53 protein-coding genes (2 of these 53 cut by a window edge) are annotated in these 57,671 nt (G+C 74.6%); 20 read left to right on the top strand and 33 right to left on the bottom strand.

The window, feature by feature from the left end; genetic code table 11:
- Nucleotides 1–1,272: the 5' portion of a SpoIIE family protein phosphatase gene (locus AB1207_RS07645; protein ID WP_367637371.1), read on the bottom strand. Its footprint begins 390 nt before the window's first position; 1,272 of the gene's 1,662 nt are visible here — the first part of the coding sequence; its start codon is at nt 1,270–1,272; its stop codon lies off the left edge, out of view.
- 94 nt (nt 1,273–1,366) lie between these two features.
- On the bottom strand, nt 1,367–2,119 hold the full coding sequence (locus AB1207_RS07640) for a YceI family protein (protein WP_367637370.1): 753 nt from the start codon (nt 2,117–2,119) through the stop codon (nt 1,367–1,369).
- 285 nt (nt 2,120–2,404) lie between these two features.
- Between AB1207_RS07640 and AB1207_RS07635 the strand changes: the two genes are divergently transcribed.
- Nucleotides 2,405–2,749, top strand: a complete 345-nt coding sequence (locus AB1207_RS07635; RefSeq protein ID WP_367637369.1) for an immunity protein CdiI family protein — start codon at nt 2,405–2,407, stop codon at nt 2,747–2,749.
- 10 nt (nt 2,750–2,759) lie between these two features.
- Here AB1207_RS07635 and AB1207_RS07630 read toward each other — a convergent pair whose 3' ends face one another.
- Both AB1207_RS07630 and AB1207_RS07625 read right to left on the bottom strand, forming a co-directional pair.
- The gene (locus AB1207_RS07630; protein ID WP_367637367.1) at nt 2,760–3,344 is read right to left on the bottom strand and encodes an HhH-GPD-type base excision DNA repair protein; all 585 of its coding nucleotides are present in this window, start codon (nt 3,342–3,344) and stop codon (nt 2,760–2,762) included.
- 14 nt (nt 3,345–3,358) lie between these two features.
- Complete coding sequence (locus AB1207_RS07625) at nt 3,359–5,191, bottom strand: VanW family protein (RefSeq protein WP_367637365.1); 1,833 nt, start codon at nt 5,189–5,191, stop codon at nt 3,359–3,361.
- Between the two features lie 191 nt (nt 5,192–5,382).
- On the opposite strand from AB1207_RS07625, the gene AB1207_RS07620 reads away from it, so the two are divergent.
- Genes AB1207_RS07620 through AB1207_RS07610 form a run of 3 tightly spaced genes read left to right on the top strand, consistent with a single transcriptional unit; the run spans nt 5,383 to nt 8,887 of the window.
- A complete protein-coding gene (locus AB1207_RS07620) occupies nt 5,383–5,994 on the top strand; it encodes a TetR/AcrR family transcriptional regulator (protein WP_367637364.1) in 612 nt (203 codons plus the stop codon).
- A complete protein-coding gene (locus AB1207_RS07615; RefSeq protein WP_367637362.1) occupies nt 5,991–6,704 on the top strand; it encodes an ABC transporter ATP-binding protein in 714 nt (237 codons plus the stop codon). Before AB1207_RS07620 ends, AB1207_RS07615 begins: the two co-directional genes overlap by 4 nt.
- Entirely contained in the window at nt 6,701–8,887 is a 2,187-nt protein-coding gene (locus tag AB1207_RS07610; protein ID WP_367637361.1) for a YhgE/Pip family protein, read from the top strand. The genes AB1207_RS07615 and AB1207_RS07610 overlap by 4 nt, the downstream gene beginning before the upstream one ends.
- 103 nt (nt 8,888–8,990) lie before the next feature.
- Here AB1207_RS07610 and AB1207_RS07605 read toward each other — a convergent pair whose 3' ends face one another.
- Both AB1207_RS07605 and AB1207_RS07600 read right to left on the bottom strand, forming a co-directional pair.
- The gene (locus AB1207_RS07605; protein ID WP_367637360.1) at nt 8,991–9,560 is read right to left on the bottom strand and encodes a histidine phosphatase family protein; all 570 of its coding nucleotides are present in this window, start codon (nt 9,558–9,560) and stop codon (nt 8,991–8,993) included.
- 121 nt (nt 9,561–9,681) lie between these two features.
- Entirely contained in the window at nt 9,682–10,398 is a 717-nt protein-coding gene (locus tag AB1207_RS07600; protein ID WP_367637359.1) for a 2-phosphosulfolactate phosphatase, read from the bottom strand.
- A gap of 57 nt (nt 10,399–10,455) precedes the next feature.
- Here AB1207_RS07600 and AB1207_RS07595 point away from each other — a divergent pair, with 57 nt between their 5' ends.
- Nucleotides 10,456–11,832: a DUF2254 domain-containing protein gene (locus tag AB1207_RS07595; RefSeq protein WP_367637358.1), complete on the top strand. Its 1,377-nt coding sequence runs from the start codon at nt 10,456–10,458 to the stop codon at nt 11,830–11,832.
- Between the two features lie 78 nt (nt 11,833–11,910).
- Here AB1207_RS07595 and AB1207_RS07590 read toward each other — a convergent pair whose 3' ends face one another.
- Nucleotides 11,911–13,116 carry an FAD-binding domain-containing protein gene (locus AB1207_RS07590; RefSeq protein WP_367637356.1) on the bottom strand — a complete coding sequence of 402 codons (1,206 nt, stop codon included), beginning with the start codon at nt 13,114–13,116 and terminating at the stop codon, nt 11,911–11,913.
- Nucleotides 13,117–13,172: 56 nt separating this feature from the next.
- Between AB1207_RS07590 and AB1207_RS07585 the strand changes: the two genes are divergently transcribed.
- Nucleotides 13,173–13,385, top strand: a complete 213-nt coding sequence (locus AB1207_RS07585) for a hypothetical protein (RefSeq protein WP_367637355.1) — start codon at nt 13,173–13,175, stop codon at nt 13,383–13,385.
- 74 nt (nt 13,386–13,459) lie between these two features.
- The gene (gene dxs, locus AB1207_RS07580; RefSeq protein WP_367637354.1) at nt 13,460–15,400 is read left to right on the top strand and encodes a 1-deoxy-D-xylulose-5-phosphate synthase; all 1,941 of its coding nucleotides are present in this window, start codon (nt 13,460–13,462) and stop codon (nt 15,398–15,400) included.
- A gap of 1 nt (nt 15,401) precedes the next feature.
- Here the strand turns inward: dxs and AB1207_RS07575 are convergent, their stop codons facing one another.
- A complete protein-coding gene (locus AB1207_RS07575) occupies nt 15,402–15,812 on the bottom strand; it encodes a MerR family transcriptional regulator (RefSeq protein WP_367637353.1) in 411 nt (136 codons plus the stop codon).
- Nucleotides 15,813–15,822: 10 nt separating this feature from the next.
- On the bottom strand, nt 15,823–16,977 hold the full coding sequence (locus tag AB1207_RS07570; protein WP_367637351.1) for an acyltransferase family protein: 1,155 nt from the start codon (nt 16,975–16,977) through the stop codon (nt 15,823–15,825).
- 642 nt (nt 16,978–17,619) lie between these two features.
- Between AB1207_RS07570 and AB1207_RS07565 the strand changes: the two genes are divergently transcribed.
- Together AB1207_RS07565 and AB1207_RS07560 are read left to right on the top strand one after the other, a co-directional pair.
- Nucleotides 17,620–19,116, top strand: coding sequence for a SulP family inorganic anion transporter (locus AB1207_RS07565; protein ID WP_437178884.1), 1,497 nt, complete (start codon nt 17,620–17,622; stop codon nt 19,114–19,116).
- A gap of 74 nt (nt 19,117–19,190) precedes the next feature.
- Nucleotides 19,191–19,397 carry an MYXO-CTERM sorting domain-containing protein gene (locus AB1207_RS07560; RefSeq protein WP_367637350.1) on the top strand — a complete coding sequence of 69 codons (207 nt, stop codon included), beginning with the start codon at nt 19,191–19,193 and terminating at the stop codon, nt 19,395–19,397.
- Nucleotides 19,398–19,672: 275 nt separating this feature from the next.
- On the opposite strand, the gene AB1207_RS07555 is transcribed toward AB1207_RS07560, so the two are convergent.
- The 6 genes from AB1207_RS07555 to AB1207_RS07530 all read right to left on the bottom strand — a co-directional run bounded on the left by AB1207_RS07555 (nt 19,673) and on the right by AB1207_RS07530 (nt 27,240).
- On the bottom strand, nt 19,673–20,431 hold the full coding sequence (locus tag AB1207_RS07555; protein WP_367637348.1) for a hypothetical protein: 759 nt from the start codon (nt 20,429–20,431) through the stop codon (nt 19,673–19,675).
- 143 nt (nt 20,432–20,574) lie between these two features.
- Nucleotides 20,575–21,096: a CAP domain-containing protein gene (locus AB1207_RS07550; protein ID WP_367637347.1), complete on the bottom strand. Its 522-nt coding sequence runs from the start codon at nt 21,094–21,096 to the stop codon at nt 20,575–20,577.
- Between the two features lie 79 nt (nt 21,097–21,175).
- On the bottom strand, nt 21,176–23,830 hold the full coding sequence (locus AB1207_RS07545; RefSeq protein WP_367637346.1) for a sensor domain-containing protein: 2,655 nt from the start codon (nt 23,828–23,830) through the stop codon (nt 21,176–21,178).
- An 89-nt stretch (nt 23,831–23,919) separates the two neighbouring features.
- Nucleotides 23,920–24,945 carry a sugar phosphate isomerase/epimerase family protein gene (locus AB1207_RS07540; protein ID WP_367637345.1) on the bottom strand — a complete coding sequence of 342 codons (1,026 nt, stop codon included), beginning with the start codon at nt 24,943–24,945 and terminating at the stop codon, nt 23,920–23,922.
- Between the two features lie 9 nt (nt 24,946–24,954).
- Complete coding sequence (locus AB1207_RS07535; RefSeq protein ID WP_367637344.1) at nt 24,955–26,148, bottom strand: Gfo/Idh/MocA family protein; 1,194 nt, start codon at nt 26,146–26,148, stop codon at nt 24,955–24,957.
- 90 nt (nt 26,149–26,238) lie between these two features.
- Nucleotides 26,239–27,240 (bottom strand): LacI family DNA-binding transcriptional regulator, encoded by a 1,002-nt coding sequence (locus AB1207_RS07530; protein ID WP_367637343.1) that lies wholly within the window; start codon nt 27,238–27,240, stop codon nt 26,239–26,241.
- A gap of 204 nt (nt 27,241–27,444) precedes the next feature.
- On the opposite strand from AB1207_RS07530, the gene AB1207_RS07525 reads away from it, so the two are divergent.
- The 3 genes from AB1207_RS07525 to AB1207_RS07515 all read left to right on the top strand — a co-directional run bounded on the left by AB1207_RS07525 (nt 27,445) and on the right by AB1207_RS07515 (nt 30,207).
- The gene (locus tag AB1207_RS07525) at nt 27,445–28,182 is read left to right on the top strand and encodes a response regulator transcription factor (protein ID WP_367637342.1); all 738 of its coding nucleotides are present in this window, start codon (nt 27,445–27,447) and stop codon (nt 28,180–28,182) included.
- Nucleotides 28,179–29,573, top strand: a complete 1,395-nt coding sequence (locus tag AB1207_RS07520) for a HAMP domain-containing sensor histidine kinase (RefSeq protein ID WP_367637341.1) — start codon at nt 28,179–28,181, stop codon at nt 29,571–29,573. The genes AB1207_RS07525 and AB1207_RS07520 overlap by 4 nt, the downstream gene beginning before the upstream one ends.
- A gap of 112 nt (nt 29,574–29,685) precedes the next feature.
- A complete protein-coding gene (locus tag AB1207_RS07515; RefSeq protein ID WP_367637339.1) occupies nt 29,686–30,207 on the top strand; it encodes an SgcJ/EcaC family oxidoreductase in 522 nt (173 codons plus the stop codon).
- Nucleotides 30,208–30,244: 37 nt separating this feature from the next.
- On the opposite strand, the gene AB1207_RS07510 is transcribed toward AB1207_RS07515, so the two are convergent.
- The 6 genes from AB1207_RS07510 to AB1207_RS07485 form a co-directional block, all read right to left on the bottom strand.
- The gene (locus AB1207_RS07510; RefSeq protein WP_367637338.1) at nt 30,245–30,526 is read right to left on the bottom strand and encodes a hypothetical protein; all 282 of its coding nucleotides are present in this window, start codon (nt 30,524–30,526) and stop codon (nt 30,245–30,247) included.
- A 153-nt stretch (nt 30,527–30,679) separates the two neighbouring features.
- Nucleotides 30,680–31,780 carry a Gfo/Idh/MocA family protein gene (locus AB1207_RS07505; RefSeq protein WP_367637337.1) on the bottom strand — a complete coding sequence of 367 codons (1,101 nt, stop codon included), beginning with the start codon at nt 31,778–31,780 and terminating at the stop codon, nt 30,680–30,682.
- Nucleotides 31,777–32,559: a ThuA domain-containing protein gene (locus AB1207_RS07500; protein WP_367637336.1), complete on the bottom strand. Its 783-nt coding sequence runs from the start codon at nt 32,557–32,559 to the stop codon at nt 31,777–31,779. The genes AB1207_RS07505 and AB1207_RS07500 overlap by 4 nt, the downstream gene beginning before the upstream one ends.
- 22 nt (nt 32,560–32,581) lie before the next feature.
- Complete coding sequence (locus tag AB1207_RS07495; RefSeq protein WP_367637335.1) at nt 32,582–33,451, bottom strand: carbohydrate ABC transporter permease; 870 nt, start codon at nt 33,449–33,451, stop codon at nt 32,582–32,584.
- On the bottom strand, nt 33,448–34,416 hold the full coding sequence (locus AB1207_RS07490) for a carbohydrate ABC transporter permease (RefSeq protein WP_367637334.1): 969 nt from the start codon (nt 34,414–34,416) through the stop codon (nt 33,448–33,450). Before AB1207_RS07490 ends, AB1207_RS07495 begins: the two co-directional genes overlap by 4 nt.
- Entirely contained in the window at nt 34,409–35,656 is a 1,248-nt protein-coding gene (locus AB1207_RS07485; RefSeq protein WP_367637333.1) for a sugar ABC transporter substrate-binding protein, read from the bottom strand. Before AB1207_RS07485 ends, AB1207_RS07490 begins: the two co-directional genes overlap by 8 nt.
- A 426-nt stretch (nt 35,657–36,082) precedes the next feature.
- Between AB1207_RS07485 and AB1207_RS07480 the strand changes: the two genes are divergently transcribed.
- Nucleotides 36,083–37,369: a S8 family serine peptidase gene (locus tag AB1207_RS07480; protein ID WP_367637332.1), complete on the top strand. Its 1,287-nt coding sequence runs from the start codon at nt 36,083–36,085 to the stop codon at nt 37,367–37,369.
- Nucleotides 37,370–37,372: 3 nt separating this feature from the next.
- Here the strand turns inward: AB1207_RS07480 and AB1207_RS07475 are convergent, their stop codons facing one another.
- The 4 genes from AB1207_RS07475 to AB1207_RS07460 form a co-directional block, all read right to left on the bottom strand.
- A complete protein-coding gene (locus tag AB1207_RS07475; RefSeq protein WP_367637331.1) occupies nt 37,373–38,032 on the bottom strand; it encodes an HAD family hydrolase in 660 nt (219 codons plus the stop codon).
- Between the two features lie 29 nt (nt 38,033–38,061).
- Nucleotides 38,062–38,961, bottom strand: a complete 900-nt coding sequence (locus AB1207_RS07470; protein ID WP_367637330.1) for an MSMEG_6728 family protein — start codon at nt 38,959–38,961, stop codon at nt 38,062–38,064.
- Nucleotides 38,962–39,149: 188 nt separating this feature from the next.
- The gene (locus AB1207_RS07465; protein ID WP_367637328.1) at nt 39,150–40,064 is read right to left on the bottom strand and encodes a D-isomer specific 2-hydroxyacid dehydrogenase family protein; all 915 of its coding nucleotides are present in this window, start codon (nt 40,062–40,064) and stop codon (nt 39,150–39,152) included.
- A 9-nt stretch (nt 40,065–40,073) separates the two neighbouring features.
- Nucleotides 40,074–41,207 (bottom strand): GGDEF domain-containing protein, encoded by a 1,134-nt coding sequence (locus tag AB1207_RS07460; protein WP_367637327.1) that lies wholly within the window; start codon nt 41,205–41,207, stop codon nt 40,074–40,076.
- A gap of 120 nt (nt 41,208–41,327) precedes the next feature.
- Here AB1207_RS07460 and AB1207_RS07455 point away from each other — a divergent pair, with 120 nt between their 5' ends.
- Entirely contained in the window at nt 41,328–43,337 is a 2,010-nt protein-coding gene (locus AB1207_RS07455) for a putative bifunctional diguanylate cyclase/phosphodiesterase (protein WP_367637326.1), read from the top strand.
- A 41-nt stretch (nt 43,338–43,378) separates the two neighbouring features.
- Nucleotides 43,379–44,083 carry a haloacid dehalogenase type II gene (locus AB1207_RS07450; RefSeq protein ID WP_367637324.1) on the top strand — a complete coding sequence of 235 codons (705 nt, stop codon included), beginning with the start codon at nt 43,379–43,381 and terminating at the stop codon, nt 44,081–44,083.
- Nucleotides 44,084–44,086: 3 nt separating this feature from the next.
- Here AB1207_RS07450 and AB1207_RS07445 read toward each other — a convergent pair whose 3' ends face one another.
- Complete coding sequence (locus AB1207_RS07445; protein ID WP_367637322.1) at nt 44,087–45,148, bottom strand: cation diffusion facilitator family transporter; 1,062 nt, start codon at nt 45,146–45,148, stop codon at nt 44,087–44,089.
- Nucleotides 45,149–45,272: 124 nt separating this feature from the next.
- On the opposite strand from AB1207_RS07445, the gene AB1207_RS07440 reads away from it, so the two are divergent.
- The gene (locus AB1207_RS07440; protein ID WP_367637321.1) at nt 45,273–46,085 is read left to right on the top strand and encodes a phytanoyl-CoA dioxygenase family protein; all 813 of its coding nucleotides are present in this window, start codon (nt 45,273–45,275) and stop codon (nt 46,083–46,085) included.
- Nucleotides 46,086–46,087: 2 nt separating this feature from the next.
- Here the strand turns inward: AB1207_RS07440 and AB1207_RS07435 are convergent, their stop codons facing one another.
- Entirely contained in the window at nt 46,088–46,450 is a 363-nt protein-coding gene (locus AB1207_RS07435) for a hypothetical protein (protein ID WP_367637320.1), read from the bottom strand.
- Nucleotides 46,451–46,590: 140 nt separating this feature from the next.
- On the bottom strand, nt 46,591–47,466 hold the full coding sequence (locus AB1207_RS07430; RefSeq protein ID WP_367637319.1) for a hypothetical protein: 876 nt from the start codon (nt 47,464–47,466) through the stop codon (nt 46,591–46,593).
- Nucleotides 47,467–47,573: 107 nt separating this feature from the next.
- Here AB1207_RS07430 and AB1207_RS07425 point away from each other — a divergent pair, with 107 nt between their 5' ends.
- On the top strand, nt 47,574–48,467 hold the full coding sequence (locus AB1207_RS07425; RefSeq protein ID WP_367637318.1) for a hypothetical protein: 894 nt from the start codon (nt 47,574–47,576) through the stop codon (nt 48,465–48,467).
- On the opposite strand, the gene AB1207_RS07420 is transcribed toward AB1207_RS07425, so the two are convergent.
- From AB1207_RS07420 to AB1207_RS07410, 3 genes are all read right to left on the bottom strand, one after another.
- Entirely contained in the window at nt 48,434–49,654 is a 1,221-nt protein-coding gene (locus AB1207_RS07420; protein ID WP_367637317.1) for a glycosyltransferase family 4 protein, read from the bottom strand. The two genes, AB1207_RS07425 and AB1207_RS07420, sit on opposite strands and share 34 nt — an antisense overlap.
- A gap of 131 nt (nt 49,655–49,785) precedes the next feature.
- Nucleotides 49,786–51,852 (bottom strand): M12 family metallo-peptidase, encoded by a 2,067-nt coding sequence (locus AB1207_RS07415; protein WP_367637316.1) that lies wholly within the window; start codon nt 51,850–51,852, stop codon nt 49,786–49,788.
- 133 nt (nt 51,853–51,985) lie between these two features.
- Nucleotides 51,986–52,894 (bottom strand): ROK family protein, encoded by a 909-nt coding sequence (locus AB1207_RS07410; RefSeq protein WP_367637314.1) that lies wholly within the window; start codon nt 52,892–52,894, stop codon nt 51,986–51,988.
- Nucleotides 52,895–52,984: 90 nt separating this feature from the next.
- Here AB1207_RS07410 and AB1207_RS07405 point away from each other — a divergent pair, with 90 nt between their 5' ends.
- Nucleotides 52,985–55,216 carry an EAL domain-containing protein gene (locus AB1207_RS07405; RefSeq protein WP_367637313.1) on the top strand — a complete coding sequence of 744 codons (2,232 nt, stop codon included), beginning with the start codon at nt 52,985–52,987 and terminating at the stop codon, nt 55,214–55,216.
- 7 nt (nt 55,217–55,223) lie between these two features.
- Here the strand turns inward: AB1207_RS07405 and AB1207_RS07400 are convergent, their stop codons facing one another.
- Nucleotides 55,224–55,814: a TetR/AcrR family transcriptional regulator gene (locus AB1207_RS07400; protein ID WP_367637311.1), complete on the bottom strand. Its 591-nt coding sequence runs from the start codon at nt 55,812–55,814 to the stop codon at nt 55,224–55,226.
- 71 nt (nt 55,815–55,885) lie between these two features.
- Between AB1207_RS07400 and AB1207_RS07395 the strand changes: the two genes are divergently transcribed.
- A complete protein-coding gene (locus tag AB1207_RS07395; protein WP_367637310.1) occupies nt 55,886–56,278 on the top strand; it encodes a DUF1304 domain-containing protein in 393 nt (130 codons plus the stop codon).
- Between the two features lie 40 nt (nt 56,279–56,318).
- A complete protein-coding gene (locus tag AB1207_RS07390) occupies nt 56,319–57,323 on the top strand; it encodes an NADP-dependent oxidoreductase (RefSeq protein ID WP_367637308.1) in 1,005 nt (334 codons plus the stop codon).
- 60 nt (nt 57,324–57,383) lie between these two features.
- On the opposite strand, the gene AB1207_RS07385 is transcribed toward AB1207_RS07390, so the two are convergent.
- On the bottom strand, nt 57,384–57,671 hold the 3' portion of the coding sequence (locus AB1207_RS07385) for a PPOX class F420-dependent oxidoreductase (protein ID WP_367637306.1). Its footprint extends 108 nt past the window's final position; only the last 288 of its 396 coding nucleotides appear in the window; the start codon falls outside the window, past its right edge; its stop codon occupies nt 57,384–57,386.

Raw genomic sequence — 57,671 nt, 5'->3', positions numbered from 1 at the left:
GTCCTGCTCGACGCGCACGACGAGGCAGCTGGCCAGGATCGCGTCGGCGCGGAAGGAGTCGACGACCGACTCCAGGCGGTCCAGCAGCAGCGCGGGCGGGTCGTCGCGGTCGACGGCCAGGGCGCGCAGGGCGATGCGCAGCTGCCCCATCTCGGCGGCCGCGGTGATGTCGTGCCCGGCGACGTCGCCGATGACGAGCAGCGTCGTCCCGTCCGGGAGCAGCACGCCGTCGTACCAGTCGCCCCCGACCTGGTCGTCGGTGTGGGCGGCGACGTACCGGGCGACGAGCTCGAGCCCGCCGGCCTGGGGCAGGTCCGTCGTGAGCATGGAGTTCTGCAGCGTGCGGGCCGTCGCCGTCCGCTCGGCCAGCAGCAGGGCCCGCTGCAGCGCCTGCGTCGTGTAGGAGGCGAGGGCCACCAGCATGGCCCGCTGCCCCTCGGGCAGGTCGACGTCCTCGCGCCAGACGACGGTGAGCAGCCCGACGCTGCGGCGGGCGGCCAGCAGCGGGACGGTCGCGACGAGCCGGGCCCGCGAGACGTCCCAGCGGTGGGCGAGCTCGGGGAACCCCGAGCGCAGGCTGTCCTCGTCGTCGAACCGCGGCTGCCCGTCGCGCAGGGCGACGAGTCCCGGGCCGGGACCGTCGAGGGGCACGTCCTGCCAGTGCTCCTGCGCCCCGGGCGCGTAGTCGCCCGTGAAGGGGGTGCGCAGGACCTGGCGGTCGTGGTCGACGACGGACACCGCCGCGTACGTCGCCCCGAAGCCCTCGCGCGCCGCGGCGGCGGCCACCTCGGCGACGTCGGCCACCGTGCGCGTGGCGGTCAGCGCCTCGGACAGCCGCAGCAGCCGCGTCGTGTTCTCCAGGGACCGCTGCAGCGATCCCATGAGGGCGTCGCGCTCGACCTCGAGCGCCCGCTCGGCGGTGACGTCGCGGAAGGAGCACAGGACGGTCTGCCGCCCGTCCGGGCCGTCGACGCGCTGGGCCCGGACCGCGATCCACCGGTCGGTGCCGGGGACGGGGCCGGTCCAGGTGACGAGCCCGCCCTCGGCGCGCGTGCGGCGCAGCTCGTCGTGGAAGTCGCTGCCGACCGCGGCGGGGAACACGTCGGACAGCAGCCGGCCCACCATCTGCGACGGCAAGAGGCCGTACAGGGCGGCGCCGGCGGCGTTGACGTGCTCGACGCGCCACTGCTGCGCGTCGAGCACGATGGTTCCCTCGGAGACCTCTTGCCACGCACGCAGGAGCAGCGGGTCCACCGCTCCCGCGGACGACATGCCAGCAGGTTAGGGACCAGGGGGCCTGTCCCGCAGGCGATCCGGCGCATCCACCGGTTCGCCCGGGACACCTCCCGAGGGGACCCCGCGGACGTCAGGCCGGGACGGCGGGGACCGAGAACTCGATCGTCCCGGCGTCCTGGACGGACACGAAGCCGAGGTTCGGCGCCTGCACGCCGTAGTCGGACCACGTGACCGGCAGCGAGCCCGTGACGGTCACGGCCTTGTCCGCCGTGCGCTGCACGGTCGCGGGGACGGTGACGTCCTTCGTCGTGCCCTTGAGCGTCATCGCCCCGGTGAGCTGGACGGCGATCGTCGAGCCGACCTCGAGCCCACCGAGCGGGACGGGGGAGGTCACGGCGAAGTCGGCGGTCGGGAAGCGGTCGACGTCCATGATGTCGGCGCCGCGGAACTGCCCGTCGCGGGCGCTGGAGTCGGTCTCGACGCTGGCGAGGTCGACGGACACCTTCCCCGCGGTGAGCTGCCCGCCGTCGACGGTGAGCGAGCCCGTGACCTCGTCCGTCCGCCCCGTGACGGTGACGTTCTGGCCGTTGAGGACCTCGTCGACGCGGTATCCCGCGGTGCCACCGCTCGTGATCGCCCACGACCCGTTGAGCGCGGCGTCGGTGGAGGCCGCGGTGGCGGTCGCGCTCGGCGTGGAGCCGGCGGTGACGAGCGGGGCCGCGGCCTTGGCGCCCTCGACCTTCGCGTAGATCCGCGGGCCCACGACGGCGGCCAGGACGAGGAGGACGACGACCACGGCCAGCCCGATCCAGAGCCTGCGGCGGCGCGGCCGGCCCGGCCCCGTGGAGCGGGAGGGACTGTCGGTGGTGCTGGTGCTGCTCATGGGGACCCCCGTGAGTCGTGACGCCGTCCGGTCGGGGCGTCGTGTCACCGGCTACACGGATCCGGCGGGCCCCGGGGTTCAGCTGCGAGCCTGCCGGGAGGCCGGGAACCACCTGGACGGACGCCGGGAGCTCCCCCGACCAGCGGGTGAACGGCGGGCGAACCCCGGATGGCGTCGTCCCCCTCTCAACTACGACGGTGCGTCGTTGCAAACGTTGCGGCGCAGGCGGTGCGACGCCGTCCGCGGTGGTCCGGAGCACCCCCGTGGAGGGCCTACCCTCGACGCGTGCCGTTTGAGCGACTTGAGCGATTGCGCCTCATGAGCGACTACCTGGCCCCGACGCCCGTGTGGGCGCCGGCCGACCTCGGGGGCTTCGTCCTCAGCCCCACGCACCTGGACCACCTGGGCCTGGACGAGCACCTGCGCACGGGCCTGCTGGCCTGGCAGGCCTACTTCGACGAGCACCACCCCGTCGACCTGTGCGGGTGGGACTCCCCGTCGTCCTGCACCACGTACGCCAGCGAGGGGTTCCGGCTGCAGTCGGAGCTGAACCACGCGCTGCCCGGGGTCCACTTCGACCTCGACCTGTGGCCCGTGCGGGCCGTGGACCTGGACGTCCTGCCCCTCTGACGGTCCCCCGTCAGGACCCCTTGGCCGCCTTCGCGGCCCGCTTGGCCTCCTGCTTGGTCGCGCGCACCTTCTGCAGCGACTCGGCGTCGACGATGTCGGCGACCGACCGGTAGGACCCCTCCTCGCCGTAGTCGCCCGCGGCGCCGCGCCAGCCCTCCGGCTGCACCTCGTAGCGCTTGCCGAGCAGGGCGACGAAGATCTTGGCCTTCTGCGCACCGAACCCGGGCAGCGCGGACAACCGCTTGAACAGCTCCCGGCCGTCCGCCACCCCCGTCCACAGGTCCTCGGTGCGCCCGTCGTAGGTGTCGACCAGTGCCTGCGCGAGGGCCTGGGCGCGCTTGGCCATCGACCCCGGGTACCGGTGCAGCGCCGGGGGTCCCTTGAACCACGCCTCGACCGTCCCCGGGTCGGCCGCGGCGAGGTCGTGCGCCGACAGGACCTGCGCGCCCATCCGCTCGGCGAGCAGCTTCGGGGCGGAGAACGCCCACTCCATCGGCACCTGCTGGTCGAGCAGCATGCCGAGCAGCAGGGCCAGCGGGTCCCGCGACAGCAGGTCGTCGGCGGCCTCGTCCTGGGTCAGGTGAACCGTGGGCACGGGACGATCGTGCCCTACTGGGCCGGGGTCCCGACAGGAGCCGTGGGGCTGGAGGGTGCGGGGCTGCTCGGCCGCACCGTCGCCGGGTCGGGTCCGCAGACGATGCGGTTCTCGGGGTTGTAGACCGTCGTCCACGTCTCCCGCTGCGGCGCACCGCCACCGACGGGCGTCATGACGCGCGTGACGTCGACCGTGAACCCCGTCGCCGTGGCCGAACTGGCCTTGCAGCCGCCGGAGGTGTCGTAGATCGTCCGCGGCGGCTTGACGTTGCGCCGCACGGACTTCTCGGCCGTGACGTCCATGAACTTCGTCCCGTACATCGAGACGACGACCTGGTTCCCGACGATCCCGGCCTGGATGTAGACGCCGTGGCCGGAGTCGTTGCGGAAGCGGTTGTCGATGCTGCGCCAGTCGATCGTGGCCTCCCGGCCCTCGGGGTAGCGGGAGATGTAGAACGAGTGCGGTTTGTGCTCGATCTCGTCGAGGCCGCCGAAGAACACCGCGTTGAACAGCGTGGTGGACAGCTGCGAGACGCCGCCGCCGTAGTCGTCGACGAGCCGGCCGCCGGAGATGACGGGCGCGCGGTTGAACCCGCGTTCGGGCGTGCGCTCCCCGACGGTGTCGTTGAGGGAGAACTCCTCCCCCGGGCGCAGGATCGTGCCGTCGACGTGCGAGGCGGCGATGCGGATGTTCTCGGTGCGGCCCTTGTTCGCCGTCAGGGTGGTGGCGAACGTGGAGATGCGCTCGGTGATCCCCAGCTGCTGCAGCGCTTCCGTCGTCAGCGCGGGCTGGGACTCGGTGAGCTGCACCTCCGCACGGCGCGTCGGTTGCTCACCGGTGAGGGCGCCCGTGACGGCCTTCGCGAGGTCCTCCGGCGGCGCGGCGCGGCCGGCGACGGCCGGCACGACCTGGGGAGTCTCGCCGACGATCTCGATGCGCGCGTCCTGCGCGGCGCTCTCGAACTGCGGGTCGGCGGCCACGAGGGCGGCCTGCAACCCGGCGCCGTCGGCGACGAGGGCCGCCTTCCCGTCGACGGGCCGGACGGCGAGGGACCGGGCGAAGGCGGCGGGGGCGAGGGTCGCCTCCCGGCCGCCGCCGGCGACGACGAGGTTGCCGGCCACGGCGGGCCGCGCGACGGCTTCGACGGCGGACTGGATCCCCGCGGCGTCGACGGACGGCTCGGCGACGGCGGCCTGCAGCGTCACCGGGCGACCGCTCAGCCACCCGCCGCTGACGGCGCGGGCGGCGGCGTCGACGTCGAGGGCGCGCCCGTCCTCCGGGGCGGTGACGGCGGGTTCGACGGTGCCGTCCTCGCGCACGTCGAACGTGACGGCCCCCTCGACGGGGGCGACGGCCACGGAGTCGGCGAGCGGTTGCAGCGCGGTCCGCAGGGCCGCGGTGTCGACGTCGACCTCCGGCGCCTGCGTCGTCCCGCCGGGGAGGTGGCGCCAGAGGTCGGCGGGGGCCCACGCCGGGCCGGTGAGGCGTTCGGCGGTGGCGGCGGCGTCGACGGCCAGCCCGGCCTCGCCGGGCACGACCTCGTCGGTCGCGGACGCGCCGGCGCCGGTGACCTGCAGGGCGACGGGCGTGGTGGACAGCTGCTGCGCACGCCCGCTCAGCGTGCTTTCGACGGCCGCGCGGTCCTGCCCACCCACGTCGGCGCCGAGGACGGTCGTCCCCCGCGGCGCCTGGCCGCCCAGGGCGAGGGCCGCGGCGCAGTACCCGCCCGCGATGACGACGACGCCGAGGCCCACCCAGGTGGTGGGTCGCCGGAACCACGGCCGTCGTGGCCGGTCGCTGCTCGGCCGTCCGGTCTCCTGCTGCGCCGGCTGGTCGGTGTTGGGCACTGCGTCGTTCCCCCGCTCGCTCCCCCGCGCGCGGATCACGGGACGTGTCCGCGCGGGCACAGCCTAGGAGTTCGATGAGCCTGCTCGGGTCCGTCCCGGGAGTCTCCGGGGCACGGTCCCATCACGATGCAATCCGCATTCGATGCACTACGCACTTGATGCAGTGTGTATCCGAGGTCTACCGTGGTCAGGTGACCACCACGACCGACGCGCGCACCACCAAGCGCCGCGCCGAGACCCGAGCCCGCCTGCTGGCCGCCGCCCTCGAGGTGCTCGGCGAGCAGGGCCTGGCCCGCAGCAGCGTCGAGAACGTCTGCGAGCGGGCGGGCTACACCCGCGGCGCCTTCTACTCGAACTTCGCGACGATGGACGACGTCGTCGCCGCCCTCTACACCGACCAGGCGGGCGCCCTCGTCGCGCGCGTCGAGGAACGGCTCGCGGGCGGCCTGCCCGGCACCGACCTCGACCAGCTCGTCGGGCACGTCCTGGAGGTCCTGCCGGTGGACCGCCAGTGGCACGCGGTCCGCACCGAGTTCACCGCGCAGGCCCTGCGCAACACCGAGGCCGCCGCGACGCTGACGCAGCAGCGCTCCGAACTGCGCGCCCGCCTCGCCCCCGTCCTCGTCGAGGCCCTGCAGCGCATCGGCCGCCGCCCGACCGTCCCCGCCGACGACCTCGTGCGCGCCCTCGTCACCGCCCACGAGGGCCTCGTCGCGGCGCACCTGCTCGGCGAACCCGCCGGGATCGGCCCGCGCCTGCTGACCGTGGCGCTCCAGACGTTCACCGAGGAGGTGCCCGCGTGAGCGACCCCGCGGGACCCCCCGTCGTGCGCGCGCAGGGCCTGACCCTCGAGGCCGGTGGCCGCACGGTGTTCTCCGGCGTGGACCTCGACGTCCCCGCCGGCACCACCCTCGTCGTCCGCGGCCAGGCCTCGGCCGGCAAGACGTCCCTCCTGCTGACCCTCGCCGGGCGCATGAAGCCCACGGGCGGGTCGCTCACCGTCCTCGGCGAGAGGCTGCCGGAGAAGGCGGCGCGGGTCCGGCGCCGGGTCGCCCTCGCGGAGGTCCGCGGCGTGAACGAGCTCGAGGACGCCCTCACCGTCGAGCAGCACATCGCCGAACGCCTCGTCCTGCACCGGCCCTGGCACCGCCCGTGGGTCTCCGGCGACCAGGTCGCCCAGCAGCTCGAGCGCGTCCAGTCCGTCCTGGACCGCACGGCCCGCCACGGGGTCCAGGCCCCGCCGCTGCGGCCGCGGGAGTTCGTCAGCGACCTGCAACCGCTGGAGCGCATGACGCTCGGCGTGGTGCTCGCCCTCATCGGCCGTCCCGACGTGCTCGTCGTCGACGACGTGGACTCGTTGCGCCGCAGCGAGGACCGTCGACGCGCCTGGTCGTCCCTGACGGCCCTGCAGGAGACGGGCCTGACGGTCCTCGCCAGCTGCTCCGACTCCTCCGACATCCCGTGGCACTCCGCCGACGGCCGCATCCTCCTCGACCTCCAGGACGAACAGTGAAACTGCCCCGTTTCTCCCTCCCCGGTCTGGAGCTCGCGCGCTTCCGGCGGGCCACGATCACCAAGCTCGCGATCCTGGCGGTCGTGATCGTCCCGCTGATCTACGGCGGGTTGTACCTGTGGTCGAACACCGACCCGGTGGGACGGTTGGAGAACCTGCAGGCCGTCGTCGTGAACTCCGACGTGCCCGCCACCGTCACCGGCGTCGACGGGTCCCCGCGCACCGTCGACGCGGGGAAGGAACTGGTCGAGCAGCTCACCGGTCCCGACGCCGCCGCCGGGTTCCACTGGCGCACCGCCACCGAGGAACAGGCCGCGCAGGGCCTGCGCGACGGCGACTACGCCGCCGTCCTGCGCATCCCGTCCGGGTTCTCCGCCGCGCTCGCCTCCACCGGCGGCGCGGACCCGCAGCAGGCCAAGCTGTCCGTGACGACCGACGACGCCGAGAACTACATCCTCGGTCAGGTCACGAACACCATCGCGACGACGATCCGCACCAAGGTCGCCACCGGCGCCACGACGAACTACCTCGAGAACGTCTACGTCGCGTTCTCCTCCATCCACGACTCCCTCGGCAAGGCTGCCGACGGGGCCGGGCAGCTCGCCGACGGCGCCCGCAAGGCCGACGAGGGCGCCGGGTCGCTCGTGGTCGGCCTCGGCGACCTCGACAAGGGCGCCGCCCAGCTCGTCGACGGCACGGGCCAGCTGCGCAGCGGTTCCGCGCAGCTCGCCACCGGCACCGCGAAGGTCGCGACCGGCGCCGACGGGGCCGCCACCGGCGCCGGCCAGCTCGCCACGGGCCTGGACCAGCTCCGCACCGCGACGAAGGACCTCCCCGCCCAGACCGCGCAGCGGTCCGCCGGCGCCTCCCAGGTCGCGACCGGCGCCGGCCGGGTGGCCGACGGGGCCGACGCCGTCGCGGGAGCCGCGAACCGCGTCCTGCCCGCGCTCCAGCAGGCGCAGCAGCTGTCCCCCCTCGTCGACCAGCTCCTCGCCCAGGCCCGCCAGCTGTCCGCGGCCAGCCCCGACGACGCGAACCTCGCCGCGACCGTCCGCAGCCTCGAACAGGCCCAGCAGGCGCTCGCGGACGGGTCCGTGGCCGGGATCGGGCAGCAGGTCCAGCAGCAGGTCGGCGCGCTCGCGACCGGCGCCCGCCAGCTGTCCGACGGCGCGTCCGCCGTCTCGACCGGCGCCGGGAAGCTCGCCGCGGCCGCCCCCGCGCTGCAGCAGGGCGTGGCGAAGGCCGCCGACGGGGCCGACGCCCTCGCCACGGGCACCCGCCAGCTCGCCACCGGCGCCCACAGCACCGCCGACGGCGCGTCCGCCCTGTCCACCGGCGCCGCCCGCGTCGACGACGGGGCGACCGCCCTGCTGAACGGGACGTCGAAGGCCAAGGACGGCGCCGGTCAGCTCGCCGACGGCACCCAGCAGCTCGCCGACGGCGCGGGGTCCCTCCAGAGCCAGCTCGCGCAGGGCCAGGGCAAGGTGCCCGTCTACACCGGCGACGCGGCCACCGACCGCGCCGGCGTCGTCGCCGCCCCCGTGGCCGCCGACCGCGTCAAGGAGCACGCCGTCCCCCGCTACAGCGACGGCCTCGCCCCGCTGTTCGTGCCGGTCGCCCTGTGGGTCGGCGGGATGGTGACGTACATGGTGCTGCGCGCCGTCTCGCCCCGGGCGCTCGCCTCCACGGCGTCGTCCTACCGCGCCGCCGTCGCCGGCTGGGTGCCCGGCGCCCTGCTCGGCGTCGCCCAGGCCGTCGTCCTGTGGCTGGTGCTGCTGCTCGCGGTCGGGATCGCCTCGCCGAACCCCGTCGCGACGGTGGCCTTCGCCGCACTCGTCGCGGTGGTGTTCACCGCGATCCACCAGTGCCTCAACGCCCTGCTGGGCGGGGTGGGCCGCCTCGTCGCCCTCGTGCTGCTCGTCCTGCAGCTGACGTCGGCCGGCGGCACCTACCCCGTGGGGACGTCGCCGACGTTCTTCGAGGCGCTGCACCCGTTCCTGCCGATGTCGTACGCGGCCGACGGCCTGCGCCACCTCGTCACCGGCGCCGCCGCGGGCCCCGTCCTCCTCGACGCGGGGGTGCTCGCCGCCTTCGGGGTGCTGGCGCTGAGCGTCACCGTCCTCGCCTGCCACCGCCGCCGCACCTGGACCGTCGCCAAGCTCCACCCCTCCCTCACCCTCTGAGGGACGCCCCCCTCCGCGCCCCGGTCCCGCGTGGAAAACACTCTTTCCGCCCTCGAAGAGCGCTTCCGAGGGCGGAAAGCGTGTTCTCCGCCCCGCTCTGGGGTCAGGCGGTGAGGTGGTCGGTGGCGGCGAGCCGGACCAGGTGCCAGCGGTCGTCCGCGAGCGCCAGCTCGGTCAGGGCCCCGGGCGGGACGCCGTCCGCGACCAGGGTCGCCGGGACCGCGGAGTCGCCGAACGCGGTGCGCAGGAAGTCGACCGTGACGCCCCCGTGGGTCACGGCCACCACGGGTGCCGTCGTCGCAAGCCGCCGCAGAGCCGCGTCGAGCCGGTCCCCTGCCGCGCGCGAGGAATCGCCGGACCGTGGCCGGTGGTCCCGGTCGGCGGTGGCGCGCCGCCAGTCGGCGAGGAAGTCCTCGACCGACTCCGTGCCCGGCACCCACTCCATCCGCTCGGCCAGGTCGGCGTCGACCACCGTGCGCACCCGCAGAGCCCTCGCGAGCGGCGCGGCGGTCTGGCGGGTGCGGCGGCGGGGGCTGGCGTGGACCCGTCGGACGCCCCGGTCCGCGAGCGTCGCCGCGACGTCGTGGGCCTGCCGGACCCCGCGGAGCGTCAGTCCCGAGTCGGCGCCACGACCCTTCTCGGCGTGCTGGACGAGGACGACGGTGACGACCACGGGACGAGCCTGCACCCGGAGACCGCATGCTGGTGCTGCAGCCAACGGCCCCGAGACCGCGAAACACCGGCGTGTCGTCGGCGTGTCGCTCGATGGAGGCAGCGCTGGCACGCGGTCGTCGTCAGCCGCCGAGGAAGCACCCGTCGACCAGGACGGGCACGACGTCGCTCATGCCCACCTCGGCCGCCACGTCGACGTCGGCGGCGAACCCCAGGTCGCACAGCTCCCGGCCACTCACACTGTCCCGCAACGACTCCCGCACGTCCGACACCGCGCGGTAGGCATCGGCCGCGTCCCGCGCAGCTCCGGACAGCACCCAGCCGCGGTCCTGCAGACCCGACAGCACCGCCCCCGCACCCCAGAGGTCCTCCTCGGCCCGGCGCAGCCCGGCCCCGTCCCGTTCCCCGGCGGCCAGCACGAGGACCGGGCCGCTGGGCGCGTTCCGCGCGAGCCACCCGGCGACGGCGCCGGCGTTGCGCAGGCAGGCGGCGACCACCACGAGCCCCAGCTCCGCGGCGGCGGCGGTCAGCGTCGACCCGTTGGGCGACGGCAGCACGATCCGCCGCAGACCGGGACCGGCCGCGCGGACGCTCACCGGGGACAGGCTCACCTCGCCCGGCCGCGCCCGCGAGCGCCCCACCGCCAGGACGGCCTGGCGACGCCGGGCGACGTCGGCGGCGGTCGCGTCGGCCCACGGGTGCGGCACGACCTCGATCCCGCGGTCCAGAGCCACCGTGACGGTCGTCGTGGAGGACAGGACGTCGACCACGACGACGGCCGCGGCGCCGGGGCCGAGGCGCTCCAGGTCCTCCCGTCCCCAGCCGGTGCTGACGGTCACCGGACTCCTCCGACGTCCCGACGGGTCGCATCCGCCGGGTCCTGCCACTGTGCGCTCGTGACCCACCGACGAGGCCTCCGGCTCGCCGTCCTGCGGGAGACCGCCCGCACCCGGTTGTGGCCGGTCCCCGTCGCAGGCGTCGTCCTGGCGGTGCTGGCCGGGCTGCTGCTGCCCGTGCTCGACGCGCGCCTCGACGCCCACCTGCCCGGTCCCGTGGCGGACGTCGTGTTCGGCGGCGGCGCGGGCGCCGCGCGCACGGTCCTGGACGCCGTCGCCAGCTCGCTCATCACGGTCACGTCCCTCACCTTCTCCCTCACCGTCGTGACGTTGCAGCTGGCCAGCAGCCAGTTCTCCCCGCGGCTGCTGCGCACCTTCACGCAGGACCGCTTCGTCCACGGCACCCTGGCCCTCTTCCTGGCGACCTTCACGTACGCGCTCACGGTCCTGCGCACGGTCCGCAGCCCGAGCGACGACGGCAGCGGGCTCGCGTCGGCCGCCGTCGTGCCGCGCATCTCGGTGACGGTCGCGTTCCTGCTCGCGGTGGCCAGCGTCGTCTGCCTCGTGCTGTTCCTGGGCCACCTGGCCCGCGAGATCCGCGTCGAGACCATGCTCGCGCGGGTGCAGACCGAGGCTTGCCGCACCGCCGACCTGCTCTACCCCAGCGACGGGACGGTCACGTCCACGCCCCCGGACGAGGAGGTCGTCGTCCCGCCGTCGGCCGTCCCGGTGCCGGCGACCCGCTCGGGGTTCCTCAGCCTGGTGGACGAGGAGGCGCTGCTCGACGTGGCCGTGGCGACGGGCGTCACCGTCGTGGTGGGCCGCCTGCCGGGCAGCTCGGTCGTGGCGGGGACGCCGGTCGCCTGGTGCTGGACCACGTCCGGCGACCCCGTCGCGCCCGTCGACCTCGACCGGGTCCGCGCGGTCGTGCAGACGGCCGTGGTCGTGGGACCGGAACCGACGCAGGCGCAGGACCTCGCGTTCGGGCTGCGGCAGCTCGTCGACGTGGCGAGCAAGGCGCTCTCCCCCGGCATCAACGACCCGACGACGGCCGTGCACGCCATCGGTCACGCGTCGGCGTTCCTCTGCTCCATCGCGGACCGCCGGCTGGGCGACCAGGTCGCCCGCGACGACGAGGGGGTCCTGCGCCTGGTCGTGCGACGGCCGAGCGTCCCCGACCTGCTGGACCTGGCCGTGGCGCAGCCGCTGCGCTACGGGGCGGCGGACCCCGTGGTGCTCACGCGGGTGGCGGCGCTGCTGGGGGAGGTCGCCTGGTGCACGTCCCGCCCGCTCGTCCTGGACGCGGTGGGCGCGCAGCTGGCCCGTCTGGAGACCGTCGTCGACGCGCAGGCCTTCGACGAGGTCGAGCGGGCCCGGCTCCAGGCGGAGGTGGACCGGGCGAGGTCCGCGCTCACCCGCGCCACCGTCGCCCGCTGAGGGACGGGAAGCACACCTTCCGCCCCACGACAGCGCGCGTGAGGGGCGGAGGGAGTGTCCTCCACGCGGGCCGGGAGGTCAGCGGACGGTGCGGACCCACGCGCTGAACGAGCGCAGCGAGCCGGAGCCGGGGCGGCGCAGCCACGGCCACGGGTGCAGGGCGGCGACGTCGAGGCGGGCGGAGCGGCGGGCGAACCCGGGGACGGGCGCGAACGTCACGGCGACGCGGCGGCCGGCGAGCTCGGCGACGGGATCGCCGAGGTGGACGTCGCAGCCGAGCTCGGCGAGCGTCTCGGCCAGGAAGACCAACCGCTTGCCGGACAGGCGCAACCGGCGCAGCAGCGGCTCGTCGAACACGAAGACGGCGGGCAGGTCGGGGTGGGCCGCCAGGGCGGGGTCGGTGTCGCCGAGGGACTCCGCGGTCAGCCAGACGGTGTCGGGGTCGCCCTGCACCTCGGGCCGCTTCGGGCCGGCGTCGGTGGGGCCGCCGGCCAGGCCCTCGGGCGGCTCGACGCGCGGGCCGGCGTCGGTCTCGGGCCAGTCCTGGACGGGGCAGGCGTCCTTCAGCGCGCACGTCCCGCACAGGCCCGGAGCGCGCTTCTCGACCTGCCAGCGGCTGAACCCGTAGACCTTCCCGGTGCCGGTGCCGACGGCCCACTGCCAGCCGAGGCGGTTGGCGGCGGCGGAGCCGTCGAGCAGGTGCCGGTACATCTCGTGGGCGCCCTCGCGCCAGTCCGCACCCGCCCGCACGGACCACTGCGAGGCCAGCCACATCCGGGTCTGGTTCACGAGCCAGCCGTCCTCGTGCAGCTCCCCCGTGGTGGCGGCGACGCAGGCCATCTCCTCCGGCCAGGGCTCGCGGGTCCACGGTTGTGCGGGGACGGGGGCGCCGAAGCGGAGGTGCTCGCCGTTCGCGCGCCCGACGCGGGCGTAGAGGTGGCGCGCGTACTCCTGCCAGAGCAGTTCGTCGCGGAACTTCGACCGGTCGCGGGCGGGTGCGTCCTTAGCGGCGGCCCAGACGGCGGGCAGCGGCAGCAGGCCGTGCCGGATGTACGGGGACAACCGCGTCGCCCCGCGGCGGTGCTCGGGCGCCACCTCGTTGCGGCGGGCGGCGTAGCCGGTGAGGTCGAGGCCCGCGAGGGCGGCGTCGGCGGCGGACTGCCCCCCGCGCACGGCGGAGGCCGCGACGTCCCCGGGTCCCTCGACGGTGAGGTGCCCGAGGTGGGTGCGGACCCAGTCGAGCACCGCCGGGCGGCCGGTGGGCGGGGAGGGCAGGCGGGGCACGGCGCCATCCTGGGTCCGGCGTGCGTCCTCCGCCCGCCCGGAGGCACCCTGGGGTCGTGGACCGTCCGACCGCCCCGCGCACGTCGACGCCGCGCTTCGTCGTGGCGTCCGTCGTCGGCGGTCTGGCCGTGGCGATGCTGGCCGCTCTCGCCTTCGGCGACAGCCCGGTCCGCGCCGCGCTGGAGGGGGTGGCCGTGGTGGTGGTGCTCCTGGCCCTCGGCGGCGCGGAGCGCTGGACCCGGGGACGGACCCGGGGCACCTCGCGCTGACCCGTGCAGGGCGGCACGGACTGGCGCACGGACGGCAGCCGCCTAAGCTGCCCCCGCAGACGAGAGGAGCACCTGTGGACCTGCTCGGATCGATCCGGTCTCCCCGAGACCTCGACGACCTGACCCCGCAGCAGATGGTCGAGCTGGCGGCGGAGATCCGTCGCTTCCTCGTCGCGTCCGTCGCCAAGACCGGTGGTCACCTGGGTCCGAACCTCGGGGTGGTGGAGCTGACGCTGGCGATGCACCGCGTCTTCGACTCCCCCAAGGACCCGATCATCTTCGACACGGGGCACCAGTCCTACGTGCACAAGCTGCTGACGGGCCGGCAGGACTTCTCGCACCTGCGCGAGCGCGGCGGCCTCGCCGGGTACCCCCAGCGCAGCGAGTCCGAGCACGACATCGTCGAGTCCTCCCACGCGTCGGCGTCGCTGTCGTGGGCCGACGGGATCTCGCGCGCCTTCAAGCTCAGCGGGCAGACCGACCGCACGGTCGTCGCCGTCGTCGGCGACGGGGCGCTCACGGGCGGGATGACGTGGGAAGCCCTCAACAACATGTCCCACGACAACGACCGTCGGCTGGTCATCGTCGTCAACGACAACGGACGTTCCTACGGCGCCACGATCGGTGGGATGGCGCGCTTCCTCAGCACGGTGCGGACGCGCAGCGAGTACCGCCGCCTGCACGAGAAGAGCCAGGCCGCGGCCGACCGCTTCGGTTCGCCCGGTCGCGCCTTCTACCGCGGGCTCCGGGGCGGGATGCGCGGTTTCCTCGCGCGGTTCACCGACAACGAGGCGCTGTACTCCAACCTGGACGTCAAGTACGTCGGCCCCGTCGACGGCCACGACCAGGAGGCCGTGGAGCAGGCGCTGCGGCAGGCCCGCGACTACGGGACGCCGGTCATCGTCCACGCCATCACCGAGAAGGGGCACGGTTTCGAACCGGCCCTGCGCGACCAGGCCGACCAGTTCCACGCCGTGGGCAAGATCGACCCGACGACGGGTGAATCCCTCGAGGTCGCAGGCGGCACGACGTGGACGTCGGTGTTCTCCCACGAGCTCGCCGAGCTCGGCGAGGAGAACTCCCGCATCGTCGCGATCACGGCGGCCATGCTGCGGCCCACCGGGTTGCACACCTTCGCCGAACGCCACCCCGAGCGCGTGTTCGACGTGGGCATCGCCGAGCAGCACGCGGTGACGACGGCCGCGGGCCTGGCGTACGGGGGGCTGCACCCCGTCGTCGCCCTCTACGCGACGTTCGTGAACCGCGCGTTCGACCAGGTCCTCATGGACGTCGCCCTGCACAAGGCGGGCGTGACGTTCGTGTTCGACCGCGCCGGGGTCACCGGCCCGGACGGCCCCAGCCACCACGGCATGTGGGACCTCGCTCTGCTGCAGGTGGTTCCGGGCATCCGCATCGCCGCGCCGAGGGACGCCGCGACCCTGCGCGAGGAACTCGCCGAGGCCGTCGCCGTCGAGGACGGGCCGACCGTCCTGCGCTACCCCAAGGGTGCGGTGGGGCCTGACGTCCCGCGGTTGTTCCGCCTGTCCGACGGGGTCGACGTCCTGGCCGAGGCCCCCGACTCCTCGCGCGACGTCCTGCTCGTCGCCGTCGGCTCGATGGCCACCACGGCGCTGGAGACGGCGTCGCTGCTGGCGGCGCAGGGCATCGGCGCCACCGTCGTCGACCCGCGCTGGGTCGTCCCGATCGCGGGTTCCCTCGTGGAACTGTGCCGCGAGCACCGCCTCGTCGTGACGATCGAGGACGGCGTCCGCGTCGGCGGCATCGGCACCCGGCTGCGCCAGGACCTGCGCGAGGCCGACGTCGACACGGGGGTCACCGAACTCGGGTTGCCCGACGAGTTCCTCGACCACGCGTCGCGCAGCCAGATCCTGCGCGACGCCGGCCTGGACGCCCAGTCGATCGCGCACCGCATCATCGACCAGGTCATCGGGACGCGCCTGCCGCAGGCCCGGCCGTTGCGGGAACGCTCGTCCGTCGGGGACCTGCCCGACTGAGTCAGGGGAGGCGGGCGCGCAGGGCGGCGAGGAAGTCGTCCGCGCCCGCCATCTGCTCGGCCAGCTTGTCGCGGCGTTCGCGCACGTCGTCGATCGCGCGGCGCAGTTCGAGCTCCAGCTCGGGAGCCTGCGCGCCCTCCCGGTCGACGCGGTCGAGCACCTGCAGCACGTGCCGCATCTCGTCGAGGCTGAACCCGAGGGGTTTCATGCGCCGGATGGTCAGCATGCGCTGGATGTCGGACTCGCTGTAGAGCCGGTAGTTCCCCGCGCTGCGGGCGGCGCTCAGCAGGCCCTGGTCGTCGTAGTACCGCACGGTCCGGTGCGACAACCGGACGCGCTCGGCCACCTCGCCGACCTGGTAGACGGCCCCGTCGGCGGCGCCCGTCCCGTCGTCGTGCTGTTCCGTGCTCACCCGGGCCAGCTTAAGCGCGTCGACGCCGCCCCCCGGTGACCCAGGCGGCGTCCTTGTGGGACAGGGCCGGCGACTCGACGAAGCGCCACGACAGCGCGGCCACCCCGGCCGTGACGGCGAGGCTGAGGAGGACGAACCCGGCGCCGACGGCGTCCGCGAGCCCGGCGGTCGCCAGGACGAGCGCGATCGGCCAGTGCCAGACGTAGACGCCGTAGGACAGGTCCCAGCGCGGCCGCCAGCGCAGCGGCAGCCGGACCACGGCGTAGAGGAAGGCGTAGGCGAAGGCCGGTCCGGCCAGGGCGCGGTAGTCCGGCAGCAGCGCGAGCCCGGCGGCCACGAGCGCGACCGCCGCGACCGCCAGCGGCAACGACAGCACGAGGCGGTCGGCGTACAGGTGCCCGGCGACCCCGAGCAGGAAGACGAAGGCGAAGCGCAGCATGAGCTCGGAACCCACGGGGTTGAACCCGGCCGTCGCCGACACGGTTGTCGCCCACAGCAGGCCCAGCAGGACGAGGACCACCCAGCGGCGGCGGGCGAGGACGCCGATGACCCCGAGGGCCGCGACGACCCCGTAGCAGGCGGCCTCGTAGAAGAGCGTCCACAGCGATCCGTTGACGACCGAGCCGCCGCCGTCGTCGCCGAGGCCGGCGATCCCGAACTGCCGCACCAGGAGGGCTGCGTTCGAGGTGACGTAGCCGACGGCGGAGTCGGGGCCGGAGAACACCGACGTCGGGCCCCGTCCCGACAGGACCGCGAGGACCGGCGCGACGACGAGGGCGGTGAGCGCGAGGCTGACGTAGAAGGCGGGGAGGATGCGCAGCGCGCGGTGCCAGACGAACCGGCGCAGGGACCCCAGGCGCAACCAGCTGCCCGCCACGAGGAAGCCGCTGAGCACGAAGAACCCGTCGACGGCGAGGCTGCCGACGTCGGTCGCGCCGACCTCGGGCTGGTGGCCGAAGCCGAGGTACGTCGTGTGGACGACCGCCACGGTGAGCGCGAGGGCCAGGCGCAGGACGTCGAGCGCGTTGTGCCGGGGGTCGAAGGCCGTGGCCAGCGTCCGGCCGCGCGACGGCGAGGCGTGCCGGGCGGCGGGGACGCGCTGGGCGGAACGGGTGGAGCGGGCGCCGGTGGTGCCGGTCGTCCTCGGACTGGTGCGGGTCGTCACGTGACCTCGTCTCGAGTGGGGCCGCGCGGGCCGGTCGGCTGCGCGGAGTGCTGGGGAGGAGGCGAGCCGCCGTCCACGAGCGCCTCCCCCGAGGTCTGCTGACGTCCCGAACCCTACCGTGACGTGAAGGTAGATTCCCAGAGGGGCGTCCGCAAGCGGTCCGGCTCCCAGGGTTCCGGAGGCGCGCGCGAGGAGCCACGACGAGGCGTGCCGTCGACGCGGCCGCGAGCCGTCGGCCGCTCACCTGCGACACCCCACGGTGGACGCCGTCCCGCCACCCCCGGTCAGGACCTGCGGAGGTCCCTGCGGTGCAAAGGATCCCGACGGCGTGGGCGGGCCGCGCCCGACACCCCCACCGACGGGTCGTGCTGCGCTCCGCCCGCGTCCAGGCCCGCCGCCGCACCGACCTCGCACCGCGAGGTCCCCCGTGACCGCCCGAGGGATCCCGGCGCCACTCCCGCGGACGCCGGCCCACACGCAACGTCACGAGCGGCAACCCTTGGTCGACCACAGAGGAGGACGCGCCGTAACCTTCTTCTCACGTCAAGGTAGAGTCAGCTCCGCCGCCGCTCCCCGCCCGACCGCCACGGCGGTCCGGAGCGCCTCCACGCCCTTCCCCGGTCTCCCTCCGAACGGACGCCTGTGACCACGACCGCCCTGCGCCCCCGCCCGCTCACCCGCCTCCGCGCGGGCCTGCCGTCGCCGACCGTCCTGCGCACCGAGGTGCTCGCCGGCCTCGTCGTCGCGCTCGCCCTCATCCCCGAGGCGATCTCGTTCTCGATCATCGCCGGGGTCGACCCCCGCGTCGGCCTCTTCGCCTCCTTCACGATGGCCGTCTCGATCGCCGTGCTCGGCGGCCGGCCCGCGATGATCTCCGCCGCCACCGGCGCCGTGGCCCTTGTCATCGCCCCCGTGGTGCGCGAGCACGGCCTGCAGTACCTGCTGGCGACCGTCGTCCTGGGCGGTCTGATCCAGGTGGTCCTCGGGCTCCTGCGGGTGCCGCGCCTCATGCGGTTCGTGCCGCGCAGCGTCATGGTCGGGTTCGTCAACGCCCTGGCGATCCTCATCTTCTGGGCGCAGGTCCCCCACCTCGTCGGGGTGCCGTGGCTGGTCTACCCGATGGTCGCGGCCGCTCTGGCGATCATGGTGTTCCTGCCCCGGCTGACGACCGCGGTACCCGCGCCCCTGGTCGCGATCGTGGTCCTCACCGCGCTGACGGTCGTCGCGCACCTGGCGGTCCCCAACGTCGGGGACGAGGGCGCCCTGCCGGACAGCCTCCCCGTCCTGGCCCTGCCCGACGTCCCGCTCACGCTCGAGACGCTCCGCATCATCGCCCCGTACGCGGTGGGCATGGCGCTCGTCGGGCTGATGGAGTCGCTCATGACGGCGACGCTGGTCGACGAGGTGACCGACACCCGGTCGTCCAAGACGCGGGAGGCGTGGGGCCAGGGGGCCGCCAACGTCATCACCGGGTTCTTCGGCGGCATGGGCGGGTGCGCCATGATCGGCCAGACGATGATCAACGTGCGCTCAGGCGCCCGCACCCGGCTGTCGACGTTCCTGGCCGGGGTGTTCCTGCTCGTGCTCGTCGTGGGCCTCGGTGACGTCGTCGCGGTGATCCCCATGGGCGTTCTCGCGGCCGTCATGGTGATGGTCGCCGTGGGGACGTTCGACTGGCACTCGGTGCGCCCCGGGACGTTGCGCCGCATGCCGCGCAGCGAGACCGCGGTCATGGTGACGACCGTCGTGGTCGTGGTGGTGACGCACAACCTCGCCATCGGGGTCGTCGTCGGCGTCGTCGTCGCGGCACTGCTCTTCGCCCGGCGGGTGGCGCACCTCGTCGAGGTGGACGGCGAACTCAGCGGCGACGGCGCGGTGAAGACGTACCGCGTGCACGGCGCACTGTTCTTCGCCTCCTCGAACGACCTCGTCGGGCAGTTCGACTACCCCGGCGACCCGTCCCGGGTCGTCGTCGACCTGTCCGACTCCCACGTCTGGGACGCCTCGACCGTCGCCGCCCTCGACGCGGTCACGACGAAGTACGCCGCGCGGGGCACGTCGGTGGAGTTCGTCGGCCTCAACGACGCCAGCGCGCAGATGCACGAACGCCTCGCCGGGCACCTCGCGCCCTCGCACTGAGCGCGGAAAACCCGGTCGTCCCTCCCCCTCGCGACCTCCTACCGTCGGAACCGCCGCACGGAGAGGAGGTCCGGATGTCGTCGACCACCGAGGTCGGGGTTCACCGTCCTGGAACCACGGAACCGCCCGGAGTTGCGCCCACCGCCCCCGTGACCGTCGCCGTCGTCGGGCTCCTCCTCGCGCGTCGACGGGAGCGTCAGCGTTGGGAGGCGTTGCGGCGCAGCGGTTCGTGGCCGCTGTCGGTGTGGTGGGACGAGGCGCTGGGGAACTGCCGGGAGTGAACCGGGCGCGGCCGCGCGGTTCCCGGCCGCGCGTCGGAACCGTTGCCGCGGCCGCCCGCGCCGACCGTGGCGCCGTTCCCACACCTGCACCCACGTGGGACCGGGCCTGGGAACGGCGCACGCGTCACCCCGACGACCGTCCCGCCGGTCCCACACCTGCACCCACGTGGGACCGGCGTCGGATCACCCGTGGGTGTCCCGTCGGAACCGCGGCACCCGTCGGAACCGCGGCACCCGTCGGAACCGCAGCACCGACGCGACGAGCGGAACCGCCCTCACTCCGGCGGCGTCAACTGCTTCGGCAGGCACACGTTCCCGCGCTCGGCGGCGGGGGTGGTGGCGAACATGCTGGCGCACCAGGTGCGCACGTCGTCGGCGTTCCCGAACGGGCCGGCGGCCAGCGTCACCCAGTAGGGGTTGTCCCGCTTGTCGACGAGGCCGTCGCCGAAGTCGGTGGTCTTGAGCACGAACACGTCGCCGCCGGCGACGCCGGAGGCGATCTCCCGGCTCTGGGCGAGGATGTCGGCGGCGTAGAAGGTGCTGCTGCCGTTGGCCGCGGTCTGCACGGGGTCCGTCGTCCCGACGCTCTTCGCGGCGAGCTGGGCGACCCACTGGCCGTCCGGCGGGTGGGCCGCCAGGCCCTGGCGGCGCAGCTCCTCGAGCTCGGCGGTGGCGGCCGCGTCGGCGGCGGCGGTCCCCCCGGCGGGGCGTCCGGTGGGCGACGGGCCGGGCGCGCTGGTCGGTGCGCCGGCGGTGCCCTCCTGGGGGGCGGGGGCCGACGTCGCGCCGACCGTGCGTGCGGCGAGGACGCCGAGGAGCGCGACGAGGACGAGCGCGAGGACGGCCGCGACGACCTGCAGCCCCCGCGGCGGGCGCGGGGGACGCGGGTGGTCCTGGTGCTCGTCCCGGACCACCTCGGGCTGCGAGGGCGCGAGGGTGCCGGTGCCCGTCACGGGAGGCGTCGGACCGGACGAGCCGGTGCCGGACTCGCGGGGGCCGGGGTCGAACTGCTCCCACCAGGGTGCACCCGCCACGACGACCTCCCGACGCCCGGGTGCGGCCGTCGCACCCACTTCCCGCGCCCCACGCACGACCCCTCCGACGCCGGCCGCGGCGGAGGGGTTCCCGCACGGCCCCAGCATGCCCCGACGGGGGCGGCCGGGTCGCGCCGAGCGGCTCAGGCCCAGCCGGCGAAGACCTGCGTCCAGTAGGTGCCGGCGGCGCCGGGCGCCTCGGCGATCCCGACGGAGGCCAGGCGGCAGTCCAGGAGGTTGGCACGGTGGCCGGGGCTGGCCAGCCACGCGTCGACGACGCCGTCGGCGTCGTAGCCGTACGCCACGTTCTCGGCGGTGCGCACCGGGAAGGCCCCGACGGCGGCCAGGCGGGTCCGCGGCGAGCTGCCGTCGGCCCCGGTGTGGGTCATGGTCCCGGTCGAGGCCATCTCGGCGCTGTGCGCCTCGGCGGCCGTCTCGAGGGCGGGGTCGAGGACCAGCGGCGCGCAGCCGACGGCGGCGCGGGCGGCGTTGGTGCGGTCGAGCACGTGCAGCGCGGCGGGGTCCACCTCGCGGGTCGTGTCGTCGGCCGACGCGGGGGCGGCGAGCGCGACGGCGGAGATCGCGGCGAGGGTCGTGGTCAGCGCGGCCGCGGCCAGCGGGCGCCGTGAGGACCGCGGGGAGACCCGCGGGAGGGACGTCGTCATGCGGCGCACTCAACCAGTCCTGTGCGCTCGCGAGGGTTCTGTTGTGAGATGAACCACACGATCCGTGGCTATTCGATCACTATCCGTCATAGCCCGATGAGAGGTGGGACGCAGCACCGCGGTCGTCGGTTCCCGGTCCGCGGTGGACGACGACGCGCCCCTTGCCGGCCCGCTTCGCCGCGTACATCGCCTCGTCGGCGTCGCGCAGCAGCTCCTCGGCCGGTGCGCTGCCGCGGCACCAGCGCACGCCGATGCTCGCGCCGACGACCGCCTGGTGCCCGACGCCCGCGTGCCCACGGACGGCCAGCGGGTCGCGCAGGGCGTCCAGGACCCGCCGGCCGATCGCGACGAGGTCCTCCTCGGTGCTCGTCCCCGGGCAGACGACGGCGAACTCGTCCCCGCCCAGGCGCGCGACGGTGTCGCCCGGGCGGACGCACGCGGTCAAGAGCGCGGCCACCTGGACGAGCAGGTCGTCCCCGGCCTCGTGCCCGGCGGTGTCGTTGACCGCCTTGAACCCGTCGAGGTCGACGTACAGCAGCCCGACGTGCCCGGCCCCCCGTCCCGCCGCGGCCACGGCGTGCTCGAGGCGGTCGAGGAACAGGAGCCGGTTCGGCAGTCCCGTGAGGGCGTCGTGCAGGGCTTGGCGCTGCAGTTCGGCCTGCGCGGCGAGGCGTTCGGTGACGTCCTCGACGAGGCAGAGCATCGTCACCTCACCCCCGCGCAGCCGGACGAGGGTCGCGGTGACCTGCACCCGCAGGGGCTCCTGGCCGCCCCGGGCGATCTGCAGGTCGAGCCGCTGCTCGGCGGTGAAGCCGCTGAGGACGTCCGCGAAGAGGTCGTCGCCGCTCTCCCCGCCCAGGAAGATGCCGCCGACGTCCGTCCCCAGGAGGTCCCCCTCGGCCCGGCCCGTGAAGCGCGACAGCGACCGGTTCACCCGCTGCAGCCGTCCCGCCTCGGCGCCGGAGGCCCGCACGAGCGCGATGCCGACGGGCGCCGCGTGCAGGGCGGTGCGGAACAGGGCCTCGGAGTCCTCCAGTTCGGAGACGTCGGTGGCCATGCCGATGAACCCCTGCACGTCCCCGTCGGCGCCGAGCAGGGCCGTCGTGGTCAGGCTCACGGGGAACGTGCGTCCGTCGCGGTGCCGGAAGGAGAAGCGGGCCGTCCGGGCCCCGTCCGCAGCGACGCGGAAGAAGAGCTGGCGCGGGTCGTCGAGCCCCTCGGCCGCCGCGACCGCGCGCAGCTCGTCCGCGACGAAGAACCGCGCCGAGTCGGTGCCGACGACCTCGGCCGCCGTCCAGCCGAGCATGCGCTCGGCGCCCTCGTTGAACAGCGTCGTCACCCCGGAGGTGTCGACCGCGACGATGGCGTGCTCGGTGGCCGCGGCCAGGACGCCGGAGACCAGCTCGTGCGCCCGCGCGACGCGGGCGGTGGCGGCCCGCACCTCGGTGACGTCGTGGAAGGCGGCGACCACTCCCCCGCTCCAGGGGACGCCGGCCACGCGCGGCAACGGCCGGGCGCTGACGTTGAGCAGCACGCCGCCCGGGTGCTGGGGCGAGACGAAGCGCAGGTCCTCGGCGTCGACGCCCTCGCCGCGCAGGGCGCGCGCGATGGGCCCGTCACCGACGGGGTAGGCCGAACCGTCGACGTGCTGCAGGGCGATCCGCCGGCCCCAGTCCTCGCGCGTCGCCCGGGTCCCCCCGAGCAGCCGTTCGGCGGCCGGGTTGCGCAGCAGCGAGTCCCCGCGGGCGTCGAAGACGCACACGGCGTCGGAGATGGAGGCGAACACGGCGGCCAGCAGGTCCGCCTGCTCGGCCGCCTGCCGGGCGTTGTCGGCGCTCTCGTCGCGGTGCAGCGCCAGCACGAGCGTGAGGAAGGCCAGGACCCCCGTGAACGCCTCCGCGCACACGGCCTGCAGGTCCGGCGGCAGGTGCGCCCAGGGTCCGCGGCCGGCCCAGGTCGCGGCGACGACGACCCCGGCCCCCACGACGACGTGCACCGTGGCCGCGGTCGTCGTGCGCCGCAGGGCGACCCACACCGCGACGGGGACGACGAGGAAGGCCACCGGAGCGCCGTCGAGGAGCCAGAACGTCAGGCCGTACGCGGCGACGGTCGCGGCGAGGACGGCCAGCCGCTCACCCAGGCGCGTCCCGTGACCGGGGGCGTCGGGCCGCCGCTCGGCCGTGCGCAGGACGATCGCCAGGACGAGGAACGTCGAGACGCCGGTGCGCAGCAGCCACTGGGCGGCGGGCAGACCGACGGGGACACCGGCGACGGCGAAGGCGAGCGCGGCGACGGGGGTGGAGGCCAGGGCGCCGAGGGCGGCCGACAGGGCCAGGGAGCGCAGGTGCGCGGGCGTGGTGAGCCGGAACCCCGCGGGTTCCAGACGGCGGTGGCTGTGCGCGCCGACGAGCGCGTGCACGAGCGCGGCGACCCCGAGCACGAGCGACTCCGCCGGCGGCATGGCGGTCAGGACGCGCAGGACGGTCGTGAGCAGGACCAGCAGGGCGCCGTCCAGGACACGGTGACGTCGGCCGGGCGAGCCCGCGAGCCAGAGCAGTCCCACCGCCGACGCCGGCCAGACGATGGCCAGGTGCGCGCCGTCCGTCGTGGCACCGCGGCCCAGGAGGACAGCGGCGACCAGGACCACCGCGAAGACCGCCCGTCCACGCCACGTCCCGCGCAGCCACGCGGGTTCCCCGGGCGCGTCGACGAGGCGACCGGGCACGGACGGCACGGGAGCACCCCCTCGACGCGAGAGACCTGTGGCGCACCGGAGCGGGGCGCACCACAGGTCTCATCGGCCGATCGAGTGAGGCGCTTGAATCAGCCCTTCGAGCTGAACGCCGCGTCGAAGGCGGCGGCCGGGGGCTGGAACAACTCGCCGAGGCGGCGGACGAAGGCGAGGGCGTCGGGCGCCCCGCGCAGCCGGTCGACGCCGGCGTCCTCCCACTCCACGCTCGTGGGGCCCTCGTAGGCGATGTTGTTGAGCTCGCGGAAGATCAGCTCCCACGGGACGTCGCCGTGGCCGACGGACGTGAAGTCCCAGCCGCGGCGGGAGTCCGCCCAGGCCAGGTGCGAACCGAGGCGGCCGGCGCGGCCGTCGAGCTGCTTGCGCGAGTCCTTGCAGTGCACGTGGTAGATCCGGTCGGCGAAGTCGCGCAGGAACCCGATCGGGTCCAGGTCCTGCCAGACGAAGTGCGACGGGTCGAAGTTCAGGCCGAACGCCTCGCGGTGGCCGATGGCCTCCAGCGCCCGCTTCGTCGTCCAGTAGTCGTAGGCGATCTCGGACGGGTGCACTTCGTGGGCGAACTTCACGCCCACCTCGTCGAAGACGTCGAGGATCGGGTTCCAGCGGTCGGCGAAGTCCTGGTACCCCGCCTCGACCATGGAGTCGGGGGTGGGGGGGAACATCGCGACGGTGTGCCAGATCGAGGACCCGGTGAACCCGGTGACGGTCTTCACGCCGAGGCGGGCCGCGGTGCGGGCGGTGTCCTTGACGTACTCCGCCGCGCGCTGCCGGACGCCCTCGGGGTCGCCGTCGCCCCACACGTCCACCGACACGATGTCCTGGTGGCGCTGGTCGATGAGGTCGCACACGGCCTGCCCGGACAGGTGGGCCGAGATCGTCCAGACCTGCAGGCCGTACTTCTCGAGCGTCGCCTTCTTCTGCGCGATGTACTCGTCGTCCGTCGCCCCGCGGGTGGAGTCGAGGTGGTCGCCCCAGGTCGCGATCTCGAGGCCGTCGAAACCCCACTCGGAGGCGAGGCGGCAGACCTCCTCGAACGGCAGGTCGGCCCACTGGCCGGTGAACAGGGTGACGGGACGCGGGGTCTTGAGCGGTTCAGCCACGGTCTCTCCTCAGATGCTCGTGTAGACGGAGTCGTTCTCGGCGCTGCGCTGCACCGCTTCCAGGACCTGCTGCACCTGCAGCCCGTCGGCGAAGCTCGGCGAGGGGTCGCGCTCGTCGGCGATCGCCCCGAGGAACTCCTGCAGCTCGTGGACGAACGGGTGGTCGTACCCCAGGCCGTGACCGGCGGGCCACCAGTTCGCGACACCGGGGTGCTCGGGTTCGGTCGCCAGGATCCGGCGGAACCCGTTCTCGGCGTCCGGCAGCGTCCCGTCGAAGAAGTGCAGTTCGTTCATGGACTCGAAGTCGAAGGCGATCGACCCCTTCGAGCCGTTGACCTCGATGCGCATGCCGTTCTTGCGGCCCAGCGCCATGCGGGTCGCCTCGAACGTCATGAGCGCCCCGCCGTCGCCGCGGCCGAAGAACACCGCGGCGTCGTCGACGGTCACGTCGCCGTACTCGCTGGACGCCTCCGCACCCAGGCCGGTGTTGGCGCCCGTGCGGGTCGCCTCCAGCGGGCGCTTCTTGACGAACGTCTCGACCGTCCCGGAGACGCCGGTCAGGCGCTGGCCGGTGATGAACTGCGCGGCGTCGATGATGTGGGACCCGATGTCCCCCAGCGCACCCGCGCCCGAGCGGTCCTTCTGCAGCCGCCAGGTCAACGGGAACTCGGGGTCGACGATCCAGTCCTGCAGGTACACCGCCCGCACCTGGCGCAGTTCGCCGAGGCGGCCCTGCTCGACGAGCTGGCGGGCCAGGCCGATGGCCGGGACCTGGCGGTAGTTGAACGCCACCATGCTGCGGACCCCGCGCGCGGCGGCGGCCTGCGCGGCCTCCGTCATGCGCTGCGCCTCCTCGACCGTCTTGGCCAGGGGCTTCTCGCAGATGACGTGCTTGCCGGCCTCGAGCGCGGCGATCGCGATCTCGGCGTGGGAGTCGCCCGGGGTGAGGATGTCGATGACGTGGACGTCGTCGCGCTCGACCAGCGTGCGCCAGTCGTCGACGCCCTCGGCCCAGCCGAACTGCGTGGCGGCGGCCTGCGCGCGGCCGAGGTCCCGGCCCGCGAGCGCGACGCGCTTCGTGCGGAACCGGGGGGTGCCGACGTGGTCGACCGTGCGCCAGGCGTGCGAGTGCACCGCGCCCATGAAGGAGTGGCCGACGACGGCGACCCCGAGTTCCGGCAGTGCGTTCTGGTCAGCGGACATGCGGGCTGGTCCTCCCGGGACGTCGTCGTCGTTCTCTGGCCTGCGGGTCGTGCCGTGCTGGTGGTGCTGGTGCGGATCGTACTAACCGGTTCAGGGTCGCGGAACGCGCGGGGTGGGCCCCGTCCGCACCGAGGACCGGCGGGTCACCGAGGCCGGGACCCGCTGCACCTGCGCGGGCCCGGACCCCTGCTCGAGCAGGTCGAACAACCACGTCATCGCCTGCCGCGAGACGTCGCGCGGGTGCGTCGAGACCGCGGTGAGCGGGACGGTGAAACCCGTCGCCTCCACGTCGGTGGCGAGGGCGACGAGGTCCAGGTCGGTGCCCGGGCGCAGCCCCGCCTCCTGCACCGCGTGGACGACGCGGTTCAGGTGCGCGGTGACGAGCAGCGCCTCGCAGCCGCCGGCCAGGACGGCCCGCACCTGCTCCTCCACGCGGTCGCGCTCCAGCGGCACCCAGTCGAGGGCCACCCCGGCGGCCGCGGCGGCCGCCTGCGCGGCGGCCCGGAACCGCGGGACGTAGTTCAGCCCCCGGTCCACCGTCTCCGACCCCCACACCAGCGCCGCGACGCGGGCGTTGGCGGCGAGTTCGCCGACGAGGAGGCGCGCCCCGTCCTCGAAGTCGAAGTCGATGCAGTGCAGCCCCTCGGCGTCGTCGGGGAACCCGATGAACAACGTCGGCACCCGCAGTTCGCGGGCGATCGCGGCGCGCGGGTCGTCCGAGCTGACCTCCATGACGACGACGGCGTCGCACAGGGCCCGGCCGGCGACGCGCCGCAACCCGTCCACGCCCTCCTCGGCCGTGACGATGAGGACGTCGTGGTCGCGCGCCCGGGCCGCGAGGGTGATCTCCTCGATGAAGGCCATCAGCCCGGTCGCGCCGAGCGCGACGTCGAACGGCATGACGACGGCGATGATCTGCGTGCGCTGGCTGGCCAGCGCACGGGCCCCGGCGTTCGGCTGGTAGGTCAGCTGCTCCATGGCGTCCTCGACGATGCGGCGGGTGCGCTCGGAGATCGGCCGCTTGCCGCTCATGACGTAGGACACGGTGCTCTGGGAGACGCCCGCCACGCGCGCGACGTCCTTGCTCGTCACGGTGCGACCCGTCGCACTCCGGTTCCCGGCCACCGCGCCTCCCCGACACCGCGCGCCCGGCGTCCGCCCGTCGATGCGCATCGACCGCACCGTAGCCGAGTGCGGTCGGGGGGACAACGGTTGCGCCGCCCTATCCTCACGCACGTCCTCACCGCACCGTCCTCACCGCCCGCGTTCCCCGTCGACCCTCCGGAGGCCCCTGCCGTGGACACGCTCCTCGTCGAGGACGACCCGGCCATCGCCCGCGCGCTCGTCGAGGGCCTGGCGCGCTACGGGTTCGTCGTCCGCCACGTCACGACAGGGGCGCAGGCGCTGCGCGAGCACGCCGGGGCGGCCGTCGTGCTGCTGGACCTCGGACTGCCCGACGGCGACGGCATCGACGTCTGCCGGGCGCTGCGGGCCGTCAGCGACGTCCCCCTCATCATCATCACCGCCCGCTCCGACGAGGTGGAACGCGTCGTGGGGCTGGAGGTCGGGGCCGACGACTACCTGCCCAAACCCTTCGGGATGCGCGAGCTCGTCGCGCGGATGCGGGCCGTCCTGCGCCGCACGGAGGGTTCGCTGGCCGCCGCGGTCCGATCCGCTGCGGCACCCCCCGAGCAGGACCGGGGCGAGACCCCCCTGCGGGTCGGGCGGCTGGAGGTCCACCGGGCGGCGCGCCGCGTGCTCGTCGCCGGGTCCGGCGCGGGGGTTGCGCAGGAGGTGACCCAGGAGGTGGTGCTCTCCCCCAAGGAGTTCGACCTGCTCGAGCAGCTCGCGAGCACGCCCGGCGCGGTCCGCACCCGTGACGACCTCCTCACCACGGTGTGGGACGAGAACTTCCACGGGTCCGGCCGCACCCTCGACGTCCACGTGGGGTCGTTGCGCCGCAAGCTGTCCGGGGTCGTGGAGGTGCAGACGGTGCGCGGGGTGGGGTTCCGGCTCGAGGCGGTGGCCGGGTGAGGCGGCGCCTCGTCGCGAGCTACCTCGTGCTCGTCGCCGTGGCGCTGGTCCTGTTCACCGTGCCGGTGGCGGCCAGTTCGGCGTCCCTGCTGCGGCAGACGCTGGAGGAGACCGCCGAGCGCGAGGCCCGGCTGTTCGTGCCGTTGACGCTGCGCACCGACGCGGCGGCGGCCACGGCGGTCACCGACCGGACCCGCGACTTCCGGCAGGCCACCGGCTCCGTCGTCCGCCTCGTGCAGGCCGCCGACCGGGACCGCGCCGACGCGCAGGTGCAGGCGGCGTTCGCCGGGCGCACCACCTCCCCGCGCTGGGGTGCGGCGGCCGACCTCGACCCCGACGTCCCCGGCCGGCGCGCCGTCTCCGTCGTCGTCCCGGCCGTGCAGGACGGCCGCGTCGTCGCGGTCGTGCAGGTCGTGGCCCCCGCCGACGACGTGGAACGCCGCATCCGGGACATCTGGGTCTTCCGCCTCGGCGTCGGCGGGGCGGTGCTCGTCCTCGCCGGCGGTCTGGCGGTGCTGCTGGCCGGGACCCTGGTGCGTCCGCTGCGCCGCCTGGAGGCGGTGGCGGCGCGGCACGGGCGCGGCGACCTCAGCGCCCGGGCGCCCGTCGGGGGCCCGCCGGAGATCGCCACCCTGGCTCGGACCCTCAACGACGGCGCCGCCCGGACGAGCGCCCTGCTGGACTCCCAGCGGGCCTTCACGGCCGACGCCTCCCACCAGCTCCGGACGCCGCTCACGGCGCTGCGCCTGCAGGTCGACAACCTGCGGGAGTCGGTGCGGGACAGTGCCTCCGACCCGTCCCTCGTGGAGGCGCTGGACGAGGGGTTCGACGGGGTGGACGCCGAGCTGGCGCGGATGAGCGGCCTCGTGGGCTCGCTGCTCACCCTCGCCCGGGCCGAGTCCGGCGCCACCGCCCCGGTCGGGGTGGACCTCGCCGCCGTCGTGCGCGGCCGGGTCGCGTCCTGGCGCGCGGCGGCCGACGACGCGGGGCTGCTGCTGCACGTCGACCGCCCCGACGCGCTGCCGGGTCCGGTCGCGGCCACGCCCGGGACGGTCGAGCAGGTCCTGGACAACGTCCTCGACAACGCGGTGTCGGTCTCCCCCCGCGGGTCCCGCATCACGCTGTCGGCGCGCCGCCGCGACGGGGACGTCGAGCTGCGCGTCGACGACGAGGGTCCCGGGCTGCCGGCGCCAGAACGCGCCCGGGCCTTCGACCGCTTCTGGCAGGCCCCCGGGCGGCGGCACGGCAGCGGGCTGGGCCTGGCCGTCGTGCGGCGGCTCGTCGAGCACGACGGCGGGTCCGTCGACCTCACCACGGCCCCCGGCGGCGGGCTGTCCGTCGTCCTGCGCTGGCCGGGGGCGGGTGCAGGAGCCGGTCGACCGGAGGGTTGACCAAGGCTTGCCGTTCTCCTGCCGGGACGTTGGCCGGCCGTTGCCGGGCGGCTCGGGAGGGTGGTGGCACGCCGCGGCGGACACCGCCGCACCGACCGAGAGGAACCCCGACGTGCGCACCCGAACCGTCCTCGTCCCCCTGCTGGCCGGCGTCGCCCTCGTCACCACCGCGTGCGGGGGTGCCGCGGTGGCCGGTCAGGGCCCCGCGGCCGCACCGAGCAGCGGCCCGGCCAGCCCGGTCCAGCTCACCGACGCCGAGGTGACCGACCTGTTCACGAGCTGGAACGCGGCGCTCGCGACGGGCGACGCGCAGCAGGTCGCGGACCTCTACGCCCCCGACGCCGTGCTCCTGTCCACGTTGTCCGGCGACGTCAAGGACACCCCGGAGGAGATCCGCGGCTACTTCGCGGACACGTTCCTGCCGAACCGTCCGCAGGGCGAGATCACCGAGTCGTACATCGCCGTCGAGCGGCCCGGCCTGGCGACCCACACGGGCCTGTACGACTTCACCGTCACCGACCCCGCGACGGGGCAGCAGTCGGTGGTCCCGGCCCGGTTCACGTACGTCTACTCCCAGCAGCCCGACGGCCGGTGGCTCATCTCCTCCCACCACAGCTCGAAGGTCCCGGCCTGACGCACCGCCGTCACCCGGGGCTCCCTCACGGCTCCGGTCACGGTCGGGGGTCGGTGCGCGCCCACCGCCGCCCGGCCCGCCGGCCGCCCGTGGCGGCGAGGCAGCGGGGGCACGCCCACCGGACCCGGTCGCCGCTGCCACCGGTGAGCGCGTCGAGGTCGGAGAACTCCACGTGCGGGAACCGGGCCAACCCCGCGCGGTGCAGCGGAACCCCGCACACCGTCGCGTTCCGCCCGGGTTCCCACGCGTGGGCCTCGCCCGCGGGCAGCCGGCTGCCCCCCTCGTCGGGGACCCAGCTGCCGCTCGCCGCCGTCTTCACGGTCGTGCCGCGAGGACGAGCCGGGGGAGGACGCGTGACGGCACGGGTGGGCAGGCCACGGCGACACCTCCGGAGAGCGGGGCGGCCGTGGGTTCGACCGTCGCCACCGTACCCACGACCCACCCCGTTGCGCCCGCCGGTCGGCGGACCCGGTCAGCGACCGCCGGACAGGGCGGTGCGCACCGACGACCAGCCCTTGAGGGCCGTCGCGACGTCCTCGCGCTGTTCGTCGGCCAGGGCCCGGGCGTAGGCGCGGTCCAGCACGTCGTCCAGCTGGACGCGCGCCCCGGAACCGGCCGACTCCACCGCGGCCTCGACCATCGCCAGGCTCAGGACGTTGTCGTGCACCTCGCCGGAGAACGCCGCCCCGCGGGTGAGGAACGCGACGAACGCCGCGAGCGAGCCGGCGATCTCCTGGCCGGGGTCGCTGAACTCCCCCGGCTCGCCGTCGGCGTCCAGCACCGGACGGTCGTCGCCGTTCCAGACGGCGGACCCGTTCGCGCCGGACAGCCGCCACGAGCCGTTCCACGACGTCTCGACGCCCGGCGCGCACCAGGACCCGGTGAACGAGTACCGCGCGCCGCTGGACATCTCGAACACGGCGGCGGCGTTGGCGTCCCCGGAGTACCAGGACCACGGCGGGTTGAAGGACTCGCAGTACACCGACACCGGTTCGGCGTCGAGCAGGTACCGCGCGAGGTCGAACTGGTGGATGGCCATGTCCACGAGCAGCGGCTGGGCCATCTCCTCGCGGAACCCGCCGAAGTGCGGGGCCTTGAAGAACTCCGTCGACAACGCCCCCAGGTCGCCCAGCACGGCGGCCTGCGCGCGGAACTCCTCCACGTGCGGGTTGTACCGGCGCGACTGCGAGACGAGGAACGGCTGTCCGCTCACCTCCGAGGCGGCGACGAGGGAGAGGGCCTGCGCCACGGTCGAGGCGACGGGCTTCTCGCCCAGGACGGGGAACCCGGCGAACAGCGCCGCGGTCGTCACGGGGTGGTGGGCCTGCGGGACGGTGACGTTGACGACGGCGTCGGCACCCGTGCGCCGGGCGACCTCGACGACGTCCTGCCCGACGGCGACGTCCGCGGCGACGACACCATCGATCTGGCCCTCCACCTCTGCCAGCGCCGCGCGGGCGACGTCGAGGTCGAGGTCGACGACGCCGGCGAGCTCGGCGTCGGGGTTGCGCAGGATGGTGCCGAGCCAGGCCCGGCCCATCCCGCCGGCCCCGACGAGCACGAGCCGGGTCACTGCTGCTTCTCCTGCTTCTCCGGGTCCAGCGCGCCTTCGTACCCGTGGCCGTTGAAGAAGTCCTCGGTGTCGTAGCGCAGCAGGACCGGCGCGGTCCGCTCCGGGCGCACGGTGACGGCCCACTCGACGGCGTTCGAGATGACCTTGCGCACACCCTCGTGGAAGTACGTCGGGAAGTCCTGGTCGCCGGGGCGGAAGTAGAAGATCTTGCCGAACCCGCGCTTGAAGGTGCAGCCGGAGCGGAACACCTCCCCGCCGGAGAAGCTGGAGATGAAGACGAGTTCGTCGGGGGTGGGGATGTCGAAGAACTCCCCGTACATCTCGTCCTCCTCGATCACCAGGGGGTGCGGCACGCCCTGGGCGATCGGGTGCGTCGGGTCGACCGTCCACAGCAGTTCGCGGTCGTGCTCCGAGCGCCAGCGCAGCGTGCAGGAGGTGCCCATGAGGCGGGTGAACACCTTCGACCAGTGCCCCGAGTGCAGGACGATGAGCCCCATGCCGGCGAAGACGTGGCGCTGCACGCGCTCGACGACCTCGTCGGAGACCTCGTCGTGGGCCGCGTGGCCCCACCAGGTGAGGACGTCGGTGCCGGCCAGGACCTCCTCGGTCAGGCCGTGCTCGGGGTCGTCGAGGGTGGCGGTCCGCACCGTCACGGCCTCGCCGAGGTTGGCCTCGATGCCCTCGGCGATCGCGCCGTGCATGCCGTTCGGGTACCGCTTCGCGACGTCGGGTTCGAGCTGTTCGTGGCGGTTCTCGCCCCACACGGTGACGTTGATCATCTCTGGTGCTCCACAGGTGTTGTCAGGACTTCACGGCGCCGCCCGTGACGCCGGCGGCGACGTACCGCTGGGCCAGGACGAGCAGGGCGATGGCGGGCAGCGACGAGAGGACGGCCGTCGCCATGATGGGCGACCAGTCCGCGACGAAGCTGCCGACGTAGGTGTACAGCCCCAGTGTGATGGGGCGCAGGTCGGCGGTGGTGGTCAGGGTGAGGGCGAAGAGGAAGTCGCCCCAGGCGAACAGGAACGTGAACAGGCCGGCGGTGATGAGCGCGTTGCGGCTCATCGGCAGCACGATCGAGAAGAACGCGCGGACGTGCCCGGCCCCGTCGACGTAGGCGGCCTCGACGATGGAGGCCGGGATCGACCCCATGAACGCCCGCATGAGGATGATGGAGAACGGGATGCCCGCCGCGGAGTCGGCGAGGATCAGGCCCGGCAGCGTGTTCAGCAGCCCGAGGTCGCTGTAGGCGGAGTAGAGCGCGTTGGCCACGACGATGCCCGGCACCATCTGCGTGACGAGGATCCCGAACAGGACGACCGTCGCCCAGCGGCCGAGCTTGAAGTGCGCCATGGCGTAGGCGGCGGGGGTGGCGATGAGCAGGCTGAACACGACCGCGCCGAGGCTGATGAGCAGCGACGTGACGAGGTTGCGGCCCTGCTCGGAGATGGCGGTGGTGTACCCGCGCAGGCTGAAGTCGAACGGGAACCACGGGGTGGCGACCGCGTTCCCGGCGGGCTGCAGGGAGACGTTCACCATCCAGTACAGCGGGAACAGCATGAACGCCAGGATGAGGATGCCGATGACCGTGTAGACCGGGCGCCGGGGCGCCTTCCCGGCCGGCCGGACGTCGGCGCCGGCCTGCACGCGCGTGGGGACGACCGCGCTCATTCGTCGACCGCCTTCCGGTTGATCCGCAGGTAGACCACGGCGAACACGAGGGAGATGAGGATGAGGATGTTCCCGAGCGCCGCGCCCTGGCCGAAGTCGAACTGCCGGAACGACATGTCGTACGAGAACGTCGAGATGGTCTGCGTCGAGTTCGCCGGCCCGCCGTTGGTGAGGCCGAGGATCACGTCGAGCACCTTGAGCGTGTAGACGACCCCGAGGACGAGGACCACCGTCACCACCGGTCGCAGCATGGGCCACGTGATGTGCCGGAACGCGCGCCAGCCGGTCGCGCCGTCGAGGGCGCCGGCCTCGTAGAGCTCCTCGGGGATCTCCTGCAGACCGCCGTAGAGGATCGTCATGTTGAACGGGATGCCGAGCCAGATGTTGACCCCGATGACCGCGACGAGCGCGAGCTGCGGGGAGGTCAGCCAGTTCGGGTTCAGGTCGAGCCCGGGGATCGCGGACAGGATCCGGTTCAGCGCACCGTTGTCGGTGTCGAGGATCCACCGCCACACGGCCGTGCCCGCGATCATCGGGATGAGCCAGGGCAGCAGGATGAGCGAGCGCAGGACGCCGGAGAGGGCGAACCGCTTGTGGAAGAAGAGCGCGATCGCCAGCCCCAGGGCGAACTGCCCGACGATGGAACCGGCCGTGAAGAGCACGGTGTTCCACAACGTTCGGTCGAAGATCGCGTTGCCGACGACGGCGCTGTAGTTGCTGAGCCCGACCCACGGGGCCTCACCCGTGTAGAACGTCTTGGTCGTGTACTCCTGGAACCCCATGAGGACGTTCTTGACGACGGGGTACCCGAAGAACAGGACGAGGTAGACGACCGCGGGCACGATGAACGCGACCTCGACGAGCCGGGTGCGGAGCTTCTGCCCCGCACCCCGCCCCGCCGGCTCGGAGGCCGGCGGGGCGGTGCGGGAGGCGACGCTCGTGGAGCCCACGGAGGCGTCAGCCATTCTGCGCCTGCTTCAGCGCGTCCTCCGGCGTCATCCCACCGACGAGCGCGTTCTGGACGGCGGTGTAGATCTTCGTGGCGGCCTTGGGCCACTCGGCGCCGAGTTCACCGGTGCGCGCCCGCAGGTCCGGGACCTGGTCGGCGAAGGCCTTGAGGTTCGGGTTCTGCGAGGTGACCTGGTCGGCCAGCGCCGGCTTGGTCGGGACCGTCCCGGTACCCAGGGAGATCTTCACCTCGTTGTCGTCGCTGTTGAGGCACTGCACGAGTTCGGCGGCCTTCTTCTGCTTGTCCTCGTCGCCCGTCTGCGGCACGGTCCACGCCTCACCGCCGAAGGGCGAGACGGTCTTGCCGCCGGCCTGCGGGACGGGGATCGGCACGATGCCGTACTCGAGGCCGGAGACCTTGTCGAGGGTCCCGAAGTTCCACGGGCCGTTGATCATCATCGCGGCCTTGCCGGCCGTGAACTGGTCGGCCACGTCGGCCTGGGTCCAGTTGACCGACGACTGGGACAGCGACTTGGAGTCCATGAGGTCCTTGACCAGCTGCAGGGCCGCGGCGGTCTGCGGGGTGTCGATGTCCTTCTCGTCGCCCCCGTTGGACCACATGAAGGGCAGGAACTGCCAGGTGCCCTCGTAGGTGTTGACGTTCGACATCGCGAACCCGTACTGCTCGCCCTGGGTGAGCTTGGCCGAGGCCGTCTTGAGCTCGTCCCACGTGGTGGGCGGGGTGACGCCGGCGGCCTCGAGGACCTTCTTGTTGTAGAACAGCGCGATCGTGTTGGTCACGGGCTGCAGGCCGTAGAGCTTGCCCTCGTAGGTGGACGCCTTGAGCACGCCGTCGGCCACGCCGGAGGAGTCGATGCCGAGGTCGTCGAGCGGTGCGAGGGCGCCGGAGGCGGCGATCTGCTGCACGTCGGGGTTGTCGAGCATGAGGACGTCGGGCAGCGTCTTGGACGAGCTCTGCTGCAGGACCTTCTGGATGAGCGACTCACCGGGCACGGACTCGCGGGAGATCTTCATGCCCACGGTCTTGCCGCACGCCTCGATGGCGTCGTTCCACAGCGTCTTGTTCGGGTCGGAGTTGTAGTAGTCGAGCACCCGCAGGGTGTCCGAGCTGCCCGAGCTGGCGCTCCCGCCGCCACCGCCGCAGGCCCCGAGGGCCAGCGGGAGGACCAGCAGGGCGGCGAGGCCGGCGCGCTTGCTCGTGCGCCGGGCCGAGGACCGAGCCGTCTGTCGAGCCATCTGGTGTTTCCTCTCCTCTACCCACGGCGTCGTGGGCGGTCGATCGTCGATGCGTATCGACGATGGGCGTGGTGCGCCCGGGCGGGGCACCACGGGGGTCAGCGCGTTCCGCGCCCTGACGGGTGCGGGGACAGCGCGGGCGACTGCTGCGGGGACGGCGTGCGGGACGGGCCGGACGGCCCGGCCGGGCTCGTGGTCAGCGGGCGGGACCGCCGATCGCCGTGCTCGTCGTTCGTCATCCCACCCTCCTCCCTGAGAGCTCCAGACCCCACGTCCACCCGTCGACCGGGCGGACGAGCCGTCGATACGCATCGTCGATGCGAATCGAGAAACTAGCCTGAGGAGGGGAACCGCACAAGGGGTTCGTCAAGTCCGTCCTCCGGAGGGCCGATGCAGGGTCGTCTCGACCGACCGCAGGGAGCAGCCGTGCCCGTACCCGCCCGAATCCCGACCCGCGCGCTCGCGCTCGGGGCCGCCGCGCTCACCCTGACGCTCGCCGCTCCCGCCCAGGCCGCCGTGCCCGCCGCGACCGCGGGGCCGGCCGTCCACGTCGACGCCCTGCGCTGGGTCGACGGACAGCCGCGCCTGGAGTCGCGCACCGCCACCTCGTCCGCGGCCGCCGCGCGCCTCGTCCGCAGCCTCGACGCCGACCCCGCCGTCAGCGACGCCCAGGTCCGCACCACCTACCAGCTGACCCCGACCGTCACGAGCACCCCGGTGGCGAGCCCGGCGCGGCGACTGCTCGCCACCGACCCCTACCTGCGGTACGCCTACCACCTGAGCGCCGTCGACGCCTTCGCGGCGTGGCCCACCACCCAGGGCGCCGGCGTCAAGGTCGCCGTCCTCGACTCCGGCGTCGACGGGACGCAGCCCGACCTCGTCGGGCGCGTGCAGCAGATCGGGAACTTCACCCGCGAGACGAGCGACATCGTCGTCGAGCACGGCACCGAGGTCGCCACGGTCGTCGCCGGCGCCTACGGCAACGGGGTGGGTGCCGCGGGCGTGGCCCCGAGCGTGACGGTCCTGGCGGGCAAGGTCTGCGCGAAGGACGGCTGCCCGAGCGACGCCGTCGTCGCCGGCATCACGGCGGCGGTCAGGGCCGGGGCCGACGTCGTCAACCTCTCCCTCGGCGGCCCCGACTACAACCGCACGACCGCGGCCGCCGTCGACTGGGCCGTCTCCCAAGGCGTCGTCGTCGTGGCCTCCGCGGGCAATTCCGGGGACACCGGGAACCCCCTGGAGTACCCGGCCGGCTACCCCGGCGTCGTGTCCGTCTCGGCGTCCCTGCAGTCGGGGGCGGCGGCGCCCTGGGCGCAGCACAACGCGTCGGTCGACCTCAGCGCGCCGGGCGAGAAGGTCCTCGCCGGGGACCCGGCCGAGGGGGGCGCCCACGCCTACGTCCTGGCCACCGGCACGTCGTTCTCCGCGCCGCAGGTCGCCGCGGCCGCCGCCCTCCTGCGGGCGGTCGCGCCGACGGCCGACGCCGCGACGGTCGAGGGCTGGCTGACGCGGACGGCCGTGCGCCAGGCGTGGCCCGACGGGTACGGCGCGGGGATGCTCGACGTGGCCGCCGCCGTCCAGGCCGCCCGGGCCGCGCAGCCCTCCCCCTCCCCCGGGACGACCTCGCCCGGGACCACCGCGCCGTCCGGCACGGTCAGCGTCCCGCGCGCCCGGCGCGCGTTGCGCCCCGTCCCCGTCGTCGTCACCCCCTGAGCGTCACGAGGGCCGGGCGAACTCCGTCCGGTCGATCTCACCGAGCAACTCGGGCAGGGAGTCGAAGACGGCGGCCGCCCCGGCCCCGGTGAGCTCCTCGACGGAGAAACCTCCCGTGCGGACGGCGAGGCTGCGCATCCCCGCGTTGCCCGCGGCCTCGCAGTCCCAGACGGAGTCCCCCAGCAGCACCCCGGAACGGCCCGAGACACGTTCCAGGGCGACCTGCAGCAGGTCCGGCGCGGGTTTCGTCGCGTCCGCGTCGTCGGACGTCGTCCACCCCGCGACGAGGCCGCGCGCGTCGAGCAGGTCGAGGTAGCTGTCGACGTGGGCGCCCTGGCCCGATGAGGCGAGGACCACCGTCCACCCGCGGCGGCCGAGTTCGGCGAGCAGGTCGCGCGCCCCCTCGAAGGGCTGCACCTCGGGCAGCAGCGGGTCGAACTCCTCGACCCACGCGTCGCGGACGTCGTCGCCGTGCGCGGACTCGAACTCCTCGCCCGCGACCGCGGTGACCAGCTGGTCCCCGCCCATCCCGATGGCCCGGTGCAGCCGCCACACCGGCAGCGTCACGTCGAACCGGCGGAACGCCCGGAACCACGCGATCGCGTGCTGGTAGTTCGTGTCGACGAGGGTTCCGTCGACGTCGAGGACCGCGGTGTCGGGCAAGGGATCTCCTCCGGTTGTCGAGCTTCGGGTCAGACGGTGAGGTCGACGCAGAACAGGTGGCGCGGGTCCTGCAGCAGCGCCGGGGGCGAGACGTCGGCCCGTTCGGCCCGCCCACCCCAGCGCACGGCCCGGCGGTGCCGCACGGACACGCCCTTGCCGGACGCGAACTCGTACTCCCCCACGACCTCGCCCAGCAACAGGGCACCTTCCCGTTCCACGGGCACCGCAACCTCGTCGCCGGGGGTGAGTTCGTTGACGAACGTGTCGAGCACGCGCAGGTCCTTGCCCGGACGCTTGCCCGGCGCGACCTCCTTGAGGAGGCCGCGCAACGTCGCCCCCTCCGCTGCGCCGCGCACGTCGACGTCGATCCCGGACGCCGTCCCGAGCCCGACGACGCCCTCGGTGAGGAACTCCCCCAGCGCCTGCGGCGTCTCGGGCCGGGCGACCCACACGAGGCGCCCCTGCGAACGCGCCCGCGGTTCCAGCGACGGCGGGTCCGGCCACACGTAGGGCAGGTCGTCGGGGTCGTCGTCGCCGAACACCGGGCGGTAGAACCCGGGGTCCTTGCGCAGCAGCGCCGAGCGGTGGCTGCGGTGCAACGCCTCGTCCCCCAGCCACGGCGGCATGAGGTCGGCCAGGTCCTGCTGGCTGCGGCCCACCACCTGCGGCGCGAACTCGCCGATGAGGCGCTCGGTGGAGTCGGCCCGCCCCCCGCTCGTCCACGCGGCCGTGCAGGCCAGGCCGTAGGCGACGAGGGCCGGGGTGCACCCGCGCCACATGCGCACCGCGGGGTGGTTCACCCAGCCGTAGTCGGGCAGTTCGAGGGCGCGCAGGACCTGCAGCGTCTCCACCCGTTGCTTGCCGAGCCGCGGTCCGTCGAGGACGGCCGCCGACCGAGCGAAGTCGGGGTACGGGAGGAACGTCTGCACGCACCCCACCGTCGCGCGCCCCCCACCCCGCCGCACCCCGAACCGGTGCCCGGTGCCGCTGCGCGCCGGGGGTGGCTCGTTGTCCAGCGCTGCGCGCTGGCTCCAGCAGCCGGCTCAACCTGTGAGCGCGACGCGTCGACGAGCCCAACCCCCGGCCGCACGCGCAGCGGTGACGGAGGGTGCGGCGGTCAGTACCCCGCGTCGAGGTCGACGAGGCCGAGGAGGTCCTCGCCCGCGGCGAAGCGGCGCACGTTCTCCTCGACGCGCTCGGCCAGCAGCGGCCCCCGCAGCGACGACGGGTTCGTCGAGTGCGGCGTGACGATGGCGCGCGGTTCGGTCCACAGCGGGTGGCCGTCGGGCAGGGGCTCGGGGTCGGTGACGTCGAGGGCGGCGCCGGCGATCGTCCCGTCGCGGAGGGCCGCGACGAGGGCGTCGGTGTCGACGAGGGACCCGCGGGCGATGTTCACCAGCCAGCCCTGCGACCCGAGGGCCGCGAGCTCGTCGGCGCCGACGAGGGCGGCGGTGTCGGCCGTGGCCGGGGCGGCGAGGACGACGTGGTCGGCGACGGCGAAGACGTCGCGGACGCGGTCGGCGGCCCACGTCTCGTAGGCCCCCTCGACGGGGAGCCCGCGGCGGGTGACGGCCAGGACGCGGGCGCCGAGCCCGAGGAACGCCGGGATCATGGCCTTGCCGATGCCGCCGGCGCCGACGATCGCGACGGTCGCCCCGCGCAGCGACGTCTGCACGCCGTCGAGCGCCTGGTTGTCCCACGTCGTGGCCCGGGCGGCGCGGCCGATGCCGCGGATCCCCGCGAGCAGCAGCGCGACGGCCCCCTCGGCCACGGACGTCGAGTACGCCCCCGTCGCCGACGTCCACGTCCGGTCGCGGTCCAGGACCCCGGACTCGACCCAGGACTCGATGCCGGCCGAGGGCAGCTGCACCCAGCGGATCCCGTCGTGCAGCTCTGGCAGGTCACCGTGACCACCGACGACCACGAGGGCCACCGCGTCGGCCAGCGGGACGACCCGGCCGCCGCCGCGTTCCACCGCCTCGCTCAGCTGCGGGTCGTCCTGCGGTCCGATGTGCACGGCGGGGGTGGGCACGGGGTCTCCCTAGAGCTCGTGGGACAGGTCACGCACGCTGTCGGCCCCCACCCTAGGTCCCCACCCGTCGGCCGCCTCCGCGCTGCGGGTGCAGTTCCGACCCTCCCGCTTGGCCGCGTAGAGCGCCGCGTCGGCCGCGACGAGCGCCTGCTGCGCGCTCGTGACCTCGTCGAGCGTGGCGCACCCGGCCGAGAACGTCGTCGCCCCGCCGCCGTCGCACCACGTCTGCCGCAGGCGTTCCACGACGTCCATCGCGGGCCCGGTCCCGCTGGCGTGCAGCAGGAGCACGAACTCCTCGCCGCCGAAGCGCGCCGCGTAGTCGTCGCGGCGCAGGTGCGTGGCGAGCATGGCGCCGAACTCGCGCAGCACCTGGTCGCCGAACGCGTGGCCGCGGGTGTCGTTGAGCTGCTTGAAGTGGTCGAGGTCGCAGACGACGACGGTGTCCCCGGGGACGAGGCGGACCATGCGGTCCTCGAGGTCGCGGCGGTTGCCGATCGTGGTCAGCGGGTCCGTCCGGGCGTCGCGGACGAGGACGTCGGCCGCGGCCCGCTGCCGCCGCGCGAGCTGGGCGAGGAGTTCGGCGACGAGCAGCCAGGTGCAGGAGACGACGACGGTGCGCACCACGACGGTCGGCTCGAGGGCTTCGGAGGACAGCAGGTACAGCGGCACCGCGGCGGGCAGCAGGCCGTACGCCGTGTGCGGGGGCAGGAAGACGCCGACGTAGACGAAGCAGAGGACGAAGAACGGCACGTAGGCCCCGGCCACCTGCTCGGTGCCCCGGCCGAGGACGGCGAGCGCCACCATGACGGCGAGCGGGAAGACGATCGGAGCGCGCGGGGACCACCGCTGCCAGGGCAGCACGCTGCTGGCACCCAGCAGGACCACCGCGGCGGCGGCCACCCCGGCGAGCACGAGGACGTCGCCCGTCCCGGGGGACAGCACCCAGACCGTCAGGGCGACGAGCGTGCCGGTGACCAGCAGCAGCGCCCGGCCGGCGACGCCGGCCGGGCCGCCTCCCCGCCAGCGCGACGGGACGTGGGCGAGGCCACCTCGCAGCCACGGGGGCGCCCACGCGGGCACCCGGGGGTGGTCGTCACCCGGTACCTGCGGGGCGGCCGCCCCGATCACGGGATCTTGGCTCACCCGCCCCACCGACTCTCCCTACTAGATACGCTGCGTAGTGGTGCGCTGACAGATTGCCACGTTCGGGTGGTCCTCCGCAGGCGTCTCCAGGGTCTCGTCGACGCTGCCGATGCCCAGAGGGTGAACCACGCCGCGCCGGGAGTCCCGGTCCGCGACACTCCGCGCCACGCCTGGACCCGCTGGCTGCCGCAGGGCCACGCCCTGTCCCCCGCCGAGTGGCGGCGGCGCCACCGCTGGGTCTGCGCCGTGCTCCTCGTGCACGTCCTCGTCGTCCCCGCCTACGCGCTGGCCTGGAAGCTGCCGCTGCTGCAGGCCGCCGGCTTCGGGGCCGTCCTGGCCGTCTTCCTCGCCGCCGCCGGCTTCGACGACCTGCGCCGCTACCTCGCCGACGACCCCGCGCTGCCGGCCTGGTCGCCCGCGTGGCTGCGCTCCTGCGCCGCGGCCCTCGGCCTCGTCGTGGCCTCCGGGGAGATCGTGCAAATCTCCTCCGGGTGGACCGAGGCGCACTTCCACTTCTTCGTCATGGTCCCCGTCGTCGCGCTCTACGAGGCGTGGGCGCCGTTCACCGTGGCCGTCGGGTACGTCCTGTTCCAGCACGGGATCGTCGGGACGCTGTACCCGCAGATCGTCTTCCACAACGCGACCGCCCACCACCACCCCTGGCAGTTCGCGGTCGTGCACGCGCTGCTGTTCGCCGCCGCCTGCACCGGGTCCCTCACGATGTGGCGCCTCGCCGAGGCCTCCCGGGTGCGGCAGGGCGTGCTGCTGGAGCAGATGCAGCACCGGGCGCTGCACGACCTCCTGACGGGCCTGCCGAACCGCGCCGCCCTCCGCGCGACCCTGGAGACCGAACTGGCGCGCGGCGGCGACGACCTCGCCGTCCTCATGGTCGACCTCGACCGGTTCAAGGAGGTCAACGACACCCTCGGCCACGCCTGCGGCGACGACCTCCTGCAGCAGGTCGCCGTCCGGCTCGGGTCCGCCGTCCGCGACGGCGACGTCCTGGCCCGGCTCGGCGGCGACGAGTTCGCCGTCGTGCTGCCCGGCAGTTCCGCCCGCGACGCCCGCGTCGTGGCCGACCGGATGCGCCTCGCGCTGGCCGGTGACCTCGTGGTGGCCGAGGTGGCCGTCGACGTGGACGCCAGCATCGGGATCACCGGACGCCACCACGCCGCGACGTTGCGGGACCCCCTGGACGACGGCCCCGGGGACGTCACCGACGAGATCGAACTGCTGCTGCGGCAGGCCGACATCGCGATGTACTCGGCCAAGACCCGGCGCACCGGCGTCGCCGTCTACGACCCGGGCGACGACGAGAACTCCTCCCAGCGCCTGAGCACCCTGGCCGAACTGCGTGCCGCGCTGGAGGTGGGCGAGGACGAGCAGTTGCACCTGCACTACCTGCCCGTCGTGGAGATCTCCTCGGGGTCCGTCCGGACCGTCGAGGCCCTCGTGCGCTGGCGGCACCCCACCCGCGGGCTGCTCCCGCCCGCCGCGTTCGTCCCGGCCGCGGCCGAGACCGCGCTGGCCGAACCCCTGACGGCGTTCGTGCTGGCCCGCGCGCTGCACCAGGTCGCGGCCTGGCGCGAGGAGGACCTGCAGGTCCAGGTGTCGGTCAACGTGCCCGCCCGCTGCCTGCGGCCCCAGTTCGTGACGACCGTGCTCGACGCGCTGGCCGCGGCGGGTCTGGGGTCGCACTGCCTGCGGCTGGAGATCACCGAGGGCGGTGCCCTGCACGAGGACCGGACGGTCGCCGAGGTCCTCGTGCGGTTGCGCCAGTCCGGGGTGAGCATCTCCGTCGACGACTTCGGCACGGGGCTGGCGTCCCTGTCCGCGCTGCGGACCCTGCCGGTCGACGAACTCAAGCTCGACCCCGAACTCGTGCACGGTCTGGCCGGGGACGACCCGTTGGCCCGCAACGCCGACACGGTCCTCGTCCGCTCCATCGTCGACATCGCGCACGGGTTGTCGTTGCGCGTCGTCGCCGAGGGCGTCGAGACGCCCGCGCTGGCCGCCGCCGTCGCGGCCGCCGGGTGCGACCTCGCCCAGGGTTTCCACCACTCGCACCCGTTGCCCGCCGAGGAGGTGCCGGCGCTGCTGCGCGGTACCGCCCCGGTCGTGTCCGGCTAGGTCCCGGTCGCGGGGAACCTCGCGGCCGCCTACGGTCGGACGTGTCCCCCTCGGAACTCCCCGCCGAACTCCCCCGTCCGTCCGCCGTCGTCCTCGACGTCAACGAGACCCTGTCCGACCTCGGCGCCGTCGCCGCCCGACTGGCGTCCGTCGGCGCGGGACCGGCCGTGGCGGCCCGGTTCCTGCCCGCCGTCCTGCGCGACGGTTTCGCCCGGACGGTGCGCGAGGAACCCCTCGCCTTCGCCGACGTCGCCGCGGACGTCCTGCGCACCGAACTCGCCGCCGAGGACCTCGACCGCCCCCTCGAGGACGCGGTCGCGCACGTGCTCGGCGCGTTCGACGAGGTCGTCCTGCACCCCGACGTCGCGGCCGGCCTGCGCCGGTTCCGCGCGGACGGCGTCGTCACGGTCGCCCTGACGAACGGCGGTCTCGCGACGTGCGAGGAGTTGCTGGAACGAGCCGGGGTCCGCGAGGACGTCGTCCACGTCCTGTCCGTCGAGACGGTCGGGCCGTGGAAACCCCACGCCGCCGCCTACGGGCACGCCCTCGACGTGTGCTCGCTCGCCCCGGAGGAGGTGCTGTTCGTCGCCGTCCACCCGTGGGACCTCGACGGGGCGGCCGGTGCGGGGATGCGCACCGCGTACCTGGACCGCGCGGGGACGGGTTCCTACCCCCGCCACGCGACCCCACCGAGCCTCACCGCCCGCGGGCTGGACGACCTCGCCGAGCAGGTCCTGGGGGACTGAACGTCAGCCCAGCGGACCGGCGCGCAGACCGCGTCCCGTGCGGGTCCGGGGCTGGGGCAGCGAGGCCGCGGCGCCGGGGTCGAGCAGCCCGGCGGCCTCGCGCTCGGTGTCGGCGAGCCGTTCCCGGGCCGCCGCGTCGGCCGAGGCCGAGACCGCGCTGGGGTCGAGGAACACCTGCGTGATCGAGGGCACCCGGCGACGCATCTCCTCCTCGGCCCGCGTGCAGACGACCTCGACCTCGCGAGCGGTCAGCTCCTCGGCGAACTGCACACGCCCCGCCACGAGGACGTTCTTCGGGCCGAGCTGCATGGTCAGCACCTCCTGGACGCGCACCACGGCGTCCTCGGCCGTCAGGACGCGGACGGCCTCGACCCGCACGGCCGGGTCGGCCGCCTCGCCGATGAGCAGTTCCTTGGTGTCCCGGCCGAGCAGGACCGCGACGACGGCCAGCAGCGCGCCGATGACGATGGAGCTCAGCGCGTCCCAGACGTTCGACCCCGTCACCTGGTGGGCGATCGTGCCCGCGAGCGCCACGAGGACCCCCAGGACGGCGATGCTGTCCTCGCTGGCCACGGTCTTGACGGTCGGGTCGGGGCTGCGGACGACGTAGGTGAGCAGCCGGCGTCGGGCCGACGCGGCCTCGCGCACGACCTGCCGCAGCGCCTTCAGCAGGGACCCGCCCTCCAGCAGGATCGAGACGCCGAGGATCGCGTAGATGACGACGAAGTGCTCCGTCGACGTCTCCTCGGCCTCGCTGGTGAGGGAGTGCACGCCCTCGGCGATCGAGAACACCGCCCCCGAGATGAAGATCCCGACCGCGGCGAGCAGCGACCAGAAGAACCGTTCCTTGCCGTAGCCGAAGGGGTGGGTCCGGTCGGCGGGGCGGTCGGCGCGGCTGAGGGAGAGCAGCAGGAAGGCCTCGTTGAGGGTGTCGGCCACCGAGTGGGCGGCCTCGGCCAGCAGCGCGCTCGACCCCGTCACCACCCCGCCGACGCCCTTGGCGACGCCGACGCCGACGTTCGCCAGCAACGCCACGAGCACTGTTCCGCGGGTCTCCTCAGCCACGCCCTCCGATGTATCCCAGCGCGGCGCCCCGCGCGCGCCGACGTCCCCCATCTCACCGCGCGTCACTGGCGATCTACGGAACGACGCCGCTACGGTGCCCAGACCCGACGAGAGGAGTCCGGCCGTGCGTCTGCTCCGCGGACCGCGACGAAGCGCGCACCTGACGCCGGAGGCCCGACGGGTCCTGGACGACCTGCGCCGCGACGGCATCGCCTCGACGGACCTGGCGGCGCTGCTGGGCACGGGGGCGGGAACGGAGGCCGACGAGCTCCTCGCCGAGGTCCTGTCCCGCACCGACGACCTCATCGCCGACCAGAGCGCCGACATCGTCCACCGGCGCCGCCGGCTCGTCGCCGACCCCGGCAGCCGTCGTGCGGTCCCGCGCGACGTCGACCTGCTCGGGAGCCGTCCGCCCGTGGACCCCGAGGACCCCTACGCGCGCTTCCTGCGCCACCCGCTCATCAGCGGCGTGGCCGCCGCGCACTGCCGCCGGCAGGTCCGCATCTGGGACATGAACGGCGTGCTGACCCTGGCCAGCGCCCCCGCCACCGCCGAAGGGGGCTGGACGCGGGACGCGGGCGCGCACGGCCTCGACGTCCACCTGCACCTGACGGAGGTCCACGACGGCGTCGGACCCCTCAGCTACGTGCGGACGTCGCACCGCCGCCGGCGCCGGGGCGACCGCACCGGAGACCACCTCGCCGACCGCGACGTCGAACGTGCCTTCGGCCCCGGCTGCACGACCACCGTGCAGGGACGGACGGGGACCGTCGTCTTCACCGATCCCCGTGGGCTGCACCGCAGAGCGCGCCCGACGGTCCGCGACCGTCTCGTCCTGCAGGGCCGCTTCTCCACCCGTGGTGGGCGCGAGCGCGCCGTGCTGCTCCCCGCCGAGGAGGTGCCGCGCAGCGCGCTCGCGGACTTCGCGCTCGCCTGACCTCAGCCCCGGCCGAGGAGCTTGTCGATGAGGCGGGCGAAGAAGCCCTTGCGCTCGACGGGAGCCGGAGCGGCAGCGGGCGCGGGGGTCGGCGCGGGCTGGGCGACGGGCTGCGGCGCGGGGACCGGCGCGACGACCTGCTCGACCACGGGCTCGACGACCTGCTCGACCACGGGCTCGACGGGCGCAGGGGTGTGCGCCTCGACGCGGCCGGCGGCGTTCAACGTCCCCTTGAGCTCCTGCTCGGGGGTGTAGCTGCCCTCGCCCAGGATCGACGCGGCGAACAGGAGGGCGGAGGCCTGGACGGGCGCCACGGTCTGCGCGCCGGTCGGGCGCTCGGCGACGGTGTCTGCTTCGTGGGACATCAGGCAACTCCCGGGGGATCGGCACGGTCGCCCCCTCGGCGGCCGTCACCGGGACATCGGCCCTCCCCGGCACCTGCTGGAGCGCGTCCGGCCAGGACCACCCGGTCGGCGGCGGTGGGGCTTGACGGGCCGGGCCCGGGTCAGGTCGAGGGCACCCGCAGGACGCTGCTGAGCCGGACGACACCCGGGCCGTACCGTTCGTCCAGGCGCTGCTGGTCGGACTCCCGCGCCAGCAGGGCCGTGGCGGTGACCCGGCCGGCCTTCGCGTCGAGCTGCACGTCGAGCACCAGCGGCGCCACGGACGCCTCGACCTCCTCCCGCACCCGGGCGAGGTCCGCCTCCGAGCGTTGGGCCGGGCTCACGCACAGGGCGCCGCCCCACACCTGGCGGACCGCGCTCTCCATCGCGGCCAGGTCACCGGCGGTCGAAACGTTCAGGACGCGGTGCCCCGGCGCCTGCTCGTCGATCCAGAGCAGCGTGTAGCCGGGCACCCCGGGGGCCAGGGCCCCGGCGCTGCCGAGCGCGTCGTCGCTCGCCCGGGCGGGGTCCGGCCCGGTCCAGCCGCCCGCGGGGGCGGGGCACGGGGTGGTGAAGTCCACCGAGAACTCCGCGACCAGCGGCGGGTCGAGCGGTTCCGTCGTGGGTCGCGGCGGCGCGGTGAGCCGGACGACGTCCCGGTCCCCCACCCGCTCCACGACCCCCGTCAGGGCGAAGGAACCCCAACGGCTGTCCACCGCTGCTTCGTACACGCCCGCCGGCACGTCGTCGAAGGAGAAGCCCAGGACGTCAGGGCCTCCGCACTGCGGCGGGTAGGACGTCGCGACGGCCCCCACGCACAGCTGCGGCCCGTGCCCGGCGTCCTCGAGCACGGTTCCGGTGGTCGTGAGCGGACCGTCGTGGGCGTCGGGCACCAGGTCGGCGCGGCTCGGTGCCGCGGCCGTCCCGGGGGTGGGTCCCTGCGGCGCGCAGGCCGCCAGCAGCAGGACGGCGAGCAGGGCCGCGGCGGGGCGGGTCATGCGGTTCGGACGCGGCGCGGCACCCGTCCGTTCCGGGGCGTTCAGGAACGCTGCACCCATCGCGCGACACGCCGGGCCCCAGGGCCTCCGCGGTGCGTCCGGGGCCGATGGCTGCAGCGTTCCTGCACGCCTCAGGACGCGGGCCCGCCCGCCGATGGGTCGCCGTGCGGGTACCGGACCTCGAGGCGCTGCGGCCCGGCGACTTCGTCAAGGTCCGCGGGAACGGCAACCCCCTGCACACCGGTGGCCGGGCCGTCGTCGTCGCCGTCCACCGCGAGGACTCCCCGCCCTGGCGCATCGTGGCGCTCGACCTGCGCTACTCCGCCCGCGGGGCCGCCGTGCGCGTCGACCTGTCCGGCGGCGGGGAACTCGCGCGCTGGGAGACCCCGTGGTCCCCGGAGCAGAACGTCGAGGAGACCCCGCACCACGAACTCCTCGCCCCCGGCGCCGCCCACGTGGACGGGCGCGGGTCCCGTCGCCGGGTCGTCGTCGTGGCCGGTCTCGTGGTGCTCGTCGTGGCCGGGGTGCTCACCACCTGGGGTCAGCAGCGCACCCCGCCGAACCCCGTCGTCGTGCAGCGGGCGCTGCAGGAGGGGGTGCGCGGCACGGGTTCCGCGAGCGGTGCGCCGTCGCAGACCTCCACTGCGACCGCCACCCGGGTCGCGGCGTCCGCGACGCTCGTGGCGTGGTCGGCCGGACCGGTCCCGGTCGTCGCCGGCCTGGACGGCACGACCGCCCCGCAGCAGCTGGCCGGGATCGTCCCCGCCGAGGGCTGCCGCGACGCCTACGTGCGGGACCTGCTCTCCTACCTGCCGATCGGGCAGCGCGTCGACGTCGCGGGCGCAGGCTGGTACCGCACCGACGACGGACTCGACGTCAACGAGGAACTCGTCCGGACGGGCGTCGCCGTGCCCGACCCGGCGTCGGCGGGGACGACCTCGACCGACACCGAGCACCTGGGCACGGTTCAGCGCCTGGCGGCCGACGCGCCCCGCTGCTGAGCGGCGCTCACGTCCGCGAGCGCGGCCTCGACGCGGTCCACGACCGCGGCCGGGGAGAACCGCTGCTCGACGTGCTCCCGGGCCCGGGCTGCGAGGCCCTCGCGCAGGTCCAGCCCGCGCAGGACGGCCTCGGCGAGGTCCGCGGGCGCGGTGGAGGCGGCGATGGTGCGGGCGTCGAGCGATCCCGCGACCTCGGGGTTCGCCCCGACGGGCGTCGCGACGACGGGCAGCCCGCTGGCGAACGCCTCGACGGTGACGATCCCGAAGCCCTCCATCTCCAGCGTCGGCAGGACGAACAGGTCGGCGGAGCGGTAGAGCGCGGGCAGGTCGTCCTCGGCGACGAACCCGGGGAAGTCGACCGGGAGACCGAGGCGGTCGGCCCGTTCCCGCAGCTCGCCCGCCAGGTACCCCGTCCCCCCCACGACGAGCCGCGCCCCCGGATGCCGGTCGACGACGGCGCCGAACGCGTCGAGCAGGTTCTCCAACCCCATCCGGCGCACGAGCCGTCGCACGGTGACGACCAGCGGGTCCCCCTGCAGCCCCAGGCGTTCGCGTTCGGACGGTCCGGGCGAGAACCGGTCCAGGTCGACGGCGAGGGGCACGACGTCCACGCGCGCCGAGGCGGTCGGGTGCACCTGCTGCAGCAGCCGGCGGACGTACCAGCTCGTCGTCAGCGTGCGGGCCGACCCGTTGACGGCCGCCAGTTCTGCACGCCGGGTGAGGTCGGCGACGACCCGACCGGCCAGGCCACCGGCCGCACGGACCAGCGGGTACTTCCCGCCCGCGGCGTCCAGCCCGACCTCGAGCGAGGCGGGCGCGTGGAAGCGGAACACCGTGCGCTCCCCCAGCCCCGCGCGGACGGCGGCCGCGGCGTGGAAGGTGGAGTGGACGTAGAGCGCGTCGAAACCCTCGCGGGCCACGAGGGAGCGCAGCCAGCCGGGCACCTGCAGCAGGGTCGCCGCGGGGTGCGCGTAGTAGGCGCGGCTGCCGCGCGCGGGGGCGGGGTGGCGCAGCAGGCGGTAGTGCCCGCGGTCCTCCACGAGCGGGGCGCCGGCGTCGTGCCGCCGGACGAGGACGGTGACCTCGTGCCCCCGCCGCGCCAGCTCGTCGACCTCGACGAGCACGGAACTGGCCACCCCGCCGCGGTGCTCGGGCGGGACTCCGTCGGTGATCACGAGCAGGCGCACCCGCCGAGCCTGCCAGACCCCTCTGCTCCGCCCGCGGTCCCAGGCCCCGTCCCCCGCGTGGAAAACACTCTTTCCGCCCTCAGAACACAGGTTCTGAGGGCGGAAAGAGTGTTTTCCACGCGGGACGGGCGTCAGGCGACGCGGCCGGTGGCGGCGGTCCAGGTGAGGACGCCGCCCTGGAACTGCTGGCGCACGCCGCCGGGGACGGGCACCTCCTCGCCCACGGGCCAGCCGAGGCGCGACCGCTCCCAGCCGCGCCGGCCCCACTCGCCGAGGATCGCGCCCTTGACGACCTGCGCGCCCGTGGCCGGCGTCCAGTAGACGTTGCCACCGGTGAAGCGCTGCACGACGCCGCCGGGGACGGGGATCTCGTCGGAGGTCGGGAAGCTCAGGGTCGAGCGCTCCCAGCCGGCCGCGGCGTAGCGACCCTCGACGGCCCCGCGCACGGCGTGCGCCCCGGTCGCGGGCGTCCAGTAGACGAGGCCACGCTGGAAGCGCTGCACCACACCGCCGGTGACGGCGATCTCGCCGCTCGTCGGGAACCCCAGCGGGGACCCCTCCCAGCCGATCGAGGCGTACTCGCCGAGCACCGCACCCGCGACGACCTGCGCTCCGGTGACCGGCGTCCAGTAGACGAGGCCGTTCTCGAACCGCTGCACGACCCCGCCGTCGCGCACGGCGATGGCGTCGCTGGTCGGCCAGCCGAGCTGCCCGCGCTGGGCACCGAGCGCGAGGTACTTCTCCAGGACCGGTCCGGAGACGACGCGGTTCACGCCGTCGCGGTTGAAGGAGACGCCACTGCCGGACGTGGTGGTCGTGGTGTTCGAGGTGGTCGTCGGTGCGGGGGCGGGGGTCCGGCCCGGGGCGTCGCCGAACGTCATCGTGACGGTGGCCTGGGCGCCGTCGACGGCGGTGACGGTGACGTGCAGGCGGCCCGACGCCGTCGACAGGGTGGCGCCGGGGGCGATCGTCAGGTCGACGTCGCCCCGGCGGCCGGTCGGGGTGGCGTCGAGGGCGAGGGTGGCACCGGCCTCGCCGCGGTCGGCGGTCGTGACGCGGACACCGCGGGTGGGGCGGCTGGCGTCGGAGGCGACGAGGTCGTCACCGGTGGAGCGACCGCGCAGCTCGACGAAGTAGGCGGTGCCGGTCGCCGGGTCGACGGCGCGCAGGCCGTGCACCCGCCCGTCGGCGGCGTTCGGCAGGGCCGCCAGCGTGTACGACCCCGTGGTCGTCACGTCCTGGACGCCGGCGGGCAGCAGGCCGAGCCGGTACTGGCCGGCGATGCCGAGGTTCCCGCGCCCGATCGTGCGGCCGGAGAAGGACATGACGTCCCAGACGTCGCCGTAGCCGACACGCGTCGCCCCCGGGTAGGCGCTGCCGTTCCAGGCGACGTCGCTCGCGGTGGCCGAGGAGAGCAGGTTCGCGTGCCCGAGGCCGAGGTTGTGCCCGAGCTCGTGGGCCCACAGGGACGGTTCGGTGTCGGTGACGTAGGCGTAGCCGGGGCTGTCCGGCCCGGCGCCGATCGAGCCCAGGCCGTAGGCCGCGCAGGCCTTGGACGTGTAGGCGGTGCGCGGCAGCACCACGACGAGGTGCTCGCGGGGGGCGCCGGTGAAACCGACGGCGCGCGCCGCGTCGGTCCACATGCCGCCGACGTCGGAGCACGGGCGGCTGCTGCTGGTCCAGGCCTGGACGCCGGCGAGCTGGAAGGTGACCTGCCCGGCGGTCTGGGACGACCAGTAGTCCGAGGTCTGCTGGACGGAGGTGGCGACCTGCGCGGCCGTCATCGGCGTCGCGTCCTGGGTCACGCCCGCGGGCACGACCATCGCGACCCGGACGGTCGAGGGACCGCCGGCGGCGGCCAGCGTGCGCACACCAGGCCGGGCGGCGACGTCGAGGACCTCACCGTCGCGGACCTGCGCGCGGACGGTCGTGCCGGTCGCGAGGTGCTCGACGGACTCGCCCCGCACGTCGGTGAAGGTGCCGTCCGCGCGGCGCAGGAGGGTGCGGGTGCCGTCGTGGTCGGCGCCGCCCTCGTGGGCGGAGGTCTCGGTGGCGACCTGCACGAGGGTGCCCGTCTCGACCGTGGTCGCCGTGGTCCCCGGAGTCGTGGTGGCGGCGACGGCGGGGGACGCGGGGACGCCGACGGCGAGCGCCAGGAGCGGCAGGACGGCGAGGCGGCGGGGCAGGCGAACGGGCACGGGAGGACGTTCGGCCCACTCCTGGTCCCACCTTCAACCAGTTCACCTGGGCGGGGTAAGTTGCTTAGGTGAAACTGTCTAGAGTTCCAGCAAACCCCTTCTAGAGTGGTTAGCTCACCCGGCGGAACCCCTTCTAGAGCAGGAACTCCGGGGTCGTCCCGACCCGCTCGAACCCCAGCAGGGCGGCGCCGATGCGGCCCGCCTCCGACCCCCAGCGGGCCGTCCGCAACGGGGGCGGCGACCGCCAGGCGAGCAGCGCGCGGAGCTCGGCCTCGAGCGGGTCGAGCAGCACCGCACCGGCCCCCGACACCCCTCCCCCGATGACGATCTCGGCCGGGTCGAGCAGCATGGTCAGCCCCTGCAGCCCCAGCGCCAGCGCGCGGACGGCGTCCGCCCACACCTCGTCGGCGCGCGGGTCCGCGCCGACGAGGCCGACGACCTCGGCCGTCGAGGCCGCCTCGCCGCCCCGGGCGCGGTACCGGCGCAGCACCGCACCGCCGGCCGCGTAGGCCTCGACGCACCCCCGCTGCCCGCACGGGCACAGTTCTCCGCCGGGGTGGACGACCACGTGCCCGAACTCCCCCGCCGCCCCGGAGACGCCCGAGACCGCCGTCCCCTCGACGACGAGCGCGGCCGCGATCCCCGTGCCGATGGGGACGAAGACGAAGCTGCCGTGCGTGCCGGAGGCGAGCTGCTCGGCCCGGCCCGCGGCCCGCGCGTCGTGACCCACGCCGACCGGGAGCCCCGTCGAGTCCTCCAGCAGCGCCCGCAGCCCGAAGTCCCGCCAGCCGAGGTTCGAGGCGTAGACGACGGTGCCCGTGGCCTCCTCGACGATGCCCGGGGTTCCGACGCCGACGGCGACGGGTGCCTGTGGACCCGCCAGGGCCGACAGGTCCGCCAGCAGGGCCAGCAGGTTCTCCGCCGGACCGCGACCGTCCAGGGCCGTCGGCCGGTCGCGCCGGGCCAGGGTGCGCCCGTGCACGTCGACGACCGCCCCCTTCAACCCGGTCCCACCGACGTCGACGGCCAGCACCACGCTCACGCGGCCACCCTCCCACGCGCCCGGTGCGCTCTGAGCCGTTCGGGCGACAAGGCGCTGCAGGAACGGGTGCCCCTTGCCGAAGGACACGGGGTGACGACCGGCTCTTCGATCCACGACGTCCTGCGCGAGCAGGCCATCCACAGCGTCTACCAGCCGATCGTCGACCTCGACACCGGCGCGGTCGTCGCGTACGAGGCCCTGGCCCGCGGCCCCGTCGGCCCGCTGCAGCGCCCCGACCAGCTCTTCGCCGCCGCCCGCGCCGAGGGCGTGCTGTCCGAGCTCGACCACGCCTGCCGGGCCGCGGCCCTGCGCGGGGCGCTGGAGCACGGCGTCGTCGCGCCCCTGACGCTCTTCGTCAACGTCGAACCGGAGATCCTCGACGCCGCCCCGCTGGCCGAACTCATGGCGCTCGCCGACGGCACCCTGGACGGGCTGCGCGTCGTCGTGGAGATGACCGAACGCGCCCTCGCAGCGCGCCCCGCCGAACTCCTGCGCACCGTCACCCGCGTCCGCGAACTCGGCTGGGCCATCGCCCTCGACGACGTCGGGGCGGACGCGATGTCGCTGGCGTTCATGCCGCTGCTGCGCCCGGACGTCGTCAAGCTCGACCTGCGCCTGGTGCAGGACCGGCCCGGCCCCGCGGTCGCGCAGATCATGAACGCGGTGAACGCCTACGCCCAGGAGACCGGCGCCCTGGTGCTGGCCGAGGGGATCGAGGACGAGGGGCACCTGCTCACCGCCCGCGCCCTCGGCGCCCAGCTGGGCCAGGGCTGGTTGTTCGGCCGCCCCTCCGCCCCGCCGCCGCCCACGGCCGCGGTCTCCGGGCTCGTCCTGCCGCCGCCGGCGCCGGTGAGCGCCGCCGAGACCCCGTCGCCGTTCTCCCTGCTGCCCGCGGGAACCCCGTTGCGGCGCGCCCCCAAGGCGCTGCTCATCGAACTGAGCAAGCAGCTCGAACGCGAGGCCATGCGCCTGGGCGACACCTGCGTCGTCGCCTCCACGTTCCAGTTCGCGCGGCACTTCACCCCCGCCACCCGCAGCCGCTACCGCGACCTCGCCGACCGCGTGGGGTTCGTCTGCGCGCTCGGGGAGGACCTGCCCGAGACCCCCCTACCCGGTGTGCGCGGGGCGGCCCTGGACCCCCACGACCCCGTCCGCGGTGAGTGGGACGTCGTCGTCCTCGCCCCGCACTTCGCCGCGGCGCTGCTGGCGCGCGACCTCGGTGACGCCGGCCCGGAGCGGGAACGGATGTTCGAGTACGCGCTGACGTACGAACGCACGACCGTCGCGGCGGCCGCCCAGTCGCTGCTGTCCCGCGTCGCTCCGCGCACCGCGACCGTCCCGGAGGCCCCCGTCACGGTGCCGCGGCGCACCGCCCCTGCGCGGATCCCCGCGGCCGTGGCCCCCGAGGCCGCGGAGGCGTTGCTGCAGCGCGCCCTCGGGGCGACGACGAGCGGCATCGCCATCGCGGACATGCTGCGCCCGGACGAACCGCTGGTGTACGTGAACTCCGCCTTCGAGGAACTCTCCGGGCTGCGGGCCGAGGACGTCCTGGGCCGCAACTGCCGTGTCCTGCAGGGCGCGGACACCGACAGGACGACCGTCGACGAGATCCGCACCGCCCTGCGGGGCGGCCTGGAGTGGCGCGGGGTGCTGCTGAACTACCGCGGCCCGCAGCGCGAACCCTGGTGGAACGAGGTGTACCTCGCCCCCGTCACCGACGCCTCCGGCCGCGTCGTGCAGTACATCGGCGTCCAGAACGACGTCACCGCCCGCGTCCGGGCCGAGCAGGAGCTCGACCTCGAACGCGAACGGTCCCGCGAGCACCTGCGGCGCATCGAGCGGTTCGCCTTCACCGACCCGCTGACCGGGCTCGCGAACCGCCGGCACGTCGAACCCCTCGTCGAGGCCGCGCTCCGCCGCGAGGGCACCCGCACGGCCCTGCTGTTCTGCGACCTCGACGGGTTCAAGGTCGTCAACGACGAACTCGGCCACGCGGCCGGGGACGACCTGCTCGTCGAGGTGGCCCGGCGCCTGCGCCAGTCGACGCCGGCCGACGCCGTGCTCGCCCGCCTCGGCGGGGACGAGTTCATCGTCGCGCTCACCGGCCTGCACCCCGACGACGCCGACGACGTCGCCGCCCGCACGGTGGCCGACGTCGCCGCCCGCGTCGCCGACCCCGTCGACCTGCACGGTGTGCAGCTCTCGCTCGGGGTCAGCACGGGCGTCTCGGTGTCCGGCGCGGACGGGCGCACTTTCGAGGACCTGCTGCGGACCGCCGACCACGCGATGTACCGGGTGAAGCGGAGGCGCGTCACCGTCTGAGGACCCCTCAGTCCGCTCGGCGGGCCCCAGCCCCCGTCCCGACGACCGCGAGCACGGCGTCGAGCGTCGCGACGGCCTCGGCCGGGTCGATCCGCGCCAGGACGAACGCGCTGACGACGGCCGAGGTGCACAACGTCGCGACCTGCTGCGGCGCAGCGGTCCCCGCGGCGACCGCCCCCCGCTCGAAGGCGGCGTGCAGTTCGGCGCGGTAGCCGTGGACCACCTGGGCGACGGCTTCGTCCCGCCCGACGGGAGCCGTCGCGGCGTTGAGCAGCAGGCACCCGGCCTGCGCCGCCGCGGGCCGGCCGTCCGCGAGGGCGGCGCGCAGGCCCTGCAGGTACGTGACGAGGGCGTCGGGGGCCACCTCGGCCTCCTGGAGCGGGCGCAGTCGCGGCCGGACGACGTCCTCGAGGTAGCTCTCGACGGCCGCGTCGAAGACCCCGCGCTTGCTGCCGAACGCGTGGTAGAGGCTCGACCGGCGGATGCCCGTGGCCTCCTCGAGGTCGGGGACGGAGACGTCCTCGTAGCCGCGCTCCCAGAAGAGCGCCCGCGCCGCCCGGACGACGGTCGCGGTGTCGAAGGTCTGCACCCTGCCCATGGACGTGAGTATAGTGGAACGGTCATCACACAACGGGCCGTCCAGCAGAGGGCCCCGTCCGCAGGAGCTGAGTGCCCGTGTTCGTCGCCGCTTCGGTGCTGTCCCTGGTCGCCGCCCTCGTGCACGTCTACGTGTTCGTGCTCGAGTCCGTGCTGTGGACGCGCCCGCGCGCCCGCGCCGTGTTCGGCACGGACGAGGCCACCGCGCGGACCACCGCGCCGATGGCCTTCAACCAGGGCTTCTACAACCTCTTCCTGGCGATCGAGATCGTCGCCGGCGTCGTCGTGCTGGCCACCGGGAACCACGCGGTCGGCGGCACCCTCGTGCTCGTCGGGACGCTGTCGATGGTCGGCGCCGGCGTGGTGCTCCTCGCCTCGGACCGCTCCAAGGCGCGACCGGCCTCGATCCAGATCCTGCCGGCGCTGCTCGGCGCCCTGCTGCTGGTCCTCGCCTTGGCCCGCTGACACCCCCTGCTGAAACCCTGCGCAACCGAGAGGAAACACCGTGCCCACCAGCACCCAGGTCCAGCTCGTCTCCCGCCCGAAGGGCTGGCCGACGCCGGAGGACTTCCGCACCGTCCAGGTCGAGCTGCCCGAGCTCGCCGACGGCGAGGTCCGCGTCCAGAACGAGTTCACCTCCGTCGACCCGTACATGCGCGGGCGCATGAACGACGCCAAGAGCTACGTCCCGCCGTACGTGCTGGGCGAGACGATGACCGGTGGTGCCGTCGGCCGCGTCGTCGCCTCGAACAGCGCCGACCTGCCGGAGGGCACCCTCGTCGTGCACAACCTCGGCTGGCGCGACGTGGCCCAGGGCCCGGCCGCGGAGTTCCGCGCGGTCTCCGACGTCCCCGGCGCCCCCAGTTCGGTCCACCTCGGCATCCTCGGCATGACGGGCCTGACGGCCTACGCCGGCCTCGTCGACGTCGCGCACCTGCAGGAGGGCGACACCGTCTTCGTCTCCGGCGCAGCGGGTGCCGTCGGCACCGCCGTCGGCCAGATCGCACGGCTGCTCGGCGCGGGCCGCGTCGTCGGCTCGGCCGGTTCGGCCGAGAAGGTGGACCTGCTCACCTCCAAGTACGGGTACGACGCGGCCGTGAACTACAAGGACGCCCCGATCCGCGAGCAGCTGCCGACCGTCGTCCCGGACGGGGTCGACGTCTTCTTCGACAACGTCGGCGGCGACCACCTGGCCGCGGCGATCGACACCTTCAACCCGCACGGCCGCGCCGCCCTCTGCGGGGCGATCTCGGCGTACAACAGCACCGAGCGCGCCGCCGGCCCGGAGAACCTCTTCCAGCTCGTCGCCAAGAAGCTGACGCTGCGCGGGTTCATCGTGGGCGACCACGCCCACCTCGCCGGCGAGTTCCGCGAGCGCATGACCGGCTGGTTCGCCGAGGGGAAGGTCGTGTTCGACGAGACCGTCGTCGACGGGATCGAGAACTCCGTCGAGGCGTTCCTGTCGATGATGCGCGGCGCGAACACCGGCAAGATGGTCGTCCGCGTCTGACGTGCTCCGCTGAGGAACGGCGCCGCCCCGCACGGGACGGCGCCGTTCCCGCGTCCGGCCTCAGGGCGTGTGCAGGTGCTCGACCTCGACGGTGACGACGACGCGCGCACCGCCCGACCCGCCGAAGCCGGGGTAGGGGCGGCCGAGGTAGCGCTGCGACAACCCGTCGAGGTGCTCGTCCGCCCCGTCCGTGGTCATCGAGACCACCCGGCCCCGCACGGCCCAGGACCGCATCGGGTTCGCCGGGTCGGCGACGCCGACGGCCACCCGGGGGTCGCGGCGCAGGTTGCGCGCCTTCTGGTGGGTCTCGACGGTGTTCACGACGACGTGCTCGCCGTCGGTGTCGAC

It is taken from the genome of Kineococcus endophyticus, assembly GCF_040796495.1.
GTDB lineage: Bacteria > Actinomycetota > Actinomycetes > Actinomycetales > Kineococcaceae > Kineococcus > Kineococcus endophyticus.
The sequence above is the reverse complement of the archived record's forward strand: the minus strand, read 5'-3'. Positions and strand labels throughout refer to the sequence as shown.

Bases quoted from the DNA above. Each gene is read 5' to 3' on its own strand.
- AB1207_RS07435 (WP_367637320.1), bottom strand. From the start codon at position 46,450: ATGTCCCACGAAGCAGACACCGTCGCCGAGCGCCCGACCGGCGCGCAG.
- AB1207_RS07400 (WP_367637311.1), bottom strand. From the start codon at position 55,814: ATGGGCAGGGTGCAGACCTTCGACACCGCGACCGTCGTCCGGGCGGCG.
- AB1207_RS07425 (WP_367637318.1), top strand. From the start codon at position 47,574: ATGGCTGCAGCGTTCCTGCACGCCTCAGGACGCGGGCCCGCCCGCCGA.
- AB1207_RS07485 (WP_367637333.1), bottom strand. From the start codon at position 35,656: ATGGCTCGACAGACGGCTCGGTCCTCGGCCCGGCGCACGAGCAAGCGC.
- AB1207_RS07640 (WP_367637370.1), bottom strand. From the start codon at position 2,119: ATGAGCAGCACCAGCACCACCGACAGTCCCTCCCGCTCCACGGGGCCG.
- AB1207_RS07550 (WP_367637347.1), bottom strand. From the start codon at position 21,096: ATGACGACGTCCCTCCCGCGGGTCTCCCCGCGGTCCTCACGGCGCCCG.
- AB1207_RS07535 (WP_367637344.1), bottom strand. From the start codon at position 26,148: ATGTCCGCTGACCAGAACGCACTGCCGGAACTCGGGGTCGCCGTCGTC.
- AB1207_RS07490 (WP_367637334.1), bottom strand. From the start codon at position 34,416: ATGGCTGACGCCTCCGTGGGCTCCACGAGCGTCGCCTCCCGCACCGCC.
- AB1207_RS07560 (WP_367637350.1), top strand. From the start codon at position 19,191: ATGTCGTCGACCACCGAGGTCGGGGTTCACCGTCCTGGAACCACGGAA.
- AB1207_RS07430 (WP_367637319.1), bottom strand. From the start codon at position 47,466: ATGACCCGCCCCGCCGCGGCCCTGCTCGCCGTCCTGCTGCTGGCGGCC.
- AB1207_RS07495 (WP_367637335.1), bottom strand. From the start codon at position 33,451: ATGAGCGCGGTCGTCCCCACGCGCGTGCAGGCCGGCGCCGACGTCCGG.
- AB1207_RS07500 (WP_367637336.1), bottom strand. From the start codon at position 32,559: ATGATCAACGTCACCGTGTGGGGCGAGAACCGCCACGAACAGCTCGAA.